The organism is Lysinibacillus sp. NPDC086135, from assembly GCF_044746345.1.
Taxonomy (GTDB): domain Bacteria; phylum Bacillota; class Bacilli; order Bacillales_A; family Planococcaceae; genus Lysinibacillus.
This window is the reverse complement of record NZ_JBIVCA010000026.1, coordinates 1-57671: the sequence shown is the minus strand read 5'-3', so window position 1 is coordinate 57671 and position 57671 is coordinate 1. Positions and strand designations below refer to the sequence as shown.

Below are 57671 nucleotides of genomic sequence, written 5' to 3'. Positions count from 1 at the left end.
AAAAGCTGAAAAAGCTAAAAATAATGAGTTGGCTGAAAAAATATGGAGTGAATTCTATAACATCATTGATCAGTTCTTTAAACCTCAACCATTTGAAGAATACATTGCTCTATACGACGACTTCGAAATAAGTGAGGCGGATAAAAAGCAGTTAAAACAGCTTTATGAAGAAGCTATTAAGCTTGATAAAAAAGAAGAAGCAGAAAAAATCAGAGAAAATTGGGAAGCCTTTCACAATATTTTAGGCCTATATTTCAAAGCAAATAAAGAAATTCTAATTTCACTTTCTAAACTAACAGTTAACGGTCAAGACTATTTTCCACAATAGGTAAAGAAAACAGGGTGTCCCACCAATCATTGAAAATGATTGGTGGCTTCTCCTTTTTAATTGGTATTCTTATTTAAAGATTGGTCCTTATAAGTCTCGGCCATTCCGTTTTAATTTCATTTCCTCTAATCTAGATATCCAGATTATCCGGGACAACAATCTGGGTAACTCTACCGAAATAGTCATACGCATGAATATGTGCATTTATCCAAGAAGGTAAATCCATTGATAAAGTTGCTGATTCATGGTGTAGAAGAGAAAGAGTCACGTTAGGTTTGGCTAATTCTTCTTGAATGTATTCAAAATTGAGTGGTTGCCTCCCCGAACCTTCCAATGACTTCTCTGGGAATAGAAATTCTTCAATCCACTTGTCGTCCATCTCTTCATCAAATGGACAGTTCAATCCTTTCATTGTGGCTAGTTGAATGACCCCTGTTACCTTTTGACGAGAGTTTCCAGTACTTGCGGCAACGCTTCTTAAACTGATCCCTTCATCATGTAATTCCAATATCTTTCGATAATAGATCATAAAAAAAAACCTCCTATTTTTGGCATAAAATATGGTTTGAACAAAAATATCGACATAATCTGCATTTATGTAAAGAACCATTTTGATCAATTTTTCAAAATGGTTTCTTTTATTTGCCGTAGCTCTATTAAATGCTCTTTATTACAAGTACGACTTTTATGACTAGATCAATTGACTTTATGATAAGGTACTTCAACACCTTCATCGATAAATAATTGATTCTCAACATCTACATAACTCATCGTATTGTGTACCCAATAATACGACTCATCTATTTTATAAAGTGGCACAGACAACTGATGTTCAAATGAAATCATAAATTGTCTATCCTTTATGATCGTAAATCTTGTGCTAAGTTCATCTGCTAATTCATATTGACCTGTAATATCATCCTTATTAGTAAGCGATAATATTTCTATAATTTTTGGTGCTTCTACAGAATATTGTATTCCCATTAAGTAATTCACAATTTCTTGTTCATATTGCGGAAACACTTCTTGATTCGTTGCTAATACAATCATATCCTTTGTGGAAGTATTAATAAAAGCTTGTGCTGAACAACCGATCCATCCACCTGTATGACCAACCCAGTCATCTTGTACGATAAAACCGTAACTATAATGCTCAGCGACTTCTATTGGTGTTAACATGGATTGCACAATCTCTTTGCTAATATACCGTCCTTGCAAAAATGCTTTTAAAAACTTTGCTACCTCTGCCACCGTTGCATAAATACCACCGTCACCAAATATATTATTATATTTTTCAATTTTGCAAAAATATGGGTCATTATTTACCTTTTTATATCGTTGTTCCTCGTAATCATACGTATGATTTTGCGCTTCGTATTGTTTTGTAGGCTGTGTTGTTGTACTAGTGAGATTTAATGGTCTTGCAATATATTGTTGTAAATATACTTCATACGATAAGCTACTCACTTCTTCAATAATTTTTGCAAGTAAAACATAATTCGTATTGCTATAGAACCAATGCTCATTCGGCATATGTTGTGGCAGTGCCGTCTCGACAAATGTTTCAACACTTTTTGTAAAATCTTCTGCAATATACTCTGGAATACCAGATGTGTGTGTAAGTAAGTGTGCAACTGTCACATTTGTAAAATGAGGTGCTTTAAACCAATTTGTAATTTTATCATCTAACTGTAACTGTCCTTTTTCAATTAGTTGAAATGTCATTACCGCTGTATACATTTTACTTAACGACGCAAGATTAAATTGTGTATTTTCAGTAATAAGATGTTGCTCTGAGATATCCTGATAACCATGATAATACTGCTTGATTTGTTCATGTTTTTCATAATACATTGCACCATTAAACGAGATATTTTTAAGTAAATCCTCCACTTGTTAACCTCCTAAATAAATTAGATACCTAACATATTAGACATGAAGAAATTTTATAATTCCTCCATTGCGATCTCCCTTAATTTTTCAACAATGCGTTCTAATTCGTTTAACTCATTTGATGAAATTTTGCTGTAAATTTTATCTGCAATTTGCTGTTCTACATAATCTTGCTTCGAAAAATACTCCAATCCGTTTTCAGCTAACGTTATAAATACTTCACGGCGATTTTGTAGATTAATTTCTCGTTTGATATATTTATTCTTTTCCAACTTCGCTATTAATTGGCTAACTGCGCTAGAGCTAATATTCATTTCAATCGCAATTTCACCCACCGTAATACGTTTTGCTAAATACACAATATCTAATATAACCGCTTGTTGTGTTGTAATGCCGCTATTTAAATATTGCTTATAATGTTTATATATCAAACGGTTTATCGTATATTCTGCTTCATTAATGCGCTTAACCTGTTCATATAAGGACAAAAAATCACCTACTAATGTGTTAGATGTCTAATATATTAACAATTGATTTGTCAAACGTCAATCTTATATAAAAAATGTCATAACATTATGTTCACTAATTAAGGTCTGTCATTCAGTGGTAAATATTTTGTCACTCATTGGTACAAAGTATGTCGTTGGTGGTACAAATCGCTGGCCGTAATCATATATAATTGCTCATATCATTTCGTTGTAGTGGAAAATGAATTTCACTAATTTCCCGCCATTAAATTATGTATAACAAAAAAATGAATTAAGTGAATAATTAGCAAGCCTATTTGACACATTACATATAGGAGGTGGAAGAGTAATGTCTAAAATAATTGGTGTGGAACAATCATTAACAAACGTTGAAGACGCTTTAAAGGCAAAAGGTTATGAAGTTATTCAACTTCGTACTGAAGAAGATGCAAAAAAATGTGATGCCTGCGTAATCACTGGGCAAGACAGAGATATTATGGGGATTAGTGATCCTATCATGGCAGGACCTGTTATTGACGCTGATGGTCTTTCTGCTGACGAAGTACTTCAACGTGTCGATAAATATTTCCACTAATAAATGACTAGGTGCTGTCGCTATAGCTTTGTTGACTATAGAGCAGCACCTTTTACTATTTATGTGATTATAGAATACTCATTTGCCCAGGTCTTTAATAATTTCTACGCTTGGGTTCTTACAAATTTTATCTATTCTTTTTCATAAGCTTTTACTGTAAAAAAATCTTGTTGTGCTTTTTTAGAATACTTTCTTTGCATCATTTTAATTCTCATATTACAGCTTTTACAGGTTCAATAAATACTTTATATGAATACAAAACGGGGGTATCTCTAATTTTAGATACCCTCATTTTAAAATTTTTTTTACTTAATACAAATCTTAGAAGAATTCTGTATACAGTTCTGCTCCAAACTCTTATAATAATCCTGTTTATTTTCATATGGGAAAAAGTGACTTCCCGAAAACTCTTTCAAATTAAAAGAATTTGTCGTGACATTTCCCCAATTTTTCATACTACTTGCTGGTGCGTCTGGATCATTAGTTCCGCAATGAGCAACAATCGGACCATGAAATAATTCATTACGATAATCAAAAGACTCATTCAAACGATAATCATTTTTCACCATTGGTAAAATATATTGTAAAACTTCTTTATTTTCCAATAACTCTTTCGGTGTACCTCCTACTCGTATTAATTCTTTAACTAATTCACTATCATCCATATATGTTTGATAATCATCAGGGAGATGATCTTGAGGGGCATGGCGACCTGCTACTATTAATAAATTCACTTTTTTCATATATTTTTCTTCTAGTAAACAGGCTGTTTTAAAAGCAAGAATAGCTCCCATGCTATGACCATAAAAATATATTCGCGTTTGGTTTGTTACTCTGTTAATTGCTTCTGCAATTTGTGGCATTACATGAAGATAATCTGTACTATACTGTTCTTTTATTCTTGTTGATTTACCAGGTAGCTCTATCGGAAATACAGCTAAGTTCTGCTCCCATGTTTTCCAATTTCTAAAAGCGGCGGCACTGCCTCCAGCATGATGGAAGCAGAAAAGCTTATTACTATTTTCGTAATCTAACTCGTCCACAAAAGGAAACCACTTTTTAACGTCTACCACACCCATTCTTCATCCTCCTTGATATCCTTCATTCTTAATGGTTCTCGTTCCCGTATGTTAACTTTTTGAGAGGGTCCTATTTTTCTGCCAATATCATTCCATAATTTACAAGCTGTTAAATAATATTGTGTTGTTTGATTAAAGTAAGAACGATTCCAAATATCTTCATAAAATGTTAGAAGAGAACGTTCAACGCTTTTAGGCCATACTTTTTTATAGTGATCTTCGAAGCTATTGTTTTGTGCAGTAAAGACAATCTCCTCTACTGGATAGCTTAGAAATTTATTGTCTATTCTCTTATTTAATATAGGCGATTCGTTTAATGACGAACTCATACACGGCATCCAATGCACTGAACCGTGCGTGTCCGGTAAATACAATGTTCCTCTATTCGTTCCTAAAGTCACTCTGTGCAATAAATAAATGTTACTTTCTGGATTAGCTAAATCCATTTGATTGAAAACACGTAATGTCACAGGGGTGTCCCGTATTTGTCCAGATAGCATATAAAAAGGATTATGCTCTGTAGGGTCATTAACTGGTTCAAATATACAGGATTGTAAACTACCAAGGGCTTGCCCTATAATATCTAGCATTGGAAATAATACTTGGATACTACAAGCCGCCTCTAAATAAATAATATCACTAACTTCTCTTAATGTTTTCGCCGTTTGTATAAAGGAATGTACAGCATCGACATTTGGATAAAAACTATTTAAGTGATATTTACAATTACCTACTTTCGCACTTTTAATTAGCTTTACATAGTCATCCTCATGAACAGGATGCTCCTGTATAACATGTATACCTTTCTCTAAAAATGCTTGTGCTATAGTTGTCCCTTCTCCACCCACGATCGTTGATTTAACAACAACGCACGCAACATCCACCTGCTCATTTGTTATATCTTCTACAGTTGTGTAAAGTGGAACATTCAATGTATTGGCGAGTTCTTGCGACTGTTTACTACCCTTAGATAAAATACCTACAAGCTTATAAAGAGATGGTAAATTTAAGATTGCCTGCAAATAATAAGCACCGAACTTCGTACCACAAACGACTACTCTTAATGGCCTCATAATATCCCTTCCTCCAAGTCTAGGTGATTTTCTGTCTGTGAAGTAATGATAAAATCTTCTATCACACACTGTTCATGCAATTCTCGCATGATATTACTTGGATTCAATATGTCGCAAGCCCAATAAACTCCATTTTCCTGAATTATCCCTTCTATAATGGCTTCTACAGATAACGCACAAATAATTCCACTAATCGTAAAGCTATTTTGACAAAGTAATTGAGCTTGTCGTCGTATCGATTGTCCCTTAAATTTTCCAATCATCTCTATGACGAGTGTGTACCATGTTTGTCGAACAGGGAAAATGATAAGTTTTTCCATCAGGTCATCTACAATTTGATGTAAATGTTCAGGCGTATTTTTCATTGCTAATTGTATACACGCTTGTTGTAATAATGAAAAAACAGCTTTATTTGGATAAATATTATGCCAATGTGCTTCGGTTATATGTAGCTTTTTTGCAAGGCGAATTGTTTCATTTGTTATATACCTTTGAGCATAGACTGTATTTTCCTCACCATTAATTGTCACATTTATTTTTTCCTGTGCTATATCACGTACTATTTTTCCATCCTTATAAAAGGCATTCGCTGTACCAAAACCATAGATGGAGCTAAGCATTATATCAGCTGCTGCGCCTTTACTATATGCTTCTTCTCCTCCTGCATAGCCGCTTATTTTATCTATTTGATCAAATCCTTCTTGAGCTAATAGGCGAGGAAGAATCCCCGATAAACCGGGAAAACTTCCTGCTGAAAGAATCATTATATTTGTTAGCTCCTGTTGTATAAATTTCTTCTCCAACAAATCTGCCCCAAATGCATCGACATAATGGGCCCCAGCTTTTATGGCAGCTTGAGCCACTCTATCAATAATGCTATACGAGGGGCCTGCACAATTTAACACGATTGTACAACCTGCACAAAATGTCTCTAGCGCTATTTGGTCATATATATCTACCTGCATATATTCCATAAATTTGTCTAATTGAGAATGTTCTTTATGCTCACTTCTACTCCCACAGCGTAATGGATATTTATCTTTTAAATATCGTACAGCCGCTTGTCCAACAGCCCCATTGTAGCCAATAATTCCTATTTTAAATTGATGGTTCATGGCTTACTCCTTTAAGCAGTAATTGAGCAGTCTCTTTCACATTAGGCTCCTGCAAACACGTAATATGATTACCATTTATAGGAATGATATTTAAATGACCAAATGTAATATCTCTCCAAAATTCTTCGTTTCTTGTACCAATTACCGGTAAAAAGGATGATATTTTATCAATACAACTAAATGCAACTACGTCTCCCATGAAAGGCTCGGTTCCATACGATACAACACCTTTAAAGCTTTGACAGAAGATTTGATATAGCGTTACCATTCGTTGCTTTTGAAAAGCTGAAATATCACCTTGTAAAGCTGGAACGGTAGTATATAAATCTACTAATCTCTGTTTAGGAGACTTGCTAGCAAGCTTTTGATAACATTGTGCAATTGGTGCAAACTCTCCGGTTAGATTACATAAATCTTCAATTGTAATGGTATTCGCTTCTTTTTTGATTAAATCATGTAGTGCTTTTTTAAGTAATTCATCCTCGACATCGTGACCACTTTTTTCAAGATCAGCGCCTATTAATAAACCAAATGTTCTTTCCATTAATAGATCATTTCGAAGCTTTGCATCACAAGGCGTAGTATCTATTGTAATGACTGGTTCAACTTGAACACCTTCTGCAAGTAACACCTTTGCCGTTTCAACAGCAATAAGCCCTCCCATACAGTACCCTATTAATTCAAAGTTTGAAGCGTTTAGCTTTAACAATTGTTGCGCATATTTTTGCCCTAAATTTTGAATAAGTGTTTCAGGTGTATAGGCTAAATAATCTGCTTCATCACCAAAAATAAATCCTGCTATCGTGTCTTTGCGGTTAGGTTCATCTATTAAATAAGGGAGCAATTGATTGTAAGGTGTAAGTGTTCCCGTTCCATCGTGGAATAGTACTTTAATTTTTCCGCCAACCTCTCCTTCAGCTAATATAACGAAAGATGTTTTCGCATCTGAGGCAGTTTCATCCTGCATTGTTTGATGATTTTCAAGCGAGTGACTTATCTTTTCTGCAATTTCTGCAATCGTCGGTGTTTGTAAAATCTCTACCATTAATTGATCCCACTCCCAATACTCCACTTCTGAAAGTGTATCTCTCATTGCTGCCACAACTTGTGCAACTAGTAATGAATCGCCACCTGCTTGATAGAAGTTTTCATTGCGCCAAATACTTTCTCTATTTAGTGCTTTCGCCCAAATTTCTGCAATTCTTTTCTCTAAGTCACCTTGCGGAGATTCACCGGATTGTGCAATAAATGGATTGGATGCTTCTAGTCGACTTTGTAATGCACCTCGATCCACTTTGCCGTTTTCAGATAACGGTAGTTCACGAAGCACTTCAATATGCGCTGGTATCATATATTTTGGTAGTTGTCTTGCTAAATGTTGCTGAACCTCACTCGCATAAAGTCTCTTACGTTCACCTATAAATTGACCGACAAATACTGCCTGATTTGCAGCGGATAATGGATCATTTTTTGTAGGATATACACCAGCTATCTCCACCTCTGTTGCTGCAAATAACTCATGCCACTGTTCACGATTGAAAAATACTTGATCATTGTTTTTTCTAAAGTCTTCAAAATCATTTAGACCAGCATGAAATTCCATTGATGTAAGAAGTGAATAGTTTTCCCCAGTCGTATCTGCTACTATTAACGCTCCTCCTTCAACTGTCATTTCCTTAAAGGTTTGTAACACTTGTGGAGCTTTCTTAGCGTTGTGTAAAACATTATTACATAAAATCAAATCAAAGGAAGATGCTTGAATTCCTTGAGACCAATAGGATTGATTGATATCATACAAACCATATGTAACCCACTTATAAGGTTCAAACGATTTTCGCGCTTCATTTAAAAAGAATTGTGATAAATCTGTAAAAACATATTCTACATTTTTATGATTTAATGTTGGTATTAACTCTAAACTTACACCGCCTACGCCAGCTCCTACCTCTAAAATTCGGAACGTTTTCTTTGGATAAGCCTTTCTAAATTCATCTACAATTGTATGGACAGCTTGAATTGTAACTTGATTTAATGAACGACTAATTAGGTTGTCTTTATATGCCGCTAAAGCAATATCAAAGCTTCCTTTAGGGAAAAATAAATCTAATGAATCAATATCCCCGCGAAGTAAACCTAAAAGATGCTTACTTGAATCTTCAAAGTAATCCACAAGTTTTTTTCCATACTGCATTTTTTCTTCAATGTCTCTCCATTTTAGCCAAGAGATTTCTGATGCATTGTGTGGTAAATCTTTATTGACTAGATAATAGTTTGACGTTGCTGGATTTTGCTTTATAAGATTTTCTTTACATAAAACATTCAGCCATCTTCTTAGTAGCTGATGGTAGTATGGATGTACTTTGACTATTTGCTGAATTTCACTTATAGAAAATTCTCGATCATCTATAAAAATATCTAAGTCTTGGAATGTTTTCATAATATCTAGTACGGCTGTCCAATTTGAAATTGTAGACCATTGTGCAAATAACTCTCGATCTACATTATGGGTCGCTTGATCTCCAGCGTTTTTAACTACAGTTGTTAATCTTTCTGAAGAAACCAATGTTTTTATTTGATTTGCATTTTTCCTTGCTTGCACGAATGCTGAAATGTTAAATTCTTTACTTGCCAAATCTTTACTCGCAATAACCGCTGCATGCTCTATCTGCTGCATACGTTGCATCGAACTTTCAATTTCACTTAACTCAATGCGATGCCCATTAATTTTTACTTGAGTATCCTCTCTCCCTAAAAACTCAATCACACCATCTGGTAGCAATCTCCCTATATCTCCAGTTGCATATAAACGCTCTCCAGTGTAAGGATGGACAATAAATTTCGCTGTAGTATTTTTTTCATTCTGTAGGTAGCCGGTAGCAAGCCCCTCTCCCCCAATATATAAATCACCAATTGTCCAATCAGGGCATGACTCTAGCTCCTTATTCAACACATAAAAATATTGATTTGCTAATGGCTTACCATAAGGAATACTGTTCTTATAGGTAGTATTTATATCTATTGGATAATAAATAGACCAGATTGCTGCTTCTGTTGCTCCACCAAGGCTGATAAATTTCGCTTGTTCAAAATAATGTGCCATTTGTTTTGGTAATGTAACAGGTATCCAATCTCCAGATAAAAATACTAAACGTAATTTTTTATGAAAAGTTGTTGTCGTATCCTGCATGTATGCATGAAGAAGTTGCAATTGGGCTGGTACTGAATTCCAAATAGTGGCTTGATGAGATGTTAAAAGCTCCAACCAATGTTTTGGATCTTTAAGACGTTTATGCTCTGGTAATATAACGCTACCACCAACACTTAATAATCCAAAAATATCGTATACCGATAAATCAAAAGCTAGATTGGCAATTGCTAAAACTCGATCATGCTCTGTTACTTGGAAACGATGATTCATATCCATTATTGTATTCAGTACTGCCCTATGACTAACAATAACGCCTTTCGCTTTTCCTGTACTGCCAGACGTATGAATAATATAAGCTGGCTGTTCTACATCTACACGTACAGGAGTTAACTGTGCTTCTAAAGCAGTGTTTAATTGCTCGACTTCAATAAAGGAAAGAGATTCTTGTTCGTATAAATCACTATGGCTAGCATGACCTAAAATAAAAGTGGTTTGTGATTCACTTATAATATTTTTTTTACGAGCAATCGGTTGCTCAATATCTAAAGGTAAATACACGCCACCTGCTGTTAATGTTCCTATTACAGCAGCAATTTGCCAAATACCCTTCTGTAAGTCAATTGCTACAAAATCTCCTTGCCGCACACCTTTATTAATCAATGCCTGTTGAATGGCATAAACATAACGACCGAGCTCCTCATATGTAAAATATTTACCATCTGCGTAAATAGCTATATTTTTAGCATATTGTGCAATAGCATCTAGCACATTGTCATAAAGTAACCCCTTAGGTAAATCAATCGTTGTTTTATTTACTTCATTTCTAATCTTTTGCATTGCTTCAGGTAAACCTAATAATTGACGTTCTGTCCATGCTGTTTCGTTAGTTGCAAGTTTTGTTAAGTGATCTACAAAAAATTGAAAGGCTGAATCGATTAGCCCACTTGGAAAAATACCTTCACGTACATCCCAATTTATTAATATTCCATCCGGTTGTTCAGATACTTGACAATCAATCCATACTTGAGGTGTTTGACTAATTTTATATGCTAATTTCAACTTAGGCTCATTTTCAGACATATGACTATTCGCGTCTGCACCTAATGTACTTGTATAAACTACCGGTATAATAACATCACGATTACGATGTCGCTTTAATTCACGCAATACTTCAATTCCTGAAAAATCGCGATACTCTAAGTCTGTCCATAGCTGCTGTTGTATTTCAGCCGCATGCTCATAAAATGCTCTATCTCTTTTTGCATGTATTTCTAACAGATTGATGGTCGTAAAATCTCCAATTACATCATGAATTTGAGCATGAATATTAGGTCGATTAAGCATCGTTATATTCATACAATAGTGAGATTGTTTTGACCATAAGCCAATAATTTCAGCAAAAGCTGTTAAAATAATACTGGAAGGAGTTAGCCGATGATCTTTTGCCTTCTGACTTAAAAATTGCCATTTATGATTAGGTAACAGGAAATTAAATTGTTCAAAACGAATTGTATTGCTATGAATTTTGTCGCTTTGAATGGGTAACTCTGGCGCCTCTGGGAAAGTCTCTAAACGACTAGTCCAATAATTTTTAGCTTTTTCATTGGCAATCGAGCGATCATGTTGTTCATATTGTTGTATCATGACATCTCTAAATTGAATATCTAAAGCTGGTAATGGAGTATCTTCTGTATAGTAATAGTGTTCTAATTCTGCTATTAATACATTGATACTGACAAAGTCAGCAATTAACATATCAATAGATAGATGAATAACACTTTGATTTTTTTGCTGTGTAAGGACTAGGTCATACAACGGCCATTTATTAGGAGCATATTGCTTAACAGATAACTCATTTCTTACATGTAATAATCGTTGATTGGCTACTTCAGGTACTTCATCTGATAAATCAATAACTTGTATAGTTGGGAGCTCTACGTTTTTTAATACTTGCTGATAACCCTCCTGATGCACTATCGCACGGAGCATATCATGTCGCTTTATGACTTGGTGCCATGCCTTTTCAAGCCGTGTAGGATCAAAAGTAGTGCCAACTAGTTCTGCATACACTTTACAACCTACTCCTCCATAACGATAATTGTTGCTTCTACCTACTAAATAGGCTGATTGAATATCAGTAAGCGGAAAGGAATCATAGCGTTTTTCAGTATCATGAATAATTGATTGTTGTTCCTTCTGTAAATAATCAAGGAGTTGCTCTTTATTTTCTTTCAATCGCTCTTTACGTTTATTTGTAAGTACACCAGTTGGAGCCTTAAAATGTAATTTTCCATCTTCTACCCAAAGGTTCACTCCCAGCTCGCTATACTCCTCTAATAATTTTTTCATGTTATAATATTCCCTCCTGATATTCGAAGTCCTTTTTCACAACTTCTATTAGATAGTCATCTTCTTTTAATGAATAAAGTGCTTTGATCGTTAATCCACTTTGATGAAATAGCACCTCAAATTGGGATTGTGTTCTTTCCTTACCTCCACACATCGTCCAAATATTTAAATCCGTCATATATAAATGCGAGGCATTTCCTTCAATAACCTCTGGTAATAATTTTTCAATGATAGTTAGTGTAGAATTTTCGCCCATACTTTGAGCGATATTACGTAAAATTGTGATTGCTGCTTCATCCTCCCAATCATGGAGGATTCGCGATAAAATATAGAGATCACCCAATTTAGGTACCTCTTGAAAAAAGTCTCCTGCCTGAAATGTACATCGACTGTTGATGCCGTAAAGCTCCAATTTTCCTTCTGCCTTTTGTTGTACATGTTGCAGATCTATTACAATCCCTTGAGCATTGCGGTAAAATCCCAAAAATTTCGCAATTATCTCTCCAGATCCTCCACCAACATCGATAATTTTTTTGATGCAGTACCAATCTTTTTTTTCTGCAAAATATGCTTCTAGTTGAAGCCGTTCACTTGTTTTACTCATCATCTTATTAAACACTTCAAATTTTTCATTTTGCTGTACTTGCGCTTGAAAATAAGACTGTTGTTCTACTAATTGATAAGGGATTTTCTTCGTTTTCATCGCTTCATAAAGCTTCGACCAATAAGGCATTGCCTGTCTGCCTGTGAATAATAAAAAATCCTTTAATGAATCACTTGCTTGTCCTGATAATTTCTCCCCTAAAGGAAGTAATTTAAAATAATTATTTTCTTCCTCCATATATTTCAAAGCTACTAATGGTCGCATAAAACGAAAGAGCATTTCTTCGTCAAGCGCTAATTCCTGTGCCAATAACGTTACATGCTTTCGTTCATCGAATATGGCATCAAATATTCCTAATTCACAAGCTGTATATAGCAAATAAGAAGTAGAAAAGCCTTGAATCGTTGAACGTACCATACTTTCTTGTATATCCATAGTTAATCTCCTTATTAATTACTGCTGCTATCTGCCATCAATTTATACCATCTACAAATAGTATTTTCTACGATATTAATAAGGGCATATAGCCCTCCTCCTAATAAAGCTAGCCCTATTACACCTGCATACATAGCTAAGTAATCTCTACTATCCATTCGATTTAAAATGTAATAACCTAATCCACTAAATGATGCAAAGGTTTCAGCTATAAATAGGATTGCTAATGCTGTTCCTAATGAAGCTCGCAAGGAAGTCATTACGCTCGGTAAGCAATAGGGTAGTGTCAAATGGCACAGTGTTTGTAGTTTTGTAGCGTTCAATGATTGAATAACTTGTTTCTGAGCATAAGGAATTCCTTTTGCGGCATCACGAATTACTACTACCAATTGAAAATAAAGAACAAAGGCAATTAACATGATTTTTGGGACATCCCCTAATCCAAATAGCACGAGAATAATTGGTAAAAAAACAACCTTTGGGATAGGATAAAGCACATATAATAAAGGACTTAATAAAAGATCTATCTTTTTATTCCACCCCATAAGTAAACCTGTAGGAATCGCGAAAAAGAGAGCACAGATTATACCGATACCTACTCGATAACTACTTATGAAAAAATGCTGTGTTAATTCACCACTAGTTACTACTGTTAAAAATGATTGTCCCGCTTCAAAAGGTGTAGGTAAAAAAGCTTTATTCAATGAGATGCTAGATAGATGCCATAATAAAATAATGATAATGGTAGCGATGACTATACTATATGTCTTCTTCACACGGCTCTCCCTTTAGTAATTGTTTAATTCGTTGTTGTTGACGATACATGAAAGCAGGATTACGTCGCTCCTCTATCTGATAATCATTCTCAATGGTGCCTGCAATTGTTTTTCCATTCGCGTGAAAGACGACGATGCGATCGCTCATCATCAACGCTTCATCAATGTTATGTGTCACAAATAGTAGCGTTAAATTTCTTTCATGACGTATTTTCTGCAATGTTAGTATTAATTGCTCCTTCGTTAAAATATCTAACGCTGAAAATGGCTCGTCCATTAACAAAACTTTTGGCTTTTGGATTAAAGCTCTCCCTATTGCAACCCTTTGCTGCTGTCCCCCGGATAGTTGAAAAGGATAACTGTACTGCTGATTGTGAATATTCAATTGTGATAAAATAAATTGTGTCTCTTTTTCCCGTTCCTGCTTGGGTCGTTTGGCCAGCTTTAAAGGGAGAGCTATATTATCTTTCACCTTTTTCCATTGGAACAGGCCGTAATTTTGAAAAATAATCGCTATCTCCTGCTGTGGTCCTTTCAATTCTTTTCCATCAAAATAAACGGTTCCATTACTCGGTTTTTCCAAACCAGCTACAATTTTTAATAAAGAGGATTTCCCACTACCAGAAACACCAACAATAGCTACACATTCACCAGAAGATATTTGAAGGTTAATGTTTTGCAGGACATTAACCGTACCTGAGGCTGTCTTGTACGCTAAGTCAACATGCTGAATTCTATACACGACATATCCCCCTTTTTATTGTTCTTCCAATGACGTTTCTACTAGATCTTCATATGGAAAAGCTTTGTCCAATAATCCTCTGGAAACTAACCAATCAGATATACGCTCGACATTTTCTTGTGCTGGCACACAATTAGGAGTAAAAACTGGAACTGCATAATGCCCTTTTAAAATTTCCGGTACGTTTGCCACTTTTAGAGCAAGTTCAAAGTATTTTTCTGGGTGCTGATTTAACTGTTTAATCGCTTCGTTGTAAGCGCTTAGGAAGTTTTCAATCACAGCTCTATTTTCTGTTATGTTTTTTTGTGTCATAACGATGACTGATTGGGAAAAGTTCTCTCCAAGTGTTGTATCATCAATGACAATATTTGCACCTTGTGCAACAGCATAGCTTGCCAATGGCTCAGGTAATATAGCTGCTTGCGCTTCTTTTCCAGCTAATACTGTATCTACACGTAATGAAAGATTCGGAAGATGAATTTTCGTTATTTCAGAAGAATCTAGTTTCAAATGTCGTTCATATTGCTCCATTAAATAATCCATCATTGTATTCTCAGAGATCATGACAGATTGCCCTACTAGCTGCTTCGGTTCAACAATAGAGCTATGTGGAGAAGAAACGACTAAAAATCTTCCTTCCTTCTCCGTCGCACCTAATGCTAATGCAATCGTTTTAACATCAATGCCCCCCTTTTTTATTAAATTTTGAACGATCATATCAGTCATCATGCCATCTAGTTCACCAGCCTCCATCGCCTTCGATTGATCAGAGGCACTGCCAAACTTTATAAGCTCAACATCGGCACCATATTTTTGGAAAAGCTGATCCTTCTCTGCAACATAAAGAGGCAGACTATCATCGATACGCAACACACCTATTTTTAGTGAAGAATGCTTGGTCATTTTTGTATCTTCACTACACCCACTTATGAAAGCCAAAATGACAATCATAAAAATTATTCGAGAAAGGTGATATTGTCTCATAGAGCACCTTCCTCCATAGTGACACTGTTTTCCTCAACGAATGCTGCTAGTTGTTCAAGACGTGAATGAGTGAATAATGTTTGAATAGAAAGCGCTATATTAAATTTCTCCTTTATTTTTCCGATAATTTGAATGGCCATTAAAGAATTACCTCCACATGCGAAGAAATCATCATCAATTCCAGGATGTGAATAAGACAATATTTCTTCCCAAATTTTCGCTATTTCTTTTTGCATCTCTGTAAAAGGCTCTCTATATTCAGATGACTCCTCTTGCTCTAGAGGTAACTGTTGTAAAAGTTTACGGTTAACTTTTCCGTTCTCTGACAGTGGCATTTTATCAATATATTTGTACACAGTAGGTAACAAATAATTAGGTAATTTTTGTGCCAATAAATTTTTGGTTTGTTCAATAGTTAGACCATTTTGTTCATCTTCTAATACTACATATGCCACTAATATTGTTGCTCCATTACGTTTATGAACAATTGTTGCCGCTTCCTTCACAGTAGGCAATTTAGCTAGGTGATACTCTATTTCACCTATTTCAACCCGATAGCCATTTAGTTTAATTTGTGAATCTGCTCTCCCTAAAAATTCAATATTGCCATCAGGTAAATATCGCCCTAAATCTCCTGTATCATATAGACGTTCATTTGTAATTGGGTGAAGTAAAAATTGGTCATTTGTCCGCTCTTCATTTTTCCAATACCCCATAGCAAGTCCTAATCCTCCGATATACAATTTCCCTGGTACATTCACAGGACAAGCTGCCATTTGATCATTTAGTATATAGTAATATTGATTGGCTAAAGGTTTGCCATAAGGTATGCTCTTCCAATCCCTATTTACTGTTTGTATATCGAAACTATTTGACCATATAGACGCCTCCGTCGCACCACCTAATCCCAATATTCGAGTCTTTGGCGCAATTTCCCAAACATCTGTAGGCAAGCTTAATGAAATCCAGTCACCACTCAATAACACAGCCCTTAATGTTGGATACTGAGCAGACTCTATATTCCTACTATATTCTGTTAACATTTGCATAAAGGCCGGCACTGTATTCCAAATGGAGATGTGATGATTTTGTATTAATTTTTTCCAATATGCAGGTTCTTTTACATGCTCCGCTTTTGGTATAACAATTCCACCACCAGCAGCAAGTATGCCAAAAATATCGTATACGGATAAATCAAACGTTAGGTTAGATAACGCAAGAATACGATCCTCCGTACAAACAGCAAGTCGATGATTAATATCTAATACTGTATTTACTGCACCTCTATGATCAATCATGACACCCTTCGGCTTACCAGTAGAACCCGAAGTATAAATGACATACGCTAAATCTGAAGGCAACAAGTCAGGACTATCGACTAGACATTCTTGATGTGCCCATTTAGCATCAACGACCGTCACATGATAATCATTTAGGAAGGGTAGCTGTGTGAGTATATGTGCTTGTGTTACTATAGATTGAACTTCTCCTTCTTTTAAAAGAAATTCCATCCGTTCAATAGGCGTTGTACAATCAATCGGTAAATATGCCTTCCCTGCTTTAATAATCCCCAATGCAGCAACTATTTGTTCCCATCCTTTTTCCATAACAATAGCAACTAATTTCCCTTTAATACTATCCCGTTCAAGTAATGATTGAGCAGTATGATTTTTTAAATGACATAGCTGTTGATACGTAATAGTTTTTTCTTCTGAGAACACTGCGATATTAGTAGGATTTTCAGCTATTTGTTTTTCAACAAGACTTATCAACGTCTCATTTGATATTTCTGTGTCCTGCCCTTTAATTTTTCCTACTTGCTCTTGAGATGGTAAACGCACAAGACTTCCAATTCTTTTTTTCCATAAATCTTCCTTCGTAGAAAGCTCTTTTAAAATACTGCTGTATGCCTCAAACATGCCAATGACTAAATGCTGTGGGAAAATCTCCTCTATTGCATCCCAGCTTAGCCATAGTTCACCTTTTTGCTCTGAAACTTGATGATCAAGCCAAACTTGAGGAGTTTGAGATAATCCATATACAATATCTCCTAAATAGCCACCCATTGTTGTTGCCCCATTATTTTTTTCAAGCCCTAATCCACTCGTAAAGACAAATGGCATCATTATGCCCATTTGACGATTCCACTTTTTAGCTAGTGCACGCTCTACATATACACCACCCACATAAGGATGCTCTAAATCCTGCAATAGTTGCTTTTGAACATTTCTAGCACGTTCTAAAAAAGATTCTCCTTTTGACATATCAATAGATAAAAGATTAAGCGATGTAAAGTCACCTATAAGCTGTTCTACATCCGGTTCAAATAGCACACGATGGAAACGAGTAAGATTTATTGTAAATTTTGGTTGACTACTCCATCTTGCTAAAGTTTCTGCATAAGCAGCGATTAACAAGGATGCTGGAGACAAGTTCATTTTGGTAGCTAATTGCTTTAAGGCTAGCCATTGCTGTGAAGATAGCTTCTCTTCATATCTCGTAAACTTACAGTTAGATAAATCTCCTTTATAATCAAGTAGAGGTAAATCTGGTGCAGGGTACATATTATCAATACGTTGATTCCAATATTGCATATCCTGCTCATACATTTCTGTTTCCCGAATTTTTTCATAAGCCAATATATAATCTCTGAATGTAGTGTGAAGCACTTGTAGTTTTGCAGAAGAATCATCATATAGGCGCTTCCACTCTTTAAATAAATAGAACATACTAAAACCATCAAAAATAATATTGTCAAAACTAATATGTAGTCTTGTTTTATGTTCATTTATAGTCGACATTCGAATATCAAACAATGGCCACTCACTTGGATTAAATGTTTGATGCTCCATCTCACTTCGCACTAATGTAAGCTGTTCTTTTTGCTGTTCTGTTGAAAGATTTGTAAGATTGTACGATGCAATAGAATAGTACTCTACAAACTCTTGAACCTGTTGGTGTTGTCCATCATTTAAAATGACGGCCCTCATCATATCATGATGTTGTATGAGACGATTCCATATTTGTTCCACTCTTACATGATTTAGAGCTGGGCAATCCATTTCAAAATAGCAGTGAGTGGATACATCACCGTATGCATAAATACCACTACGACCTAGCCAATATGCTTGTTGAACTTCTGTTAATGGAAATGGCTCGAAACGATCCCGCTCATTAGGGACTATAGTTGGTAGCTTTTTCTCCGTTTCTTCGTTTGTCTTTTGTAGCACTAATTCCTCTAATAACAGTGCCATCTGTTGAAAAACAGGTTGATTGAAGATTGCTTCTAAGCTGATTTTGACAGCAAATTGCTCTTTTATTTTTGCACTAAGCTGAGTAGCTAATAATGAATCCCCGCCTAGCTCAAAGTAATGATCACGTATGCCAATTGCATCTACCCCTAATACTTCGGTCCATATTTCTGCTAACCTTATTTCGATTGGGGTTGCTGGTGCAATAAATTCTTTTGTAGCTAAATTGACTTGCTCAATTTCAGGGATTGGTAATGCTGCTCGATTCACTTTGCCATTGGCCGTAATAGGTAACTCCTCTAATGGAATAATTACATGAGGAATCATATAACTTGGTAATCGTTTTTCTAAATAATGTTTAAGTGGCTCTAGCTGGAATTCTGAAAATGATTGTCTTTCAACTTGAGCTACAAATAAATACTGAGTAAAGGCTGTATCAATAGGCTGAAGCGTAATATTTGTAAAGCCCTCTTCTTTAAAAATAGAGAGCCAACGATCTTCCGATAGTAATGGAAGACATGTATTTTCCCGTTCATCCTTATAATGTGTAAAACCATCTTCTAAAAATGCTGTACTGACTAATTGCAGAGGATTATTCTCCGTCATTTCTAAATTAACGAATAGCCCACCATGCTTTAATAACTTCTTTAAATCTTTAAGTGAATTTCTAATATGGACTGCTCTATGCAAAGAGTGCGACGCCACAATCAAATCATATTCACCATCTATAAAACCTTGAGAAATTGGACATTTATTTATATCAAGTACTTTAAAATGGATATTGGGCTGTAAACCTACTATTTTTTGAACACGATTTATAAAGTAGTTGGACTCATCTGTAGCAGTATAATGAATCTCATCTTTTGAAAAAGTCTCTGCTAGCATACGAAGTGTGTTCGTATGACGCACCCCAACCTCTAATATTTTGAGTGGTGCTTGGCGTTCTGTTCGATTACTTAAAACGGTTTGAATCAGAGTCGCTATTAAATCCTGCTGTTTTTTTCCATCAGACATGTTTTCAGTCAATTGTTCTAAAGGATGTATGTTATGATGAAGCAATAATTCTAAAGGCTCTAGTTCACCCGTTAAAAGTGCATAGCTTTTTTCAAAAAAGTCAGAAACAAACGCCCTTATATATGTTGTTTGCATTTTCTCTAAACTACTAAACTGTTCTTCACTATTAACGATTAAACATTGTTTATTATGAATAGTAGATCCTTCACAAGAAACTAAATTGTTTTTTTCTAAAAAACTAAACCATTGATATATTAAACTTTGATATCTGCTGTTAATTTTTTCTCGCTCTATTATTTTTAAAATATTGTAACGAACATCTTTTTCTAGCGGAAATCCTAATTTGGAAATTATTTTACTAATCATTTCCATAGTAAGATATTCGCAATAATCCTTTAACGACCGATAACGATTTTCATTCTCATTGTAAGTTTTAGTAAAATCCCCATTCTCTTTTAATTGAACAATATAAGACCAATCAATCATTGGTTTATTATATTTAATAGTTTGTGCTTGCTCTTTTTTAGAACTACTTACAATATAAGCGGCTAAATATTGGTTTTCCTCTCCTCTGACCGTGACAGCAGCATCCTCAACTATTTCATAACTTCTAATAGCACTTTCGATTTCACCTAATTCAATACGGTGACCCCGTACCTTTACCTGTGAATCATTTCTTCCTAAAAACTCGATAAGGCCGTTGTTCCAAAATCGACCGATATCCCCTGTCTTATACCAACGAATACCTTTCTCTTCAATAAAGCGTTCAGTAGTTAATTGTGGCTCTCCTACGTATCCTTTGGCTACACCGGCACCTCCTATCCACAGCTCTCCTGCTTTCCAACTCGGACAGTCTTCCCCATTTGTATCAATAATTCTATAAAACTGATTTTTCAGGGGTCTTCCATAAGGGATTGAACGCCAACTTGCTGGTATTGGATGATTGACATCATAATAATTGGACCAAATTGCCGCTTCTGTCGCACCGCCCATTGCTACTAATAGCCCTTTCGGTGCTACTTTTAACAGTCTCTCAGGAATATCTAAACTAATCCAATCTCCTGACAACATCACAATACGTAAATTTTGACAAATCATCTTTACGCTCTCGGCTTCTATTAATAACATCTTCAATAAAGCAGGTACTGAATTCCATAATGTAATACGGTAATTACATATTAACTTTAACCAAATATCTGCGTTTCGAGCCGTATCTTCTGATATAAGGACAAGGCTACCACCAACACTTAAAAGACCAAATATATCATATATAGATAAATCAAAATCTAATGATGATAATGCTAGAATACGATCTTCTTTGCTAATATCATATTTTTTATTAATATCTGCAATTGTATTCCAAGCGGCCTTATGACTAATTTCTACACCTTTTGGTTCTCCCGTTGAACCTGATGTGAAAATAATATAAGCAGAACTGTTTACATCTACTTTAGGAAACTTCACATGACCAAATTGATGTATCTGTTCCATCATAATAACTTGTACTTGTTCAATATCTTGGTACTTTTCTTCGTAGGAGGCCGTTGTTAGAATAAAAGAAACATTTGCCTTCTCAATAATTTTTTTATAACGTTCAATCGGCTGTGTCACATGTACAGGAACATAACAGCCTCCAATAGCTAGTACGCCTAAAATCGCTTGTATTTGCTCTAATCCTCTTGGCAATGAAATAGCTACTCGATCACCTTGTTTAAAACCATTATGTAACAGGGCCGCAGCAACCTTTTCCGCTTGTAAAGACAGCGTCTCATAACTAACTTCTTTATGACTTATACCATCTATAAGCGCTATAACTTGTGGTTGTTGCTTTGCTTTTTCGAAGAAAGACGTGTGCAAGCCTTGAGCATGATCTTCTATTGTGGCATTATCAATTAATTGACGTCTTACTTCTTGTGCTTTTGTTTCGATAGCTGGCTGTTGAAGCCAATGCTGTTCATCTTCAATTAACCAATCAATAGTTTTGATAAACAGTTCAAACATGTCATCCAACAAACCTGAAGGGAATAATTCATCTAAACCATCCCAAATACATAACAAACCATCATCCATATCAAACATTTGGAAATCCAACCAAACTTGTGGCGTTTGTGAAATCATATAATGAATAGTACCAAATGCATCTTTAAACTCCTCATTTATAAGTGGTACGCCTAAATTACATGAAAAAACTATCGGAGCAAACACTTTTTCATCTGGGAAATACTTAGCCATATCCCGTTGAATTTTCACACCTGAATAAGCGGTATAGTTTAAATCTTGATGAAATTGCTGTTGTAAACTTTTCGTAAATGCTAAAAAATGTTGTCGATTTTCACTATCGACTTCCAATAATAGTAGCGTAGTAAAATCAGCTACAACTTGCTCTATCTCTTCAGACAAAGTATCTCGGTTAAACAATGGAATATTAATAATAAAACGAGATTCACTGCTCCATTTACTTAATGTATAGGCATAAGCTGCTAACAATACCATTGCAGGTGTGACGTTATGGTGTGAGGCAGTCAATTTAAGCTTACTCCAAGTTTGTTCTTCTAAAAAATGCTCCCTTCTTGTAAATTTAGGGGTGTGTTGTATCAACTCAGCATTGTTTGATAACGGTAGTTTTGGACCTAATGGCAAAGTAGTTAACCTGTTTTTCCAATAAGCTTCTGCGTAACTTTCTTCATTGGCAATTGCTAGTGCTTTATCATGTAGATATTTTGCAAAGTTCCAATTTTCAGGTGCCTTCGGTTTTTGCTGTCTAGAATAAGCTGCCGCTAAATCTCTTAAAATGATTTGGAAACTTTGAACATCAGCTACAAGTAAGTCTATATCGAAATGGAGACGAGTTTTACCATTTGGTAATAGAGATAGCTGTAAGCAAGCTACTTCCCCTTGATCAATTGCCAATAGTCGGTGTGAGGTATTAGCGCGAATAGTTTCTAGCTTTTTGCTAATCTCGACTTGCGAGCAAGTTGTAAAATCGTGGACATCAATAGTTGTAAAAGGTGATTCTTTTAAAATTTGCTGTTGACCATCTTCTGTATATTTGACACGGAGCATAGGATGATGCTGAATTATTAATGCCCATGCTGCTTTAAGCCGCTCTATATCAATTTTCCGCCCATCAATTTCCATATAACCATGACAGCCATTTCCACCTAAATATTGACCGCTTTGTCGTCCAACCCAATAAGCATACTGTACATCTGTTAATGGAAAAGGTTCATACATATTAGCTACTGTCTTATCTTGATTTTCTAATAGTTCGTTATCATTATTAATTGTATATACATAATCTCTATTTATTAATTTATTCCAAGCACTTAAATACGGCTCGGATATTAATTCTTTAAAGGTAATTGTTACCCCAACTTTTTTTAGTTTGCCAACTAATTTCATCACTTGTAAGGAGTTTAAGCCTAATTCTAATAAATTTTGATCCTCATGTATTTCTTTCTGTATACCGAGTAGATGATTGACTTCCAACGCTAGACTTTGGATATTATCTAGATCATTCTTTAATCTCAATACTTTGACACCTCTCTTTCTATAGTAATCTGTTTTAATTTGTTCTTATCAACCTTCCCTACATTTATAAATGGTAACCGCTCTACATATATGATTTGATCTGGAAGTTTATATTGAGCAACGCCTAGTTGGATTAGAAAACTACATATCTCATCTCGTTCAATTCTTTGTCCATCCGTAACTAAAAATGCACAAATGTTCTCTCCTAACTCTTTATCTGGCAAACCGATAACAGCTACATCTTTAATAATTGGATGTGCTCGTAGAAAGCTTTCGATTTCAGAGGGTATAATATTTTCACCTGCACGATTAATTTGTTCCCTTACTCTACCAACAATTTGTATATTCCCCTCTGGTGTTATACGTGCTTTATCACCAGTACGTAAAAAATAATTTATTGTGAAAATATCAGCATTTAAAGCAGGTGCTTGATAGTAGCCCCCAAATGTATACGGTCCTTTTGCCACCAATTCCCCAAGCTCACCTTGAGGAACTTCTCTTCCTAGCTCATCTATAATCTTTATTTCATCACCTAAAGAAATTGCTCGCCCTTGACAGCTCGTAACAGTTTCTATAGGATCATTTAATGCTGTGAAGCAAGTTATTCCTTCCCCTAATCCATATCCTTGTTGTATTTTACATTGAAATTTATCCATAAAATGAACAGCTGTTTTTTGCTCTATGTGAGCAGCACCAATTAAAACAACCTCTAAACTCGACATATCCAATTCTTCATACCATTCAAAAGCTTCTAACCATAAGCTAGCTATTGTTGGTACAATTGAGGTATGTGTCACACGTTCCTTTTCTATTTCTTGAAATGCTTCATCAAAGCTAGAAGTTTGACATAATACCACTTTGCCTCCTGTAAAAAGAGTGCCTAATATGCCTGGAGAGCATAACGGATAATCATGTGAAATAGATAGTACTGCCATGTATACAGTTTCAGGAGTCATCCCACATTTTTCAGCAGAGGCTAGTGCATTGTAAGCATACGCCTCATGGATTTTCGGAATAATTTTCGGAATACCTGTAGTGCCACCAGACAATAAATATAACGCAGTATCTCTATAATGTGGTAAATCACTAACCACTAATGAATAGCTACTTTCTTTAAGCTGATCTAATGTTACATGTGTAAAAGTTGCTGGCCACTGTACGGTAGATTTACCCACCGTCACAATATATCGAATACTTTTATGCAGAGGGATGATTTGTGCAGCCATGCACTCATACTGAATACCAAGATGAGCGTTGCAACATATATAAGCTATTGGCTGTACCATCTTTGCGATTGTATCAATTTCTATTTCTCTATGAGAAGGTAACATCAGAACAGGCTGCACACCTATTTTTAGTAGACTAAATAATACAGTAATAAACTCAATTGTATTTGGTAATTGTAATAAAACCCGATCACCCTGCCGCCAACCTAATGACAAAAAGCCTGTCGATAATTGCTCAATTTCTTGAAGCAATTCTTGATAAGTTAGGCGTCGATTTCCTTCCACAACTGCTATGTTATGAGGAAATTGTTCAGCGATAATTTCTAGCTCCTCCATTAATGTTTTCTTTCTTAAGAAACCCAATTGCTCATATCGTTCAACCTCATGTAAATACCAATCCATTTGTGAAGACATGCTTTTCGCTCCCTTCCTCTCATCTACAAAATACATTTTGTTATACGCTACTTAATTGATGTTCCTTTCTCCACATTGCTGCATATTTGCCTTCTTTAGCAATGAGCTTTTCATGTGAACCTTCTTCTACGATTTGTCCTTCATTAACAACTAGGATTTTGTCTGCATTTTTTATAATGGAAAGCGTATGGGCAATCATCACAACCGTTTTTTTCTTTGTCAAAAGATTTTTAATCGCTTCTTTTACAGCCAGCTCATTCTCGATATCTAACGACGCTGTTGCTTCATCTAATAAAAGTATTGGGCTGTCCTTTAAAATAGCACGTGCAATGGATATACGTTGTCTTTCACCGCCCGATAGCTTATTACCATTTTCTCCAACAATTGTGTCATAGCCATACTCTAATTTCTCAATAAAATCATGGCAGTTTGCTTCTTTCGCAGCATTAATAATTTCTTGTTCTGTCGCTTCTGGCTTTGCATAACGAATATTATTTAAAATCGTATCATTAAACAAAAATATATCTTGGTCGACTAGTGAAATTTTCTGCAATACTTTTTCAGAAGCAATCGATTGAATAACTTGCTGACCGATTAATATATCACCGCGTTCAGGCTCATAGTATTTTGTTATTAAATTTAAAATAGTTGATTTTCCCGAACCCGATGGTCCAACAATCGCCACAAACTGTGAAGAATCAATTTCAAAATTGACATTTCGTAGTATAGGTTCCCCTTGGTTATAAGCGAAATTCACATTTTGAAAAGCTATACTATACTGTTCAGGTTCAAAAGAAGTCTCATTTGATAACTCCTCCACCTCTTCTATGACACACTCAATTTGTCTTTTTGCAATCATTAAGTTTTTATAAGAGGTTAAATCAATAAAAAGTGTGCCAAATAATTTGCATGTAAATAAAGGGGAAATGCTAATTAGAAAGAAAGAAGACGCATCTAAATTCCCTTCCAGCCATTGATGTCCTGCTAAATAAAGAACAATCGGTAAACTTAGCCAACACAAAATACTAAACGTTGTACCAATTGGAATTACTTTTATCTCATATAAATAACTAACATCACTATAGTCCTTCATTGATGAGGTTGTTGCTTTATTTTTAACACCACCCAAACCAAATGATCGCAACGTTTGAATACCATTTATATACTCAACTACAGCACTTGTGTTACTTGTCATAATATTTTTCTTTTGATTTCCGTATTTTTTTACCATTAAAAAGGACAAGTAAAGAGTTGGTATTAACAATAAACCTGAACATAACAGAACTACTCCAGCAGGTATATAAATAGTCGAAATAAAGCCAATTAGCAGTAAAGTAAATGAAGAATTTTTTATAATATCTCCTATTTTATGAGTCAAAATATTTTCATAATTATTGACACTTGTTGTCGTTGCATTAATGTACTCTCCTGTTTGTGCCTTCGTAAAGGAGGAAAGCGGTATTTTTTTCATTTTATCGCCCAGTGTCAAGCGAAGAATTCTACTAATCTGGGCACCTCCGATTTGCCCTCTCGTATAACCAAACGCGTAGATGATTAAACGAATAACAAAAACAGCGCCTAACAATGACAGAATTCGAGTTAACAAGTTCATCGTTAATTGCTCTGTTATTAAAGCATTAATCGTGTAATATAGTACGATAAAATTAAAACCAGCTAGCATACCCTCGATGACATTGAAAACAATAGAAAGATAAAAAGAAGCATTTTTTGTAAATGCATTTTTTTTGTCCATACTTAAGTCTCCTTCATAAATAGGCTTTCCCTTGAAAGACCCTTTTTTTCTACAAGTACAACATCGTTAAAATTCATACGTAATTTCTCTAGCTTTACTATAATCCTGCCAAGTCTTTTTATATGAAGGGTTTTCTTCTAGCATTTCTTGATGCGTTCCACATGCTTGTAGTGTTTGATTTTCTACAATTGCCACTCGATCACAATGCTTAATAATACCAAGACGGTGTGCAATGATAATTACTGTTTTACCAACACAAAGTTCAGCAATGGCTTGATCAATCTCGGCCTGATTTTCTGGGTCTGCTGCGGATGTTGCTTCATCTAATATTAAAATCGGTGCATCTTTTAAAATGGCACGTGCAATAGCAATTCGCTGCTTTTCTCCACCAGAAAATCTAGTTCCAAAACTCCCTACCCTCGTATCGTAACCATCAGGTAATGAAATAATAAAATCATCTATTTGTGCTTTTTTCGCCGCAGTTCTTACCTCATCGAGTGTGGCATTAGAACCCATGACAATGTTTTCAAACACTGTACCACTTGTTAAAAAGGTCTTTTGGAAAACTGTTGTTATATTTTTTAATAATTCCTCATAATCAATATCCTTCACATTTTGATTACCAATCAAAACTTCTCCTTGCTGAACATCATTAAAGCGTGAAATTAACTGTACAATGGTGCTTTTCCCAGAACCTGAGTCACCTACAATAGCTATTTTTTCATTTTCAGCAATAGACAGATTCACATTCTTTAAATGTTCTTTTTGCCCATCATAAGAGTAATTGACATTTCTTAGTTCGATATTGTAATTGTTCGGAAATGCTTGCCCTTGCCCAAAAACAGGTGTTTCTAAAAAGGCTACGCATTTCTTTACAGCATTTAAAACCTGTGCAAAGTTTGAACCTAATTCCTGTAAAGGTCGTAATTCTGTTAAATACAATGAGCCTACAAATGCAAAAAGAATAAAGACACTTCCTGTTAAACTACCATTTAAAAACCACATTCCACCAATAGGTACCATAAGGAGTAAGCCACATTCTATAATAATGACAAAGCTCGCATATGGTGGACCCATTTTTAAAGACATTTCTTTCCAAATATTAAATTCATCATCTACTGCGTTTGTAAACTTTTTAAATGATGAACTACTCATGTTATATGCCTTAATTAAACGCATTCCTTGAATATATTCGATAATGATTGCATTTAGATTGGCTATGGAACGTGCTCCTCGATCCATTAATTGATTCGTCCCCCGAAACATTATTGCCATTACTGCCACTGCAACAATTAATGGAATAAACGAAATAAGCGCTAACGGTACGTTAACTGTACATAAATAGATGAAGACAGCAATTGGACCACTCAAGTAAAACACTAACTCTGGTAAATGATGTGCTAAAAATAACTCTAGCTTTTCAATTTCTTCATTTAATAGTGTTTTAATTTCTCCTGTATTTCGTTCATTTAAAGAACCTAGTGAAACTTGCGCCATATGCTCTGTTACTTGACAACGCACTTTAAATAACGTTCGATAGGCACCCTTATGCGATAGGGTACCAGAAATAGCAAAGAGCCCAAATCGAACAATTATCGAAATAGCCAAAATCAATAAATTGTGAATTAACAAAGCTTCTGTTAAATTATTGTGATAGACTTGCTTAATTATTTGATAAATAATGAAATAAGGTACAATTGTCGAAAGACCACTAATTAAAGAACATAAAACAGACAAATATAAATATTTTTTATCCTTTCCAGCCCAAGAAAGAAGCATAAAGATCGGATTTTTATTTTGTTTTACAACTTTCCCCATTATCGTTCAGCCCTTCCCTTGCATCGTAATTTTGTATCGTACATTTCTCTGCACATTGCAGGTCAGTTACGTTAGATCCATTCCCTGCTATCTAGTGAAAGTTTCAATTGTATACTGATGATTTTCTTTATTTAACTTATAATCATCTTGCTTCTTTCCATCTCCGAAGCGAAGTATACGATGACAGCAAGATGCTATAAATTCTAAGTCATGTGTAATGACAAAAATAATTTTATTAGCCTCCGCTAAATTCTGTAAAATACTAGAAACCTTTTGCATACTGTCAAAATCTAATCCACTTGTCGGTTCATCAAACACTATAATTTCTTTTTCACTTATTAAACTTGCAGCTACAGCAAGTCTCTGTTTTTGTCCTCCTGATAATGTATTCGGGTGTCGATTGACCAGTTCTAATAAATCCATTTCCTCCAATACTTTTCGTACTAAATTCGGATTGAGATTTTTCACCCCAAATACACATTCTTTTTCAACCGTTTCTGCGAATAACTGATAATTGACATCTTGCATTACCATATAGGAAAGCTGAGCCTGTTTTTTCAATGTTAGTTTTTGTTTATTAAAATAAATATTTCCTGATGATAGTTTATGTAGACCACATATCGTTCTAGCAAAGGTCGTTTTTCCTGCACCATTATGTCCTGTGATTGCAATTATTTCTCCGCTTTTTGCTGTGAATTGAATATTTTCTAATACCTTTCTTTTTTTGTGCGATATTGTGACATCCTTCACAACAAGCTCATGAACTTTTTGTTCAGCAGGTAGCGATTTATGTTGAAACTGTACATTGTCTAAATAAAGTGTGCGGAGTCCTAATTGCCTCAGTTGAAGATCTGAAAGCTGTAAAAAATCCTTTTGTGAGTAAACTGATACAATTTGTCCCTTATTTAATACAATGGCTCTATCAATTAATTCTTTTAAATAGTAAAGTCTATGCTCCGATACAATAATTGTTTTACCTTGCATTTTTAGTAATGCAATCATGTCTTTTAAATCCTCAATAGCAGCCGTATCTAAATTAGAGGAAGGCTCATCTAATACAAAAATATCGGGTGCTACAGCATACACACTTGCAAAAGCAATCTTTTGCTTTTCTCCCCCCGATAAATGAAAAATATTGCGTCGACGAAGCCTTTCTAAACGAAGCTCAGACGTAATTTGCCGCATTCGTTCTTCCATCATTTCTTTTGGATATGCCATATTTTCCATTCCAAATACAATCTCACTATCAGTATCCACATTAAAGAATTGTGATCTCGGATTTTGGAACACCGTCCCAACCTGTTCGCTTAATTCATACATTTTCCTATTTTCTACAGGTTGATTATTTAACAACACTTGCCCTTTTAGCTTTCCAGAATAAAAATAAGGAATTAAACCATTAATTGCTCGGATAATAGTTGTTTTACCACAGCCGCTTTTACCACACAGTAAAATGCACTGTCCTTTTTTGACATGAATATTTATATTTTCTATACCTTCACTTTTCTCATCTGCATAATGAAATGAATATTGCTCGATTTTCAACATATGTACACTCCTCCAAACACAAAAAATGTAAATATAAACATTACAATACTATCACTGAATTGGAATGACACATGTTGAAAGCAAGAACGTTCTTTCGGGTTTTCAATCCCTCTCGCTATGCTTGCAACAGATAATTCATCAGCAATTTTTGAGGCTGCCATCAATAAAGGAACGTAAATACATTCAACCGTTTGCACAGGATTTTTTAGAAAACCTATTATGGAGGGTGAGATGCCTCTTAACTTCATAGCATCCTTTATATATCGCCAATCCTCACCAATCATTGGAAAATAGCGCAACATTACAGCTAATGGAATAATTACCTTTTTGGAAATTCTTATTTTTCCTAAAGCCGTCATAAATTCATTTATTTTTGTTGTTCCAACTAACAATCCACCCATTACAACGCACGGGAATATTTTCCTAATAAACATTGTAAATGATACAAACATTAGCTCCCACGCACCTGACAAAAACATTTCACTTACTAAGTGAACTCCTAGAATTAACCCGTAACCAAGCATCATTTTCAACGAAAAGGAAAACATTCCCATTAGAAAGCAAAGACTAAATATTATGGCCATTAATATGAGTTCAAATTGAAAAGAAGGTGACAAAAAAACCGCTGCATTTACTAACAGTAGTAGATATATTTTCGTTCTTGGATCAAGTTTGACGGTATAAACATGCATATGCATATTACCCTGCAATTCTTCTCCCTTATTCATAATTTCACCGCCCTACCTATGCAAGCACTCCTGATTTTTCAAACTGTTTTCTCAATAATTTTTTTCCCAATAAACCGCTGATCAAAGCGCATAGCATTGTGCCAACAAACATTGTTGGTAACATCCAATTTTGGGCGGTTGTTAACATCGTATCCATATAAGCTTGTTCTGTTCCTTGACCTACCAAATACTCCTTATACGCTTGTTGATTAAGCCACAACATTACGTAAGAACCCATTGGATGAAGTGCAAAAACAATATAGCTTAAAATATTTATTGAAATATTTTTATACTTACCAATCGCTGCTATTAATTCACCAATTATAGCTACTCCTATACAAGCTAATGACCATAACCAGTACATCCCTGTAACAAATGTAATAATCGCTAACAATATTCCTAAAATAAGAATAGGACCAAATTTTGGTACTTTAGCAATCATTAATAAATAAATAGGTCCCGTTAATAGAGCAGCGCCAGCTGGCATTAAAAACGTTAATACAGGATTGGGGGCAAAAAGGGCTGATCCAATCATCATGAATATAAAGAACAGTGCTGAGAAAATACCGACTGTAATTAAATCTTTAATACTTAAAGTTTTTTGTTGTATTGTTTGCGAATACATTTTTATACTTCCCTTCCTTCCTCTAGTAATTATTACTATATTTACTTTATTTCATTGATAATGATTATCATTACCATTATAATGAATCGTAGTACATAAAAAAATAACTACACTATGTTTTCGTCTAATCAAGGAAGAGGAAAGTCTAATTGAGGAAAGGAGAAAACAGATGACATCTCATCATTTTAAACCTCTATTATTAGAGAATGGTTTTTCAAAATTTGACCAAATGAGCAAATATAACTCAGTGGGTACTACATATACAATCGATCCAACTTTAGGTAAAGGTTATTATTGGATATATCATTACAAGGAAATGTTTTCTATTCTTATTCATGATTTTTATTTTTTTGAGGATTATCAGTTAGAATTAACAATGCCTGAACTTTTAACCGTCTCATACTATGAATCTATTTCAGGTGAGGAGCTTAACCCTTACCAACAATTAAAGCCAGGTTATATAAGGAGTTATTGGGGAAAAGGAGAAAAATATAGCGCTATTATTCATAAAAATATTCCAGTACAATCAATCGGTATTGAGTTTACCCCTATTTTTTGTGATCAATTTCTAGCACATAAATATGGTGAAAAATATGTGAATCCACGTCAAGCATTAACAACACTAAAAGCCACAACTACTTTTCCAGAAATGGTAATCCTGTTTCGACAAATAGCGGCTTATCGTGGTGCTGATCTGACCTCTGCACTTTTTTATGAAGGGAAAGTATATGAAGCATTAGCCCTTATAATGGAACGTGTACTTTTCAATGAAACTTGTCATTGCTCACAAATTTCTAAAGAAGATATTCACCAAATTGAGCATGTAGCCACTCATATAGAAAAGTACTACGCCCTACAACTAACTTTAGATCATTTAACTAAAATTTCTTGTATGGGTGCTACAAAATTAAAAAAATTATTTAAAGAAGTGTATCATTGCACAATTACGGAATATATTCAAAAACAACGTGTTCATCAGGCTGAGAAATTACTAGCTCATACAGAGCTCCCTATTAACGAAATTGCTCGAACAGTAGGCTATCAAAGTGCAGGTAGATTTTCAGAGTTATTTAAACGCTATGCCGATTTAACACCGAAAGAATATAGGCAGCAAATATTTAGAGGTTAAACATAGTAGGGGGTAACTGACCATCATAACACTTGCTCTACTTTCCATTACAGATTCACATTTCGATAAATACCATTCAAAATTCACAGCTTTCATTTCAAATGACAAACAGAACAAACTTCAGCAATTCCATTTTAAAGATGACTATAAGCGCGGTTTATTAGCTGACATATTGGCTAGATATTTAATTTCAACGACTTTTAATATAGCCCCATCAGCTATTGAATTTGACAATAATCCATATGGTAAACCATATGTAAAAAATCTACCTTACGCGTTTTTTAATATTTCACATTCAGGAAATTATGTTCTTTGTGGTATCAGTAATATGGGATTGGGTGTCGATATTGAAAAGCAAAAAATACTGGATCTCAACCTCGCTCAACATATTTTTGCTCCCGAGGAATATCAAGATTTAATAGCTTTATCTGACAAACATCAATTTGATTATTTTTATAAACTATGGACATTGAAGGAAGCCTATATTAAATATTGTGGTGTAGGCTTGTCTTTGCCACTCCAATCCTTCTTTTTTAAAATTAATGGTGGCGGCATTCATTTATATGCTACAAACCAATTGGATTCTCTATATTTTTTGACTACCAGTGTTGAACAGCAGTATTCTATAGCTTGCTGTTCCAATGAGCAAATTGAAGCGAATGCTATTGAACAAATTTCTTTACATACTATTGCATCTTTTTTCCAGCAACACGATGAATGATTTATTTTTCATATAAAACAACCCTCAAACTTTATTCGTTTGAGGGTTGTTTTACTTTTCTTAGTCAAAAATAATTTTAAATCAATAATACAAAAGAGTGTATCCAAATGATGATTTGTCAAATTAAGTGCAACAATTGCTCATTAAAAGCCTCGTTTGCAGTTTTCCAACCAAGACATTTTCTTGGTCGGTTGTTGATATAGTTTGATGATTCTGTTAGTTCTTCTGGTGATATTTCATCGAAATTTGTTTGCTTAGGGAAGAACTCGCGAAGTAATCCATTTCCATTTTCGTTACTTCTGCGTTGCCAAGAAGAATAGGTCTAACACTTATAGCAGCTAAATTCTTTACCTCGGTCTGTTGTGGCTGTTTTTATAGCGCCTTTTGGTAATTTAGTATGAAGTAGACGTACTGCTCTTTCCATTGATTGAGCTGAGCGATCCGGTATCAAAAAGCCAACATACCACCGTGTCATTCGCTCAATAAATGAAGCGACAGCAAGTCTTGATCCCGAAAACGAAACACTCCTTCAAGCTGCACTAGATGAATTAATTCAAGGAAAAACAACAATCATCATCGCTCATCGTCTATCCACAATACAAAATGCCAATCAAATTATTGTCATTGAAGACGGCAAAGTTATCCAAAAAGGGACGCATCATTCACTTATTAAAGAAGAAGGTGTGTATCGTCATTTTATCAATATTCGACAAGCTGCTGAGAATTGGAGGCTTTCAACATAGTTTATAGAAGGGGCTGTCTACCGACAGCCCCTTTAATGGGTGATTGCTATATGTATATTGTCAATTGCCTTTACTTATGTAGACCTTGGTGAAACAACGCTTTTGATCGCACCAATCATACCAGGCACGAGAAATACAATGCCAAAAAAGATAGTAAGTAAATTGAAATTTTTTGTTTCATAAAAAGTAAACCACTCTTTGAAAATTGAAGAGTCTGTAATTCTTCCAAATAATGTTCCACTAATATCTCGATAATTAGGAATCCACCCTGTTGCTTCTAGTGTAATAAAGATGATTTGTGACAAAACGAATACACCAATAGAAGATACCCAAGGTTTTTTCAAAAATGAAATATGATGTTGTTTTTTAGCCATGTAATCCCCCTCCCTCCATTTCTTCAAAAAATTATGTCAAAATGAAATATATCTAGTATTTCTCTGAAAACCCATCTCTAAGGTATTCCAGTATTTCTTGACCAAAAAACGAAACAGACAATAGAATCAATATAAGGAAAATAGCTATACTACCGAAAATAAACGAGAACACTATCCCCCATTTTTTATCATTCAATAAAACCTCTCCTATTCCAGCATTTTGTTCCTCGATAAAAAAGACATCTTTCATTTAATAATACCTCAAATCAGATGTATTTGTATAAATTTTTCCATTTATACACAACACTTGAAGAGACTTCTGTTAATTATTGAATCAAAATGAATTACATTTTCTGCATCGGCTATTGGAAAATCATGATGTTGTATAGTTCTTTAAAAGGAAGTTTTCTAAAAAAATTGTTGTTATTCAACTCCCATGAAAGAACTTAATCATCTTTCATTTTCTGTGGTGTAGCGCTGGTTTTTGCGCTACATGGATGGCTAACGGTACAATTTATTTGGACAAAATTATCGTTTTCATATTAAAATTGACATTGATTGAATTATTTAAGAGATAATCGAGGAGAGACATCATTGCAGATTTATTCATATAACATCCCAGAATTAGATTTTCATCACACAAGTATTCCCATTTATAACAAGGACAACAAAGTGATAAGTATCCTCAAAAAGAATCCCCATCGTATCCTAACACAACTGTTTCATATGCTTCTCCGATATGGAATGCCATACTGCTATAATGCTTTTTCGATTGATAAAAGTCCAATATACAAAATCGATTGCATATTTACTGGTTTTCGTTATACACTCTATAGCCGCAATGCAATGGATACGGTTTCAATTACACAAAAGCGTGTGCAATTAATTGAAAAGGTGCAATCTTTTCTGATCAACGGGGACATGTACCAATTTGAGAAAGATTACACTAATTCAGGAACCTTAACGTTAAATGGTGAAAAAATTGCTGTAATTAAAAATTTAGATCGTACAAATACAAATTTAACGAATCGTATCCACATTGAAGCAATCAATGATGAAATCGCATCTCTAACTGCTATAATGTATCAAACATTTGTACGTAAATAATATTTGATAGCAAAGGTTTAATATTTCAATGAAAAAACCAAATAAAGACAGCATTAATTCTACAAGAATTTGTAGATTTATCCTGTCTTTATTTTATAACAGCAACACTTATAGAAAACAGCCTTTTTTAATGCTAATAGGCCACACCAAGTTAGATGTCACTTCATACTTTTGATTAATCAAATTCTAAAACATTTTTTTCTACTACTACTTGGAAAACTTCTTTAGTACTGATTAAAATCGTTTTATAATGTTCTGTTTCAGTAAATGAATACCAAGACTTCTCATTAAAACCATTAGAAAGTTCTTCCGTAAATGTTTCTTGTTCAATATTATTTTTGATTTTATATTCTTCTTCACGGCCTTCGTCAAAGTAAAACTTTACTTTATATTCATACTCCATAAATCAACACCTCCCATCTACTTATATAATGGGTTGTAAGTACAAAAATTATGAAACATAATAAAAAGCAACACCTAGTTAGGTATGACATTCTATCTTTTTCATTTCTGCTCAACTCTGCATACATTGCTCAAAATCCTCAAAGTTCCAGCTAAGCCCAAGTCATCATCAAACATCCTGTTCGCATATCAACTAACCATAAAAAATAGCCCTCTTAACAAATACTTATTAAGAAGGCTTTATATAATTCCTAGTCTATCACTTATCTCCAACTGGCTTTAATAATTTTATTGGAAAATAGCTAACTAACGAATCCGATTCATTCCTTACATATAGATAACCATTAATTTCAATACCTAGCGATGAAAAAGTGCTTCCCTTTAAATACATTCTGTTATCATCAGCTCGAACGTATCCCTCTATTGGACTAAGTTGCGCTCGCGTATCCGCTGTTAACTCATAACGCACGCCTTCTTCTCTTTGTATCGTGTCTGCTATTTTAATATCTGTCCCTTGATATTTTATACATGTTTCTCCATACTCATCCTGAAAACAATAAGAAAGGAATTGCTCGTCATTTAAGAAAGAAATCTTGACTGGTTGATAATTGATACCTTCATCTTTATTAAAATTTTGTCCGTAATTCTTAAAATATCCAATTTGGTCACGATTAATATAAATATAAGTTGGATTGTTATAGAAAGATGAACGTATTTTTATTGGCACTTCTTTGAAAACTACCAAATCCGTTGCTTGTACCCGATATTGCCCCATCTGGTAAAATGTTTTGCCATCATATTTTTCAATATCATACGTTCTAAAGAAGTTATTTCGCTTTACCACTAACGAATCAAACGTACCATCTGGATTTTTCTTGTACACCTTGATGTCTTTTTTAAAGGTCATTTTTCCTGTTTGCCCTTTTACAACTTCTACTCCGTCATACATCACTTTTGCTTCTGATTTTGCTGGGTTTACTACAGCTAATACAAATGCTGCTAGTAACACAAGAAATAATTTTTTCATTATTCTCCCCCTACTCAGCTTTATTATAGAAAACACAATTTCTTAGTATAATATACTAACAATAAAAACGTGATGATGGAAATGTTTTAACAAAATTAGAGTGTTTTGCTTCAAAATAATTTCTTATCTCTAGTACTCTGATATAAAAATGACGGTTTACATTTAAAGACATTTAACTAGTAAAGATATAAATAAAACTAGTGACTATTTTGATGTATTCATTTAGTTGGTCACTTTTTGATCACTCGCTCCATCTTCTACTCAATTCTGCGCACATAATTCTTTAAAATTACACCCTTTACAGTGCCATTTTTCAAGGGTTTGTTCAAATTCCTCAAAGTCCACGGGCTCATTGGAGAAAATATCTGCCTGATATTTTTTCATTTCTAATACACTTCGCTGAAACGTATGTAAAATATTGTCCATATCAAATGCTGTAAAGGCATATTTTTTTCGTTTACCCGTCAATAAATATTCATTATAAACATCAATCTGGTCAAGAGATACACGATATTTCTGTTGAATATAGTATGCGTAGAGCGCTAATTGCTGGCGATCATCATCAGATTCTCCGCCTGTTTTCCAGTCGATAATAATCCACTTGTCTGCTATTTCATCGTAATAATGAAAATCCATTACGACGAAAACTTGTATCCCCTCTATTTTCATGGAACGAAATTGTTCAGGCTCACCAATTCTTAGGGAGCCTTTTTGAGCGGTAATTTGCTGGAAAGTATCACTGTTAAGAAAGTTGTCAAAGACTGCGGTCATTCGCTCCTTATAGTCTTGTACAAGTTCAGGATTTAACTGCCCATCGTAATAAATTTCCTGCATCATATAAAATTTATTCGGCTTATGTCTCCATAAATCTACATGGCGTGTAGAATCGATAAAAGCGGCATTAAGCTGGCCACGTGCACGATTTACTAGCTCAGCAACAGTTGGGGCCTTGCCGGTTTGCAAATAATCATTGATCGATTGCTCTATTAAGTGATGGACGATTTGCCCAAATAAAATCGGCATGGATTGCAGCTTTTTTAAGCGATAGACATGTTGATGATACGGCTCCACATTGTAACTTAGCCAGCCATTATGAGAAAAATAATATTCATAGCCATATTTTCGCGCACAGCTTGTTAACGTTTTATGACGTGACAGTGACCACGAAAAAGATGGAAAAGGTGAGATTTCAAACATGGATATCGCCTCCCTATATGTGTATTTTATCAATTTCGACTTGGCGTAATTGCCGCTGCCGCTTCGCTTTCGCGCAGATAAACAATCCGTGACATCCGCCGGAGGCTTTACCTTCATTCAGTAAATGTTTGGATATCCGCTGAAAAGGAATCACATCTCCATTTATCTCATCACCTTCATACGTAGATGTGTCTTCTATTGAATGAAGATAAAATCATATAAGAGTTGTACTATTAGCACAATGGTTACAATACGTAGTAATAGCTTTACTTGACTTGCCTTAACCTTTCTTGCAAGGATAATTCCTATTTGCGCACCAATGACAGAACCAACCATTAACACGATAGTCAATGGCCAATCAATTTTACCTGTGGCAATATACGTAATTGCGGCTCCAGAGCACATCGCAAAAACACCTACACGTGACAGACCTACAGCTTTCATATAAGAGATTTTCTCATGAGCATATGTATAAAGTGCCAGCGTACTGCTCCCAGGACCGAACATCCCATCATAAAAACCAACACCAAGAAGTATTGGACCGTTTTTACGATTCATTGTAAAGCTTTCTTTTTCTCCAAATTCAGCCCCACCTATAAAGGACATAATAAGGGCAAAACCTAATAAAACAATCGCGATGAACGTCAATGTTTGACTGCTCATAAACGATGCAAACAGACCTCCAAGGGTACCACCTACTAGGGAAACAAGTAGTACTGAACGCATTTCTGACCATGACAATTCTTTTCTTTTATAAATCGTGTAGAAGCTTGAAAAGGCGCTGACCATATTTGAAACCTTATTCGCACCAATCGCTGAATGGACCGGTACCCCCATTAACATCATAGTTGGTAATGTAATTAACCCTCCGCCTCCAACTAATGTTCCAATGACGTTGCCTGTGATGCCTATTAGTAAAAACAACAAGTATTCCATCTCATCCTTCTTTCTATGACACACATGATGGTATTCATATGATACAGTATAACAGACTGCTACTTTTTAAGATAAACTACGAGGTGAACGAATGCTTGAACAACAAAAAACACTTACACCGCGTTTTTGTAAGCCACTAACGCTTATTGTCGCGACCATTTTTTTAGCTGGCATTACGGCAACGCTTATCCAATACAGTAAGCTCCCCGCAACTATACCCGTTTTGCAGAGCTTTACAAGTGAACATGCGCAATTTGGTCCGAAAATCGCTATTTTTTATTTACCCTTTATTGCCTTCATGCTATTTTTACTTTTACAATACTTAGAGATTAGAGCCGCTTATCCTATCCCACGTAAAAATAAGCCTACCTTATCTCATACAGAGCGACAAAATGGGATCATTATTTTCTGTCTCATCAAAAATAGTATACTACTGTACTTTACATATTCACTTTTCAATGACTTAACAGTGGCTTTAGGCCATAATCGCATTTTACAGCAGTGGCATGCTTATTTATTTCTATTTGTACTATGTACTATATTTATAATAGGAGCCGTTCGTGGGATTTTATTGAGTAAGAAGGAATAAAGCGTACCTCACTCCGATACTGTGTTGATGGGAAATTAAAACCACCTATACCTTTGCAATTGTCTCTTATGCAAAAGGTATAGGTGGTTTTATTATTAAATCAATTAATAAAGCATAATAATTAAAACAAGTGTTGCACTAATAATACTAATTTTTATTGTTTCTACTTTATATATGGAATATGTCTGTACCTCTCGCTTTAGATTATGCCAAATAATGAAACCATATAAAAACGCAAACATAATCATTAATGGTTTATACAATGGACCGACCCATGTTGCCCAAGCAAAAACGCTTGAAAGCATCGCAAGTACAAGTACTAACAGCCACCATATACGCTTAGATGGTTTCGGTTTCGATCCTTCTAGATTATGACGTTTATAATAGTACATAGAGAATATATTTACAACTACCACAATAAGTGGCAGGATAAATATCCATGGTATTGATTCTACAGAGTATAATGTTTGAAATACTTCATCATACATGTCAGAATTCCCAACAAAAAATTGGCCCGAATCAACATTTAGCATGCCTGTATCTGAAATCTGATAGCGCTCTTCCCGATGATCTTTAACAACTACTACATCTGCAATATGGTTACCTAACTTTCCATCTGCCTTTTCGACATACTGTGTTAAGTCTTCAAAAAAGCTATAAACTATTGTATCTTCAACCTTCTTTATAGAAATATACAAACTCGAACTTCGCGCAAAGAATTTCCCTCCTTTTCCTCCGAAATGCTTATAAATTGCTTGGATGGATTGATCAGCAGTTTGAGGTGGTGATGAATTTTGTGGGATAAAAATTAAAAATAGAGCAATCATGGCAATCGTTAGTAGTAAAAAACTTTCCTTCCATAAAGTTAAGCCATTTCTTTTCTTATGGTGAATGTGTTCATAAATACGGGCCTTTACAGCCTGATCTTCTGGTAATTTATTGAGATCCTTCAGTCGTTTGTTTAAATCCAAATTCATCACCTCCAAGTATCTTCTCTAAAGCCTTCATAGCATTTCTCTGTGTATTCGCTATTTTCACTGTAGACCACCCTAAAATTTCACTAGTTTCGGCTAAATTCAACTCTTCAATTTTTCTGTAAATAAGAACCTCTCGATATTCAGGCTTTAATAATTGGATTGCTTCATATAACAGTCGACGCTCCTCAGACTGCATGATCCAATCATGCGGTACATATTGTGTCTCCCGTTTTTCATGTTCTCTTTGAAATGGCAACCATTTAATAAGTGCTTTTTTTCTATATGTATCATAGACAAGGTTTCGTGCAATTCTCCTTATATAAGTGCCCATAGAAGCCTCATTTCTAAACTGTCCTTTATAAACACGGATAAAGGTTTCCTGCGTTAAGTCCTCCGCTAAACCTGGATCCGAGACCATATAGTAAATAAATTGATAAATGCATTGAAAATATTGTTCATAAAGCTCATCAAACTCCATCTTCTCACCTCTCTTACTTTATTAGACGAATGAGGAAACAAGATTTGTATGTTTAAGTGTAAATTTACTAAGTTAAAAAATAGGCTACCTGACACCATATAGTATCAAGTAGCCTAAATTTTTTAAAGATCCGTTTTCATATTTTCAAATGCATGTATTAACACATACTTTTGTACACCACGAGCCATTTCAATGCTTTCCTGGGCATGATGATGAAAGGCTGTTTCATTCTTCGTTTTGTATGCATAAACCGCTTCAATTGCTGGTTGCATCCACGGCTTTGTAAGCTGATCGCTGCGCATGTCAGTTGTTCGTCCTTCAAGTGCAGCGATATAACATTTTGCATAGCTAGTTAATGGCTCTTTTTTTATTTTATCGGCCGCATCCTTTGCTTCCTCTAAATTCTCTTTCATGATCGCCATCAGAAATTTACAGTTATACTTCATTGCTGGCTGCTTATATTTTACGATGGCTGTTTCTAATGAGTGAAACTGCTCTTCCCTTGTCCCATAAGCAAGAGTGTAAGGATAGGCAAAAAACGGATCATTTTTACGATCTTTTACTAATTTATCTACCATCTTCATATTATTTGTCCTAAATAAAATATGTATATGTCTATAAAGCATTGCAATCACAGTAAGGGCAATAATGCAGATTGTTATGGATAGGTGCACTCCTGCTAGTGATAGTACTATTGTTAAAATAAATATGAACAAATAAAATATGACTAGTTTTGTAATTCTCATAATTCCTCCTACTGTAGTTTCCTCCGCATTTTTCGAGAAAAAATAAAGCCAGCTCCAAGGAAGAATACAAGCGCCATAAACTTCATGAGAGGAATAATAAATAACTTGCTAATCACGAAAACAACCAAAATATAATAGACTACCATTAACAGTAAAAATAACGTCAGTTTATTCACTGTGCTTCCTACTTTCATTCAATGCTGTTTCAATGGCCGCTAGCGCTTTCGGTCCCATCCCATGTAAATTTTTTAACGCTGATAAATCAACCTTTTCCAATTGCTCTAATTTTGTATAGCCTGCTGCATTCAATGCACGTATAGCAGGTTTCGCTACTCCCTTTGGCCATTCCGTCATCTATGCTCGTCCCTTCTTTTTTCGTCTATTGAATAACGCTTTTCCTATAATACCTAATAATAGTATAGCAAGTGAGACGACATGATAATTAACAAAAAAGTCGTAAATGCTATATTATTATAACGGTATATTGCGGTGATAATCACGTCCTGAATCCGCTTTGTGATTGCACAAAGAACTTCCTTTCCGATTCCGTGACTTCCGCCGGAGACTTTACCTTCTTTCAGCTGCTGAAGAAGTTAATTACAATCAAGCAACCTTTTACTACCTGCTCGATGAACTGTACTTTAATCACCTCTCTGCTTTATTATGCAATCGAACATGATGAAATGCAAATAAGCTAGGTCTTTAGAGCACATTGAACATTGCCGAAAGAGGCAATCAGATTACTAATGCCATGTATGCCCCAGCTTGTTAAGATGGAGCCATTAGATTTTCTCTCATTGATCCACCCCAATAAATAACCTGCAAACGCGGCTGACATAACAACTAATACGACGACTCCAAAAGGAATAAAAGAAAACATCATCAATCCATGTAAAATGCCAAATAGTAAACTTTGTACGATATTTCCTATTTGAAAACCAAACCTATGCATGAATCTTTTCAGTAAAAAGCCTCGGAACAATAGCTCCTCTGAAAATCCAGTTTGTACAATAGCATAGAAAAAGACTGGTATGAGTGCTGAAAAACCAAGTCCTGTAAAACGATTGGACGCTAAAATTGAACTGTCTAGGTAAAGATAAGTAATTAAAGTGAGTGGTAAGGTTAATAAAACAATGATGAATAAAAACCATACAAAATATATCCCTTTATTTTCAATGACAAGCTTTTTGAGGCCGATCCATCAAAAATGATTGTTCCTTTCTTGCTGAGAAAAACCACCAAATAAACGGTATAACTGAAAATAATATGACTTGAAAAATTGCGCTTAGTACACTTTCCAAAACCATAATTTTCCCCCCTGTTCAAAATGTTTTACATGAAGAATGACAAGTGATGGTAAGCTGTTTTCCGGAAATCGCTAGTTGATGTTTGAAGTTCGCCGGTAACACCTGCTTTTTCGCCGCTTAATGTTTGAATTGCGCCGCTAACTCCTGCTTTTCCGCCGCTTAATATGGAAACTTCGCCGCTAACTCTTGCTTTTCCGCCGCTTGATGTGGAAACTTCGCCGCTAACTCCTGCTTTTCCGCCGCTTAATGTGGAAACTTCGTAGGTACTCTATATTGCGTCTTTCTTCATGTTAAGCATATTAAACAGCAGAGTTGAAATCAAGATATTTTTTTAATGATAATCGTTAAATAATTATCCATTATAAATAAATATTAAATGTTATTCAGTAAATAAACATTTAAAAAGCGACTAGAAAAACTCTAGTCGCTTTCACTCTTTATTTGGATTTCGCTCAATAAATTCTGTAATTTCATCTTTTAATTCATAAACTAAATGAAAATAATGACTCATTCATTGCACCCTTCTTGCGCCATTTTTGCATTTCTTGATAGTGGAATGTGATAAAATAACTTTCAATCTCTTGACGCTCTATCCCTTCCTTTTTTGCCATATCGACAATAGAAAGACCTTCTTTCCAGTATTGATCATACACGTCTTGCGCTATCCCAAGCACCTTACAAATAGCATCATAATCGTATTTCACATGGTAAACAAGCTGTCCATCTTCACCATTTGCATGTTGTTGAATTACATTATTTGCATAACAAATTGGTTTAAAGCTCATTATAAGTAGGCTCGTGAGAAATATTTTTTTGAATGGTGCTTTCATGTTAAACCTCCTTCATGTTTTCACTAGTGTGTGAGGTTTAAAAAAATCATATTCCTTTGATCACAATGCTTTTCGAAAAGAAAAGCACCATTTTTCATATCCTAATCGATCTTCATAAAAACGATGCGCACTAGTCCTTTGAATACCAGACTCTAAAGCAATATAGTGCGCGCCATTTTCTTTGCCCCATTTGTGAAGATAGTGCAATAATATTTCTCCATAACCTAATGAACGATACTCCTCATCCGTCACTAAATCATAGACAAAAATATGGCGTTCACTGTAAAAGTTGACTCTCCAACTTAATCCGGCGACAGCCACAATGTTCTTATTTTCGTATAAAGCAAATAACAAATAGCCATCTTGGGTCATTTCTTTTAATAATTGGAGGTATTTTTCTACTGTTAATTCCGTACGAAGCTGCACCATAACGTAATATGCTTCCATCCACTCCTGCTGCGTTGTTAATTTTTTGATTGCTATAGTCATTATTCGAAACTCCTCTTACCAATATTTAATATAATGAAATACTCTATCGTCTATTTTCATCCCGAGCTTCTCATATAATTTTTGAGCACGAACGTTGTCTGTCGCTGTTTCTAAAGCTATATAACGCGCATCTTTCTGTAAACAGTATGAATAACACTGTTCAATTAGGCCTTGTGCTACACCTTGTTTCCTAGCATACTCTGCCACAAATAAATCGTTTAAAATATACGCCTGTTTCATTGCAACAGATGAAAAAATAGGATATAGCTGGACAAAACCAACTGGCTGCGCATCCAAATAAGCTAAAAAAATTACCGACTCCTCCTTATTTAAACGCTCCATCAGAAACTGCTCAGCCTGTTCTAAATCTGATGGTTGACCATAAAATTCTCGATAGGCATTAAATAATGGCACGACGTCTCCAACATTTGCAAAGGTAACTGTACAAATCTCCATAATCGTTTCTCCCCATTTCTTTTAATATGTAATTCTTGTATTATGATAAAAAACTAACTGACATTTAAAAAGAAACAGTTTTCCACATTCCAACATGTCAAGGAGGGACTTTATGGAGGATTTTATTTTCTTATTTACAGATGAAGAGGCAAAATATAAACAAATTTATCAACAAATCAAATGGTTAATCGAACAACGGAGATTAACAACGAATGATTCGCTTCCTTCTATTCGAAGGCTAGCCGAAACTTTACATGTTAGTCGGAATACAACTTTAACTGCCTATGAGCAGCTCGTAGCGGAAGGATACATACGTGGTGAAAGACGAAAGGGATATTTCGTGAATGAATTTGAAAAAGTTTTTCTTCAGGAGGAGGAATGGCCTAGCCTTAGTCAAGAAATTAAAACTAACAGTGGAGATGTCATCATTGACTTTCGGGCTGGAGCTGTCGATCAACAACATTTTCCTTTAAAAATATGGCGGCAAATGGCTAATCAAGTGTTACCTTTACAAAAGTGCTATGAATATGGCGACCCTTTCGGTGAGCCACTTCTAAAGGAACAGCTTGTACATTATTTGCTTCAAGCTCGTGGCGTACATGTAAATGAAGAGGACATTATTATCGGTAGTAGCACGCAACAAATGTTAATTTATCTAGGCTTTCTATTAAAGCAAGATTTCCCAAGTGTTATTTTAGAAGACCCTGGCTACAACGGTGCACGAGAAGCGTTCAAGCTGCATGACTTTCAGATAGAAACTTTACCTGTGTCGGAAAAAGGTGCAAAGCTTGAGCATTTAAAGCATTTACATTCGCGCTTACTCTATGTCACACCTTCTCATCATTTTCCATACGGCGTTTCCATGATCATTCAGCAGCGTCAAGCTTTAATTCAGTGGGCTAAAAAAGTTGATGGTTATATACTTGAGGATGATTATGATAGTGAATTTCGTTATACGCAACAGCCATTTCCTGCTCTCGCCTCACTCGACAAGTCACGTGTGATTTATATGGGGACATTTTCAAAATCATTTTTACCAGCTATTCGTTTAAGCTATATGGTGCTACCGAAATCACTTGTACAGCCATATAAAGAACGCTTTGCTCATTTTGAACATAACGCCTCGTCCTTACATCAATTAACAATGGGGAAATTCATGGAACAAGGTGAATGGACACGGCATATTAAAAGAATGCGTATCACCTATAAATATAAAATAAATGCTCTTGTAGAGGAGCTTAACAAACAGTTCGGAGAAAAAATTACGATACTTGGAGAACAATCTGGACTTTATATATTAGTTAAGGTGCAAACTCAATATTCAGAAGAGCAGCTCATTCAAAATGCACAACAATACGGAGTCAAGGTCTACCCTACCAGCCCATATTTCCTACAACAGCCAAGTTCTATACCCATTATACAATTAGGCTTTAGTAAATTAAAAATGGAGGACATCATTCTCGGTGTACAACTGCTAAGAAAAGCTTGGATTACGGAATAATACGCCATAACTGCAAGGGTTAGGGTTATGGCCCCTCTTTATCTCGATCATCATATGTTTCATCAGCACATTCAACATAGTCGCTCCAGAAAATGTATGTTCCACTTTTCCGATATTGCGTCTTTGGGTGATCTGATTGCAGTTTTCTCTTGGAGCTGAGCAGTTTTTGCGTTGACCCGATTGGTTTTCTTTTGAACCTATAAAAAAGGAGTTTGCACAGATTGCCTCTGCACAAATCCCCCAAAATTTTTTTAAAAATAATCAATAAACGTTGGAATGCCTACTGGTAGTACCGTCTCTAGTAGTGCAATTTCAATGGCATTGCCTTGTAAACGCTCGATTTTTTCTAAATAGCTCGGTCGTTTATAGCCTAGTAACATCGTGGCAAGTGTTTGAACCGTTAGCTGAATAGCATTTTCTGACTGTGTCTCACTTACCTTTTCAACTGCAACTTTTCCGTCGTGCTTCGTTATAACAAATGTGCCATTATTCCATGCCACAATGCGATCACTAACAGCTAGTCTAAGCTGAAAATCATTTCCCGTGAATGGGTAGCGTAACAGAAATTCTTTTACGTCAACAATTCGTGCCATAAAATAAGGGGATACCTTTTGAATAATTTCACTATCCTCTAACAGAAAGGCAACGGCTTCATTGCCAGTTGTTTTACCATAGACGTTGTAAATCATTGAGTTATGTGCTGAGACAAAATTCCATAAACCTTTACGCGCTTCTTCCTGCAAATAGACAATTTCATCGATATAAAAATTTTCCTCCATAATACGATAAAACATATAACCCTGTGGTATATCATCCTCATCATAATAAACTGCTGCCTGAAGGTTCACATCACTATCGATAAATTTTTCTTCCCAAAAATCTTCCTGAAACTTTTCATTCCAAGCGATACTATTACGAACCATGACACCGTGCGTTTTCTTTGAATAATACGCATAAATAGTCACAACGTCTTCATGTTTCGGATCGACACGACGGATTTTTCCATTTAGGCCTCCATAACGAGGAAGCTGCGTATCTTTGATTTGAAATTCCACAATATCACTCATAATTTCCCAACCCCTTTTTCGGTAATAAGGGATAGAATATGGAAATAAATAGGAGATACATTGTCCTTCGTTTCGCAACCGCTCTAGGCTCTCAATAATAAGGCTCTCCATCAAACCATGCCCAGAATATTCAGGGTACGTTCCGACAGCAGTGATGCCTCCCATTTCATAAATCCTACCATGAACGTTTACCTCAAAAGGTAGGCATAAAATTTGAGATACTAGATGTGAGCCATCGAACCAACCAATCGCATGTCCTTCATTAAATTGCTTACTTTTGGCATTCACAAAGCGACGATCCTTATGAATGGACATGGACATTTGAAAAACATAATTAAGCAAATCTATAAACTGTGCCATTTCATCTAATCGAATTTCTCGCATAACTAAGCCTTTACGTTGATTCATGATCCTCTCTCCTCATCAAATAACTCTGAAAAAATGGTTTCCGGTGCATTTAAAAAACGCTTCGTAACAATGTAATGTATAGTATCCTCATAACGAATAGCTTCAATCTCCCCATTATCAAAACTATAGATTGTAGCATTTGGATAGCCAAGTAAAATAGGTGAATGTGTGGCGATAATAAATTGTGCCTCATGCTCTAAATTTTTGATAATTTTGAGTAGGCTTAGCTGTCTCGTTGGTGACAACGCCGCTTCTGGCTCATCCAATAAATAAATTGCCTTGCCTTTGAAGCGATGCATAAATAGTGATAAAAAGGACTCACCATGTGATTGATGATGTAACGACTTCCCCCCAAAAGCGGTATACTTATTTGGATGACCATCTAACAAATCAATATGACTCGCAAATTGATAAAACGTTTCAGAACGTAGAAAAAAGCCATTTGAAACCTTTGGCCACCAGGATAAACGGATGAATTCTCCAAGTGCAGATTCCGCTTTATGTACTTCATATAAATTTTGACGGCCGCCCCCCGCTGTATTAAAATCACAGCGATCAGCTATAGCCTCCAATAGGGTTGATTTCCCAGAGCCATTTTCCCCTACAAAGAAGGTAACGTTCGTAGGAAACTCTAGCTCCTGTAAATCCTGCAAACTTGGTATATTAAAGGGATATTGATCTTTCACTGCTATTTCCCCCTGTAATACCTTACATGACTTTAAATACATTTCGTTTCCTCCCTTACTACTATTATAACGTGCCTACGCTTTTTTCCAAACATAAGCCACGCATCGCTTCAAAGGAAATCAATGATCATAAAAAAACAAAGGCAGAAAAATCAAAACATTAGTACAAATCATAAACTCATCATTGAACTTGACCTATAACAATACCTAATCCCTAGGTACAAAAACTATATTATGAGCATCAAAAACACAGTTGTAACTACAAATATCTATGAAATATTTCCCGAGAAATAAATAAAAAATATGTCGAAAGTTGCAATAAAAAATAATAAAATTATGCCATAATATAGCGATTTACAAAAAATAATGAAATAGCATAATCAGACTCACTCCCATTTTGAACTGCTATTTTTCCCGCTACAGCTAATATTAATTTAGTACTTGCAATAAAAGTGCCTATAACATAATCTGTTAATTCCGAAAATAGCTTCCCTTAGATTCCGTATATTTTGTTTTTGAATCTTTATTCCCCCCCATTTTTCTATCCCATGATGTAAAACAGGTGACAGAAGGGTTATTCCTTGAAAAAGCTGAGATAATGACCGTTGAAGATTGTCCACATCAATTTCCCAAATAAATATACCACCTTATGGTTTGGGATGCCCAATTCAGTCAACTCTTATTTTTTAGCGTCAAAAAAAAATAGACAAACCGAAATTCTCAGTTTGTCTACATTATTAGTAGTTTTACTCTAAAGCTTTGGAAATAAAATTAAACATATAAGAGTTCATCTTAGGTCCTCCATTCATCGGGTTCCCATTAATAACAAATGAACCTCTATGAACGCCTATAATTTGATTATCAGTGTTTATTAATGCTGAACCCGATTGTCCTGGTGCGGTATCAATTGTATAAAAGGCTACAGATGCATCTTCTCTAGTAATATTTCCTCTCGTACCAAATTGAGAAATTTCACCACTCGCCTGCATTAAATCTCCCGGATAACCATAAATACCGATATTTTGATTAAGAAGATTATTCACCTGTTTAATTCCAAGAGTTCCTGCAACATCTCCCGCCTGTTTATTGTCTTTTGATACATCCAAAACAAGAATAGCGAAGTCTTCAGAGCTCGAACCAGTTGAAGCCCAATTAGCAGCTACATAATAATCATTAACTTTATAAGAACCAAATAATCCAACACTATTACTTACGCCAGGGTAAACCTTTGCACTAGTTATAGTTTCTTTTGTTTCTGGGTTTATTACACAATGTCCATTTGTTAAAACTTTATTTTTGCCAACTAAAGAACCTGTACAAGAACCACCTTTTCCATCAGGCCAATTTATTTCAATATACGTAATTGCACTATATGGCAATTCTTTAGTATTCTCTACTTTTTTTCTACTATCGTCACCGATGACAATGCGTGGTGATATTTGTAATGGTCCTCTAGCAGTAGAATCATTAATAACAACTGGTGGTGGTGTAATATCGATAAACGAGTGACCTTCCATTATTGAATCAATCTGGATGGGCGAAATTTCCCCCGAACCTTGAACACTTGGTATTTCATTAATTAATGGCGAATTGCTAACATTAAACTCCTCATATTTAATGATTTCACCTTTCGAGTTTACCATGTCATAAGGATGTGACATTTTACTTGGATCAAATGAAAATTCACCTAAAGACTCATCTGCAAAAACATTCATTGGCACTAATAAAAAGATAAGCATAAAGAACAACCTAATAGTAATTTTTTTCATGTTATTCCTCCCTTTGGTTTAAGTCTATTTATAGTTTAATAGAATTGAAAGGAAAAATAAAGATAAAATATTAAAAATTGGCAAAATATAAATAATTCTGAATATGATTAAAAATTTAGTGATCGTTTTATCCATTTCAATCTTTAGGATTACAGTCTTTTCTCTATGATCTACCCCTAATTAAAAATGTTCTAGATTTAAAGCTCTTATCATACATTGAGTAAAACCTTCCCCTTGCTCATTATCCTCATAAACCCTATCTCTTTTACATTACATACAAGCAATAATAAAGGAAGGTTTTTTTCTAGGTTCAATAAAACATTTATAAGGAGAAGGATTATGTTTGTAACTCATTTCTATGAAAACAAGACGTCCGTTTTAAGTCAGCTGCTCGTAAATTTACCTACTGTCGAAGAGAACATTAAAATTAAAGGACGTAAAGCTAAAGTTGTTCAGATTGTTCAAATAGACGACAACAACTATCAAGTAAGTATCATTTTTGAAAAAATACCTAAAAAACAACCGTTAAAAGAAATTGGCAAGAAAAAGAGATAGCTCTTCCCTATTCACCTTCCGACGCTATCATTTAATGATAGCGTTTTAACTTTAAAAAAGCGGGAATCGAACTATAAGAGAAAAATCCACTGCGAATTATTCTCAACGATAAAATGTCTTCAAGAAAAGCATTTGACTTTTTAATTGATAACAATTATCATTATCAATAGATTATTTCTTACTCCGAAATGCTTAGTTCAGAATCCCCCTATTTTTTTGAAATAAGCATGTATCAAACAGATATTCTTACATCAGACTAAGAATATCTTTTTTTTAACTTCTTTCAGCAGATGTTAAGAAGTTTAATTCTCCGACGGATGTTTAATTAATTGGAGAGATTTACATAAATAAAGGAGCTGTTTTCATGGATTATCGTATTGAAAAAGACACTATGGGTGAAATTAAAGTACCTGCAGATAAAATTTGGGGTGCTCAAACGCAGCGCAGTAAAGAGAATTTCCAAATCGGAACAGAACAAATGCCTATTGAGCTAGTTCAAGCAATGGCCATTTTAAAGAAAAGTGCTGCGATGGCCAATAATAAATTAGGTAAGCTTTCAGATATAAAAGCAAATGCGATTGTGCAAGCAGCAGACGAAATTTTAAAGGGTCAATGGGACGATCAATTCCCTCTTGTAGTTTGGCAAACTGGTAGTGGTACACAGTCAAATATGAACGTCAATGAGGTAATTGCTCACCGTGCAAATCAACTTTTACAAAATGTTGGAGAGGCTGAACGCATCCATCCAAACGATGATGTCAATAAATCTCAAAGCTCAAACGATACCTTCCCAACGGCTTTGCATATTGCTGCAGTGTTAAAAGTTGAAGATTATTTACTACCGCGACTACGCTTACTAAAAGATACACTTGATGACAAAGCAGAAAAATTTAAAGATATTATTAAAATTGGTCGTACACATTTACAAGACGCTACACCTTTAACTTTAGGTCAAGAAATTAGTGGCTGGGTAGCAATGCTTGCTAAATCTGAGCAAATGATTGTCCAAAATATTGAATATATGAAGGAATTAGCGATTGGTGGAACAGCAGTTGGTACGGGTATTAACGCACATCCCGAATTTGGTGAGCGTGTAGCAGCGGAAATTAGTCAATTAACAGGAAAACATTTTACTTCAGCTGCAAATAAATTCCATGCACTGACGAGTCATGATGAAGCTGTTGTCGCACATGGCGCATTAAAGGCTCTTGCGGCTGACTTAATGAAAATTGCCAATGATGTTCGCTGGTTAGCGAGTGGTCCTCGTTCTGGTATTGGTGAAATTACGATTCCAGAAAACGAGCCAGGCTCATCTATTATGCCTGGTAAAGTAAATCCAACTCAAAGTGAAGCGATGACCATGGTTGTTACACAAGTTGTTGGTAATGATGCAACAATTGCCTTTGCCGCTTCCCAAGGTAATTTTGAGCTAAATGTCTTCAAACCAGTCATTATCTATAATTTTTTACAATCAACTCGTCTACTAGCAGACACAATGAAATCATTTAATGATCATTGCGCTGTCGGTATCGAGCCAAATAAAGAAGTACTTAACCATAATTTACAAAATTCACTAATGCTCGTAACTGCATTAAACCCTTATATCGGTTATGAAAATGCGGCAAAAATTGCGAAGAAAGCCCATAAAAATGGCACAACATTAAAAGAAGCAGCGATTGCATCTGGTTTACTAACAGAGGAACAGTTCGATGAATATGTGGACCCTGCAACGATGATTTATCCAAATGTTAAATAACAGGCGTGCAAGTTAATCACATAGCACCTTCAAAACATTGATATATCAACGTTTTTATATAATAGCTCCATTATGTACTTAGCAGTTAGTATATATATTACTGCATGTTTTTGAGGCTTAATGGGGCTAATTAAAAACACTTTGGTGGGCATGTTTGTATGAATGACTAAAAACCTAGATTGGGGCTAATGCTTCAATCTTTTTTTGTTGGTCCATTATAAGAAAAGTTTACTTACAAAAAATAGCACTGTTTGACACAGTGCATTTCTAGGTACATTAGATAACCCTTCACAGATAATTGTGGAAGGTAACTTTATTTTCAAAATAACTACAGTTAGCACAAAGATAATCTTTATTTATAAATATAGCACTGTTCATATTTGACCAAGGAATATGTTCAGAACATCTTTCGCATTTATCTACATACTTATCACGTAAAATACCATTCTAAAAAACATACCATTGTTTTTCCGATAAACTTTCAGGTCCATTTTTTATGACAAGCAACGATATTTCTATCACTTCACCATCGTCAAATCTATTCTCGCAAATTAGTTCTTTCAAATATGAAATAAATTCAGATGATTCTCTTAATATTCTCTGTTTAAGCTGATTCCTTTGCATAAAACCTCTCCTTTTTCCATCTACTTCAATTCGACAAAAGGAAAGGATTCCCTTCTTTTTTACAATAAAATTAATACTAGTTTATGTTCACCGTATTTAGTCATCCAAAATAAAAAAACACCTGCCGTAGTAAGTGATTATTTTATAACTTTTCTTTATTCGCATTTTGTTGAGATACCATTTCTTTACGTTTTTCTTCTTCTTCCAAACATTTTTTATAAATGCGTCGTGCGGTCAACATACTAATCATATATTCCCCATTCAAACAAGAAGTAATGACTTTCAGATTGTCCAAATATGTAATCATACACATGTCCTTTTTTTACTTGAATAATTTCAATATGATTCAATCTAGTTAAAAGCTTTTTAATAATTGATTCTGGCGCATTAAGATAAGATAACTCATTTTTAAATCTACCTAAAAAATCATCTGTATTCATTGATTCAATACAAATATTTTCTTTGGGGTAATAAGTATTAACCCATTTTTCAAGCATTGTTATCCATTGTTCATCAGAAGGATTTGGTTCATCATTGATATCCCATTCCTCTCCATCGAACAGTTCTTTTTTAAATATTGCAGAAAATGCCTCTTGAATATTATCAAATTGACTTTTTTCCGCAAATATTAAATCTACTTGCATTACATATTCATCTCTAAATTCATATCCATCAAATAATAAATTTGATAATCTTACATTTGCAATCTGTCTGGCAAACGAATTGAGATCATCAAGCAAATCTTGAATTTCTTTAAAGATCAATAATCTTCATTCCTTTCTTCCTACCATTCCTTTAAATTAATAATAAATCACACTATATCGATTTGGATAACTTTTCTATTTGAAATTCTAGCCAATTTTCTATATTTGGTCTCACTTAGCCAGTTTTAAAACGGTACTGGAGGTTCTCTCATACTTGTCCTCCATAGATAATGACTTAGCGACTTATTCTTTAAATAGCCCTACTTTATACCCTACAAATACGGCTAAATGAAGCACTATAAAAGTACCCTCTAAGATAGACACTAAAAAAGTCTTTCTTAGAGGGTACATTTACATTTAACATAAAAACTAGATGGAGCACTGTTCAAGAGAGCTTTGTAAATTCCTAATTACTTATCTCCAACTGGTTTTAATAAATTCACTGGAATCCAATGTGTGGACTCGTTGTTGTCACCTTTTTTCCAAGTTACATTTAGATAACCATTAATTTCAAGACCTTCTGAAAATAAAATACTTCCCTTTTTCAATGTACTTATCGTTGCAGATCCTTTAATTGGATCGAGTTTAAAATCTGTATCTTTTGTTAGCTCAAAATGCACGCCTATTTCGCTTCTTTTCGACTCAGAGATTTTAAGGTCTGTACCAGGATACTGTATACACTCTTTAGAACTAACATCATTCGGACCGCAATAAGAAATTATTTGTCCATTATTTGTAAAAGAAAAACCCGGGTTGGTTTTTTCATTGAACCACATTCCGTAAGTTGCGGTATTACTATCACGATTAATAAAGATATAAGTTGGGTTGTTATAGAAAGATGAACGAATTTTAATTGGTACTTCCTTGAAAACTACCAACTCCGTTGCTTGTACCCGATATTGCCCCATCTGGTAAAATGTTTTGCCATCATATTTTTCAATATCATACGTTCTAAAGAAATTATTTCGCTTGACCACTAACGAATCAAACGTACCATTTGGATTTTTCTTGTACACCTTGATGTCTTTTTTAAAGGTCATTTTTCCGGTTTGGTCTTTTACAACCTCTGCTCCATCATACATCACTTTCGCTTCCGATTTTGAGGGATGTACTACTGCAAATACAAATGCTACTAGTAACACAATAAAAAATTTTTTCATAATTCTCCTCCTACTTAGCTTTATTTTAAATAACACACTCCAATAAGCATTATATACCAATATATTCTAATATTTTGGATCATTACCAAAACATGTGGTTGATTTTCGTTCCGACTGGGCGCTTTGTTGCTGCCGCTACGTTAGCACTACGCTTTCGCACAGAGCAAAGCTTCCTGGGGGCGTCCGATGAACCGCTTTTGGTGTTGCTGTCGCTACGCTTTCGCACAGTCAAAACATTTGTAGCTGACGCTTCGCTTTCGCTACAGAATACATTTGGTGCTGCCGCTACGTTAACACTACGCTTTCGCACAGAAAACATCCGCTGCGCTGCAGGGTCTCGGGCCAACACGATGTTGGTCACGAAGGCGTTATCACAGGATGTGATGCTTTTAGCCTTCGTTCCTCTATTGCTGATCCCCGAGAAGTCAGTCGAAACGAAGGTCAACTATTTATATAGGAGACGTTTTAACAAAAGTCGTCCACAAACTTTGGTGATTAATTAATATTTTACCAAAAATATAATGTTCTACGAATAAAAATATACAAAAAAGATTGAACCTACATGTATCAAACGCTTTTTCAACTCATCACTATTCTTTTTGTAAATGAGCGATATTAGTCCCCTATTTTTAACTAGACATGACACTAGTTAATGTTTTATTATAAATCGATTAGAGAATAAAGCTGATTAAAAATTGTAGAGGAGTGTTCGTTGATGACAATTAGCAAAATGAATCCAAAGGTTGATGAATTTTTAGGTAAAGCTAAAAAGTGGCAGGAAGAATATTCGGCGTTAAGAAATATCGTTCTTGCTTGTGAATTGACTGAAGAATTTAAATGGATGCATCCTTGTTACACACTTGAGAAAAAAAACATCGTGTTAATACATGGATTTAAAGATTATTGTGCCCTTCTCTTTCACAAAGGAGCTTTATTAAAGGATGCCAATGGGATATTAATTCAACAAACTGAAAATGTACAGGCGGCGCGCCAAATTCGTTTCACCAACGTTCAAGAAATAGTTGGCATGGAAACGATTATAAAAGATTATATTCTTGAAGCCATCGAAGTTGAAAAAGCAGGTTTAGAAGTGCCCATGAAAGAGCATAAGGAATACATAATTCCTGAAGAACTTCACCATAAATTCAATGAAATGCCTACCTTAAAAACGGCTTTTGAAAAATTGACGCCAGGACGACAAAGAGCATACATTCTACATTTCTCTCAACCTAAACAATCCAAAACTCGCGTGTCGAGAATTGAAAAATACACGCAACACATCCTTGATGGTAAAGGATTAAATGATTAGTTTATTAAATGGGAAAATAAATAACTCTGTTATAAAAAAGGTCGAAGCAAATGGCTTCGATCTTTTTTATTTCGGCTTTAATAGAGATTCAAAGAAAAAAGACTATCTGTTTAGTAGATAGCCTCTTCGATAACATAACGACATTTTTACTCCTCCCAGAACAATTCATCTAGGGTTTTATTTAACGTTTTACATATCGCGATACATAAATTCAAAGTCGGGTTGTATTTACCTAATTCAATTAAACCGATTGTTTGCCTAGTAACCCCCACTTTATCAGCCAATTCACCTTGTGATAAATCATGTTCAATTCGAGCCATTTTTAAGCGTATGTTTTTCACATTGATCACCACTATCTTCATCTTCTAACATTCTTTGAATAACTCGATCACTTTTCTTTTTAGCAAGCCCATAAAATAAGAGTAAAATTCCGGCAATACATGATGCATACAATAACAGTGATACAAAAAATACCAAAAAGAAAAAATATATTGCTTGTGGTGTACTTTCTGCGTAGTTGAATGCACTGTTAACACCCATAATAATTGCAATAATCATACCAATAGCAACACCGAAAATAATAAATTTAGTACTTAATTTAAACTTACTTGTACTATCGTGAATCTCTACTTCATCAGTAAATATGCCGAGATAGGCTGCTCTGCCACAATAATAAACAGCTGAGAATAATATAATCAACCGTTCTGTAAATACATTTTCTGAGGACACTCCCTCTGTTATAAATTTTATTAGGATCGATATTAAACATATTACAATGACAATGAAAAAAATCTCCTTGTAAATTTTATTTTGCTGATTTTTAATTCGTTCATCGACGTGTTTACTTTTCCAAAACATCCATATTTCCCCCTTTATTTTATGATTTTAATTATACAGAATATTTGTCTTTTTGCAATATATATATTGCATTAAGTTAATTATATTTTTCATTAATAAAATGATACCCTTTATGCGTGCGTCTCCCAGACGTTGGTTTTACAAAAGACAGAACAAAAAAACCACTCATTTATGGGAGGGCACTGAAAAACTTACGTTTTCATAAAAGCGAACCTTTCTCAGATAAAAATAAGGCACTTCTTGTTCGATTTTGAACAGGAAGCGCCTTAT

The 57671-nt window shown here is 34.8% G+C and carries 49 protein-coding genes and 4 pseudogenes (1 of these 53 running past the window's edge); 10 read left to right on the top strand and 43 right to left on the bottom strand.

Features of this window, described 5'->3' with window-relative positions; all coding sequences use genetic code 11:
• Positions 1–328 carry the final stretch of a hypothetical protein gene (locus ACIPKN_RS24175; RefSeq protein ID WP_400941100.1) on the top strand. The gene continues 830 nt to the left of window position 1, outside the view, so only the last 328 of its 1158 coding nucleotides appear in the window; its start codon lies beyond the left edge, outside the window; its stop codon occupies positions 326–328.
• Between the two features lie 130 nt (positions 329–458).
• Here the strand turns inward: ACIPKN_RS24175 and ACIPKN_RS24170 are convergent, their stop codons facing one another.
• The 3 genes from ACIPKN_RS24170 to ACIPKN_RS24160 all read right to left on the bottom strand — a co-directional run bounded on the left by ACIPKN_RS24170 (position 459) and on the right by ACIPKN_RS24160 (position 2709).
• Positions 459–857, bottom strand: a complete 399-nt coding sequence (locus tag ACIPKN_RS24170; RefSeq protein WP_400941097.1) for a hypothetical protein — start codon at positions 855–857, stop codon at positions 459–461.
• Between the two features lie 167 nt (positions 858–1024).
• On the bottom strand, positions 1025–2221 hold the full coding sequence (locus ACIPKN_RS24165; protein WP_400941094.1) for a serine hydrolase domain-containing protein: 1197 nt from the start codon (positions 2219–2221) through the stop codon (positions 1025–1027).
• 53 nt (positions 2222–2274) lie between these two features.
• Entirely contained in the window at positions 2275–2709 is a 435-nt protein-coding gene (locus ACIPKN_RS24160) for a MarR family winged helix-turn-helix transcriptional regulator (protein ID WP_400941091.1), read from the bottom strand.
• A gap of 328 nt (positions 2710–3037) precedes the next feature.
• Here ACIPKN_RS24160 and ACIPKN_RS24155 point away from each other — a divergent pair, with 328 nt between their 5' ends.
• Positions 3038–3283 carry a YkuS family protein gene (locus tag ACIPKN_RS24155; RefSeq protein WP_132358618.1) on the top strand — a complete coding sequence of 82 codons (246 nt, stop codon included), beginning with the start codon at positions 3038–3040 and terminating at the stop codon, positions 3281–3283.
• Positions 3284–3588: 305 nt separating this feature from the next.
• On the opposite strand, the gene ACIPKN_RS24150 is transcribed toward ACIPKN_RS24155, so the two are convergent.
• The 17 genes and pseudogenes from ACIPKN_RS24150 to ACIPKN_RS24080 all read right to left on the bottom strand — a co-directional run bounded on the left by ACIPKN_RS24150 (position 3589) and on the right by ACIPKN_RS24080 (position 31496).
• Complete coding sequence (locus ACIPKN_RS24150) at positions 3589–4362, bottom strand: thioesterase II family protein (RefSeq protein ID WP_400941088.1); 774 nt, start codon at positions 4360–4362, stop codon at positions 3589–3591.
• Positions 4350–5435, bottom strand: coding sequence for a Gfo/Idh/MocA family oxidoreductase (locus tag ACIPKN_RS24145; RefSeq protein WP_400941085.1), 1086 nt, complete (start codon positions 5433–5435; stop codon positions 4350–4352). Before ACIPKN_RS24145 ends, ACIPKN_RS24150 begins: the two co-directional genes overlap by 13 nt.
• A complete protein-coding gene (locus ACIPKN_RS24140; RefSeq protein ID WP_400941083.1) occupies positions 5432–6550 on the bottom strand; it encodes a saccharopine dehydrogenase NADP-binding domain-containing protein in 1119 nt (372 codons plus the stop codon). The genes ACIPKN_RS24145 and ACIPKN_RS24140 overlap by 4 nt, the downstream gene beginning before the upstream one ends.
• Positions 6534–12047 (bottom strand): amino acid adenylation domain-containing protein, encoded by a 5514-nt coding sequence (locus ACIPKN_RS24135; RefSeq protein WP_400941079.1) that lies wholly within the window; start codon positions 12045–12047, stop codon positions 6534–6536. The genes ACIPKN_RS24140 and ACIPKN_RS24135 overlap by 17 nt, the downstream gene beginning before the upstream one ends.
• A 1-nt stretch (position 12048) precedes the next feature.
• Entirely contained in the window at positions 12049–13086 is a 1038-nt protein-coding gene (locus tag ACIPKN_RS24130; RefSeq protein WP_400941076.1) for a methyltransferase, read from the bottom strand.
• Between the two features lie 14 nt (positions 13087–13100).
• Positions 13101–13862, bottom strand: coding sequence for an ABC transporter permease (locus tag ACIPKN_RS24125; RefSeq protein WP_400941074.1), 762 nt, complete (start codon positions 13860–13862; stop codon positions 13101–13103).
• Entirely contained in the window at positions 13846–14604 is a 759-nt protein-coding gene (locus tag ACIPKN_RS24120; RefSeq protein ID WP_400941071.1) for an ABC transporter ATP-binding protein, read from the bottom strand. Before ACIPKN_RS24120 ends, ACIPKN_RS24125 begins: the two co-directional genes overlap by 17 nt.
• 15 nt (positions 14605–14619) lie before the next feature.
• The gene (locus tag ACIPKN_RS24115) at positions 14620–15588 is read right to left on the bottom strand and encodes an ABC transporter substrate-binding protein (RefSeq protein WP_400941068.1); all 969 of its coding nucleotides are present in this window, start codon (positions 15586–15588) and stop codon (positions 14620–14622) included.
• Positions 15585–15803 (bottom strand): annotated as a pseudogene (locus tag ACIPKN_RS26925) (phosphopantetheine-binding protein); the annotation flags it as partial. The pseudogene ACIPKN_RS26925 and the gene ACIPKN_RS24115, both read right to left, overlap by 4 nt.
• Before the next feature lie 108 nt (positions 15804–15911).
• Positions 15912–17303 (bottom strand): annotated as a pseudogene (locus ACIPKN_RS26920) (amino acid adenylation domain-containing protein); the annotation flags it as partial.
• A gap of 171 nt (positions 17304–17474) precedes the next feature.
• Positions 17475–23342 (bottom strand): annotated as a pseudogene (locus ACIPKN_RS24110) (amino acid adenylation domain-containing protein); the annotation flags it as partial.
• A gap of 38 nt (positions 23343–23380) precedes the next feature.
• Entirely contained in the window at positions 23381–25024 is a 1644-nt protein-coding gene (locus ACIPKN_RS24105; protein WP_400941064.1) for a (2,3-dihydroxybenzoyl)adenylate synthase, read from the bottom strand.
• A 40-nt stretch (positions 25025–25064) separates the two neighbouring features.
• Entirely contained in the window at positions 25065–26777 is a 1713-nt protein-coding gene (locus ACIPKN_RS24100; RefSeq protein WP_400941061.1) for an ABC transporter ATP-binding protein, read from the bottom strand.
• Between the two features lie 66 nt (positions 26778–26843).
• Positions 26844–28595 carry an ABC transporter ATP-binding protein gene (locus ACIPKN_RS24095; RefSeq protein WP_400941059.1) on the bottom strand — a complete coding sequence of 584 codons (1752 nt, stop codon included), beginning with the start codon at positions 28593–28595 and terminating at the stop codon, positions 26844–26846.
• An 87-nt stretch (positions 28596–28682) separates the two neighbouring features.
• A complete protein-coding gene (locus ACIPKN_RS24090) occupies positions 28683–30143 on the bottom strand; it encodes an ABC transporter ATP-binding protein (RefSeq protein ID WP_400941056.1) in 1461 nt (486 codons plus the stop codon).
• Positions 30137–30871, bottom strand: coding sequence for an energy-coupling factor transporter transmembrane component T family protein (locus ACIPKN_RS24085; protein WP_400941054.1), 735 nt, complete (start codon positions 30869–30871; stop codon positions 30137–30139). The genes ACIPKN_RS24090 and ACIPKN_RS24085 overlap by 7 nt, the downstream gene beginning before the upstream one ends.
• Before the next feature lie 16 nt (positions 30872–30887).
• Positions 30888–31496 (bottom strand): MptD family putative ECF transporter S component, encoded by a 609-nt coding sequence (locus ACIPKN_RS24080; protein WP_142507764.1) that lies wholly within the window; start codon positions 31494–31496, stop codon positions 30888–30890.
• Positions 31497–31665: 169 nt separating this feature from the next.
• Between ACIPKN_RS24080 and ACIPKN_RS24075 the strand changes: the two genes are divergently transcribed.
• Positions 31666–32625, top strand: coding sequence for a helix-turn-helix transcriptional regulator (locus tag ACIPKN_RS24075; RefSeq protein WP_400941051.1), 960 nt, complete (start codon positions 31666–31668; stop codon positions 32623–32625).
• A 16-nt stretch (positions 32626–32641) separates the two neighbouring features.
• Complete coding sequence (locus ACIPKN_RS24070) at positions 32642–33346, top strand: 4'-phosphopantetheinyl transferase family protein (RefSeq protein ID WP_400941122.1); 705 nt, start codon at positions 32642–32644, stop codon at positions 33344–33346.
• A gap of 118 nt (positions 33347–33464) precedes the next feature.
• Here the strand turns inward: ACIPKN_RS24070 and ACIPKN_RS26915 are convergent.
• The 3 genes and pseudogenes from ACIPKN_RS26915 to ACIPKN_RS24060 form a co-directional block, all read right to left on the bottom strand.
• Positions 33465–33842: pseudogene (locus tag ACIPKN_RS26915) on the bottom strand (IS30 family transposase); the annotation flags it as partial.
• A gap of 321 nt (positions 33843–34163) precedes the next feature.
• A complete protein-coding gene (locus ACIPKN_RS24065; RefSeq protein WP_400941049.1) occupies positions 34164–34463 on the bottom strand; it encodes a YfzA family protein in 300 nt (99 codons plus the stop codon).
• A 52-nt stretch (positions 34464–34515) separates the two neighbouring features.
• Entirely contained in the window at positions 34516–34713 is a 198-nt protein-coding gene (locus tag ACIPKN_RS24060; RefSeq protein ID WP_400941046.1) for a hypothetical protein, read from the bottom strand.
• A gap of 344 nt (positions 34714–35057) precedes the next feature.
• On the opposite strand from ACIPKN_RS24060, the gene ACIPKN_RS24055 reads away from it, so the two are divergent.
• Positions 35058–35570 (top strand): tubby C-terminal domain-like protein, encoded by a 513-nt coding sequence (locus tag ACIPKN_RS24055; protein WP_400941044.1) that lies wholly within the window; start codon positions 35058–35060, stop codon positions 35568–35570.
• Between the two features lie 175 nt (positions 35571–35745).
• Here the strand turns inward: ACIPKN_RS24055 and ACIPKN_RS24050 are convergent, their stop codons facing one another.
• The 4 genes from ACIPKN_RS24050 to ACIPKN_RS24035 form a co-directional block, all read right to left on the bottom strand.
• The gene (locus tag ACIPKN_RS24050) at positions 35746–35973 is read right to left on the bottom strand and encodes a hypothetical protein (RefSeq protein WP_400941041.1); all 228 of its coding nucleotides are present in this window, start codon (positions 35971–35973) and stop codon (positions 35746–35748) included.
• A gap of 258 nt (positions 35974–36231) precedes the next feature.
• Positions 36232–36999, bottom strand: coding sequence for a hypothetical protein (locus ACIPKN_RS24045; protein WP_400941039.1), 768 nt, complete (start codon positions 36997–36999; stop codon positions 36232–36234).
• 261 nt (positions 37000–37260) lie between these two features.
• Positions 37261–38196, bottom strand: coding sequence for a PD-(D/E)XK nuclease family protein (locus ACIPKN_RS24040; RefSeq protein WP_400941037.1), 936 nt, complete (start codon positions 38194–38196; stop codon positions 37261–37263).
• A 195-nt stretch (positions 38197–38391) separates the two neighbouring features.
• On the bottom strand, positions 38392–39132 hold the full coding sequence (locus ACIPKN_RS24035; RefSeq protein ID WP_400941035.1) for a sulfite exporter TauE/SafE family protein: 741 nt from the start codon (positions 39130–39132) through the stop codon (positions 38392–38394).
• 91 nt (positions 39133–39223) lie between these two features.
• Here ACIPKN_RS24035 and ACIPKN_RS24030 point away from each other — a divergent pair, with 91 nt between their 5' ends.
• Complete coding sequence (locus ACIPKN_RS24030; RefSeq protein ID WP_142507772.1) at positions 39224–39721, top strand: DUF1648 domain-containing protein; 498 nt, start codon at positions 39224–39226, stop codon at positions 39719–39721.
• A 104-nt stretch (positions 39722–39825) separates the two neighbouring features.
• Here ACIPKN_RS24030 and ACIPKN_RS24025 read toward each other — a convergent pair whose 3' ends face one another.
• The 8 genes from ACIPKN_RS24025 to ACIPKN_RS23990 all read right to left on the bottom strand — a co-directional run bounded on the left by ACIPKN_RS24025 (position 39826) and on the right by ACIPKN_RS23990 (position 45004).
• Positions 39826–40692, bottom strand: a complete 867-nt coding sequence (locus tag ACIPKN_RS24025) for a hypothetical protein (RefSeq protein WP_400941032.1) — start codon at positions 40690–40692, stop codon at positions 39826–39828.
• The gene (locus ACIPKN_RS24020) at positions 40658–41176 is read right to left on the bottom strand and encodes an RNA polymerase sigma factor (protein WP_142507774.1); all 519 of its coding nucleotides are present in this window, start codon (positions 41174–41176) and stop codon (positions 40658–40660) included. The genes ACIPKN_RS24025 and ACIPKN_RS24020 overlap by 35 nt, the downstream gene beginning before the upstream one ends.
• A 122-nt stretch (positions 41177–41298) precedes the next feature.
• Positions 41299–41922: a hypothetical protein gene (locus ACIPKN_RS24015; protein ID WP_400941030.1), complete on the bottom strand. Its 624-nt coding sequence runs from the start codon at positions 41920–41922 to the stop codon at positions 41299–41301.
• A gap of 168 nt (positions 41923–42090) precedes the next feature.
• Positions 42091–42276, bottom strand: coding sequence for a helix-hairpin-helix domain-containing protein (locus ACIPKN_RS24010; RefSeq protein ID WP_400941027.1), 186 nt, complete (start codon positions 42274–42276; stop codon positions 42091–42093).
• Positions 42277–42616: 340 nt separating this feature from the next.
• Positions 42617–42904: a CPBP family intramembrane glutamic endopeptidase gene (locus ACIPKN_RS24005; protein ID WP_400941025.1), complete on the bottom strand. Its 288-nt coding sequence runs from the start codon at positions 42902–42904 to the stop codon at positions 42617–42619.
• 807 nt (positions 42905–43711) lie between these two features.
• Positions 43712–44059 (bottom strand): hypothetical protein, encoded by a 348-nt coding sequence (locus tag ACIPKN_RS24000; protein WP_400941022.1) that lies wholly within the window; start codon positions 44057–44059, stop codon positions 43712–43714.
• A 60-nt stretch (positions 44060–44119) separates the two neighbouring features.
• Complete coding sequence (locus tag ACIPKN_RS23995; protein ID WP_142507778.1) at positions 44120–44548, bottom strand: GNAT family N-acetyltransferase; 429 nt, start codon at positions 44546–44548, stop codon at positions 44120–44122.
• A gap of 15 nt (positions 44549–44563) precedes the next feature.
• Positions 44564–45004, bottom strand: coding sequence for a GNAT family N-acetyltransferase (locus ACIPKN_RS23990; protein WP_400941020.1), 441 nt, complete (start codon positions 45002–45004; stop codon positions 44564–44566).
• 112 nt (positions 45005–45116) lie between these two features.
• Between ACIPKN_RS23990 and pdxR the strand changes: the two genes are divergently transcribed.
• Complete coding sequence (pdxR, locus tag ACIPKN_RS23985; RefSeq protein WP_400941018.1) at positions 45117–46505, top strand: MocR-like pyridoxine biosynthesis transcription factor PdxR; 1389 nt, start codon at positions 45117–45119, stop codon at positions 46503–46505.
• Between the two features lie 251 nt (positions 46506–46756).
• On the opposite strand, the gene ACIPKN_RS23980 is transcribed toward pdxR, so the two are convergent.
• The 3 genes from ACIPKN_RS23980 to ACIPKN_RS23970 all read right to left on the bottom strand — a co-directional run bounded on the left by ACIPKN_RS23980 (position 46757) and on the right by ACIPKN_RS23970 (position 50435).
• Positions 46757–47980 (bottom strand): GNAT family N-acetyltransferase, encoded by a 1224-nt coding sequence (locus ACIPKN_RS23980; RefSeq protein WP_400941016.1) that lies wholly within the window; start codon positions 47978–47980, stop codon positions 46757–46759.
• On the bottom strand, positions 47977–48708 hold the full coding sequence (locus ACIPKN_RS23975; protein ID WP_400941014.1) for an AAA family ATPase: 732 nt from the start codon (positions 48706–48708) through the stop codon (positions 47977–47979). The genes ACIPKN_RS23980 and ACIPKN_RS23975 overlap by 4 nt, the downstream gene beginning before the upstream one ends.
• Positions 48709–49412: 704 nt before the next feature.
• Complete coding sequence (locus tag ACIPKN_RS23970; protein ID WP_400941011.1) at positions 49413–50435, bottom strand: trypsin-like serine peptidase; 1023 nt, start codon at positions 50433–50435, stop codon at positions 49413–49415.
• A 339-nt stretch (positions 50436–50774) separates the two neighbouring features.
• Here ACIPKN_RS23970 and ACIPKN_RS23965 point away from each other — a divergent pair, with 339 nt between their 5' ends.
• Together ACIPKN_RS23965 and fumC are read left to right on the top strand one after the other, a co-directional pair.
• Complete coding sequence (locus ACIPKN_RS23965) at positions 50775–50990, top strand: hypothetical protein (RefSeq protein ID WP_370083458.1); 216 nt, start codon at positions 50775–50777, stop codon at positions 50988–50990.
• A gap of 364 nt (positions 50991–51354) precedes the next feature.
• Complete coding sequence (gene fumC, locus ACIPKN_RS23960; protein ID WP_400941009.1) at positions 51355–52746, top strand: class II fumarate hydratase; 1392 nt, start codon at positions 51355–51357, stop codon at positions 52744–52746.
• Positions 52747–53193: 447 nt separating this feature from the next.
• Here fumC and ACIPKN_RS23955 read toward each other — a convergent pair whose 3' ends face one another.
• The 3 genes from ACIPKN_RS23955 to ACIPKN_RS23945 all read right to left on the bottom strand — a co-directional run bounded on the left by ACIPKN_RS23955 (position 53194) and on the right by ACIPKN_RS23945 (position 55234).
• Positions 53194–53370: a hypothetical protein gene (locus ACIPKN_RS23955; protein ID WP_400941007.1), complete on the bottom strand. Its 177-nt coding sequence runs from the start codon at positions 53368–53370 to the stop codon at positions 53194–53196.
• A 242-nt stretch (positions 53371–53612) separates the two neighbouring features.
• On the bottom strand, positions 53613–54134 hold the full coding sequence (locus ACIPKN_RS23950; protein ID WP_400941004.1) for a hypothetical protein: 522 nt from the start codon (positions 54132–54134) through the stop codon (positions 53613–53615).
• A gap of 350 nt (positions 54135–54484) precedes the next feature.
• Positions 54485–55234: a hypothetical protein gene (locus ACIPKN_RS23945; protein ID WP_400941001.1), complete on the bottom strand. Its 750-nt coding sequence runs from the start codon at positions 55232–55234 to the stop codon at positions 54485–54487.
• A gap of 715 nt (positions 55235–55949) precedes the next feature.
• Between ACIPKN_RS23945 and ACIPKN_RS23940 the strand changes: the two genes are divergently transcribed.
• Entirely contained in the window at positions 55950–56543 is a 594-nt protein-coding gene (locus ACIPKN_RS23940; protein ID WP_400940999.1) for a YdeI/OmpD-associated family protein, read from the top strand.
• 146 nt (positions 56544–56689) lie between these two features.
• On the opposite strand, the gene ACIPKN_RS23935 is transcribed toward ACIPKN_RS23940, so the two are convergent.
• Both ACIPKN_RS23935 and ACIPKN_RS23930 read right to left on the bottom strand, forming a co-directional pair.
• Positions 56690–56884 carry a helix-turn-helix transcriptional regulator gene (locus ACIPKN_RS23935; RefSeq protein WP_248718819.1) on the bottom strand — a complete coding sequence of 65 codons (195 nt, stop codon included), beginning with the start codon at positions 56882–56884 and terminating at the stop codon, positions 56690–56692.
• Positions 56850–57401 (bottom strand): DUF6773 family protein, encoded by a 552-nt coding sequence (locus ACIPKN_RS23930; RefSeq protein WP_400940996.1) that lies wholly within the window; start codon positions 57399–57401, stop codon positions 56850–56852. The genes ACIPKN_RS23935 and ACIPKN_RS23930 overlap by 35 nt, the downstream gene beginning before the upstream one ends.
• Positions 57402–57671: the final 270 nt, after the last annotated feature.

Bases quoted from the DNA above. Each gene is read 5' to 3' on its own strand.
- ACIPKN_RS24170 (WP_400941097.1), bottom strand. From the start codon at position 857: ATGATCTATTATCGAAAGATATTGGAATTACATGATGAAGGGATCAGT.
- ACIPKN_RS24155 (WP_132358618.1), top strand. From the start codon at position 3,038: ATGTCTAAAATAATTGGTGTGGAACAATCATTAACAAACGTTGAAGAC.
- ACIPKN_RS24150 (WP_400941088.1), bottom strand. From the start codon at position 4,362: ATGGGTGTGGTAGACGTTAAAAAGTGGTTTCCTTTTGTGGACGAGTTA.
- ACIPKN_RS24145 (WP_400941085.1), bottom strand. From the start codon at position 5,435: ATGAGGCCATTAAGAGTAGTCGTTTGTGGTACGAAGTTCGGTGCTTAT.
- ACIPKN_RS24140 (WP_400941083.1), bottom strand. From the start codon at position 6,550: ATGAACCATCAATTTAAAATAGGAATTATTGGCTACAATGGGGCTGTT.
- ACIPKN_RS24135 (WP_400941079.1), bottom strand. From the start codon at position 12,047: ATGAAAAAATTATTAGAGGAGTATAGCGAGCTGGGAGTGAACCTTTGG.
- ACIPKN_RS24130 (WP_400941076.1), bottom strand. From the start codon at position 13,086: ATGGATATACAAGAAAGTATGGTACGTTCAACGATTCAAGGCTTTTCT.
- ACIPKN_RS24115 (WP_400941068.1), bottom strand. From the start codon at position 15,588: ATGAGACAATATCACCTTTCTCGAATAATTTTTATGATTGTCATTTTG.
- ACIPKN_RS24105 (WP_400941064.1), bottom strand. From the start codon at position 25,024: ATGTCTTCACAAATGGATTGGTATTTACATGAGGTTGAACGATATGAG.
- ACIPKN_RS24100 (WP_400941061.1), bottom strand. From the start codon at position 26,777: ATGGACAAAAAAAATGCATTTACAAAAAATGCTTCTTTTTATCTTTCT.
- ACIPKN_RS24095 (WP_400941059.1), bottom strand. From the start codon at position 28,595: ATGGGGAAAGTTGTAAAACAAAATAAAAATCCGATCTTTATGCTTCTT.
- ACIPKN_RS24090 (WP_400941056.1), bottom strand. From the start codon at position 30,143: ATGTTGAAAATCGAGCAATATTCATTTCATTATGCAGATGAGAAAAGT.
- ACIPKN_RS24085 (WP_400941054.1), bottom strand. From the start codon at position 30,871: ATGAATAAGGGAGAAGAATTGCAGGGTAATATGCATATGCATGTTTAT.
- ACIPKN_RS24080 (WP_142507764.1), bottom strand. From the start codon at position 31,496: ATGTATTCGCAAACAATACAACAAAAAACTTTAAGTATTAAAGATTTA.
- ACIPKN_RS24075 (WP_400941051.1), top strand. From the start codon at position 31,666: ATGACATCTCATCATTTTAAACCTCTATTATTAGAGAATGGTTTTTCA.
- ACIPKN_RS24065 (WP_400941049.1), bottom strand. From the start codon at position 34,463: ATGGCTAAAAAACAACATCATATTTCATTTTTGAAAAAACCTTGGGTA.
- ACIPKN_RS24060 (WP_400941046.1), bottom strand. From the start codon at position 34,713: ATGAAAGATGTCTTTTTTATCGAGGAACAAAATGCTGGAATAGGAGAG.
- ACIPKN_RS24050 (WP_400941041.1), bottom strand. From the start codon at position 35,973: ATGGAGTATGAATATAAAGTAAAGTTTTACTTTGACGAAGGCCGTGAA.
- ACIPKN_RS24045 (WP_400941039.1), bottom strand. From the start codon at position 36,999: ATGAAAAAATTATTTCTTGTGTTACTAGCAGCATTTGTATTAGCTGTA.
- ACIPKN_RS24040 (WP_400941037.1), bottom strand. From the start codon at position 38,196: ATGTTTGAAATCTCACCTTTTCCATCTTTTTCGTGGTCACTGTCACGT.
- ACIPKN_RS24035 (WP_400941035.1), bottom strand. From the start codon at position 39,132: ATGGAATACTTGTTGTTTTTACTAATAGGCATCACAGGCAACGTCATT.
- ACIPKN_RS24030 (WP_142507772.1), top strand. From the start codon at position 39,224: ATGCTTGAACAACAAAAAACACTTACACCGCGTTTTTGTAAGCCACTA.
- ACIPKN_RS24020 (WP_142507774.1), bottom strand. From the start codon at position 41,176: ATGGAGTTTGATGAGCTTTATGAACAATATTTTCAATGCATTTATCAA.
- ACIPKN_RS24015 (WP_400941030.1), bottom strand. From the start codon at position 41,922: ATGAGAATTACAAAACTAGTCATATTTTATTTGTTCATATTTATTTTA.
- ACIPKN_RS24010 (WP_400941027.1), bottom strand. From the start codon at position 42,276: ATGACGGAATGGCCAAAGGGAGTAGCGAAACCTGCTATACGTGCATTG.
- ACIPKN_RS24000 (WP_400941022.1), bottom strand. From the start codon at position 44,059: ATGAAAGCACCATTCAAAAAAATATTTCTCACGAGCCTACTTATAATG.
- ACIPKN_RS23995 (WP_142507778.1), bottom strand. From the start codon at position 44,548: ATGACTATAGCAATCAAAAAATTAACAACGCAGCAGGAGTGGATGGAA.
- ACIPKN_RS23990 (WP_400941020.1), bottom strand. From the start codon at position 45,004: ATGGAGATTTGTACAGTTACCTTTGCAAATGTTGGAGACGTCGTGCCA.
- pdxR (WP_400941018.1), top strand. From the start codon at position 45,117: ATGGAGGATTTTATTTTCTTATTTACAGATGAAGAGGCAAAATATAAA.
- ACIPKN_RS23980 (WP_400941016.1), bottom strand. From the start codon at position 47,980: ATGAATCAACGTAAAGGCTTAGTTATGCGAGAAATTCGATTAGATGAA.
- ACIPKN_RS23975 (WP_400941014.1), bottom strand. From the start codon at position 48,708: ATGTATTTAAAGTCATGTAAGGTATTACAGGGGGAAATAGCAGTGAAA.
- ACIPKN_RS23970 (WP_400941011.1), bottom strand. From the start codon at position 50,435: ATGAAAAAAATTACTATTAGGTTGTTCTTTATGCTTATCTTTTTATTA.
- ACIPKN_RS23965 (WP_370083458.1), top strand. From the start codon at position 50,775: ATGTTTGTAACTCATTTCTATGAAAACAAGACGTCCGTTTTAAGTCAG.
- fumC (WP_400941009.1), top strand. From the start codon at position 51,355: ATGGATTATCGTATTGAAAAAGACACTATGGGTGAAATTAAAGTACCT.
- ACIPKN_RS23955 (WP_400941007.1), bottom strand. From the start codon at position 53,370: ATGCAAAGGAATCAGCTTAAACAGAGAATATTAAGAGAATCATCTGAA.
- ACIPKN_RS23945 (WP_400941001.1), bottom strand. From the start codon at position 55,234: ATGAAAAAATTTTTTATTGTGTTACTAGTAGCATTTGTATTTGCAGTA.
- ACIPKN_RS23940 (WP_400940999.1), top strand. From the start codon at position 55,950: ATGACAATTAGCAAAATGAATCCAAAGGTTGATGAATTTTTAGGTAAA.
- ACIPKN_RS23930 (WP_400940996.1), bottom strand. From the start codon at position 57,401: ATGTTTTGGAAAAGTAAACACGTCGATGAACGAATTAAAAATCAGCAA.